We start from the raw sequence: 55,483 nt of genomic DNA, 5'->3' as shown, positions 1-55,483 counted from the left end.
CCGCCGGAGGACCCGAACCGGTCGACGAGATCCTGAAAAAAGCCGGGATCGAAGTACGCCGTGGTGTCCGCCGGGCAGTAGAACGGGCCCACTTCTGACGTGGCGGCGCCGCAACCGGTGTCGGTGCCGACCTCAAACAGCACGGTCCGTGGCCGCTCGTAGCCAACGCTGTACTCGGCAAGGTAGTCCGGCCAGAAAGCGTTGAGGCTGTTCACCGTGCCGGTGATGCGGCAGTCCAGGCGCTGGTCGGCATCCGAACCGAGCTTGCAGTCGGCCGGCGGTGTGCCCTGGCTCAGTCCGGGTTGTTCCTGGCCGCCGCCGACGAGTCCCTCCAGCAGCTGGGGATTGATGCCGAAGAGCGCCGCCAGGAGCAGGACGACGCCGCCGCCGATGCCTCCGCCGATCTTCGTGCCGCGGCCCATTCCTCGGCCCCGGCGGTCTTCCACCTGGGTTGGGTCGAGCTCGACCCCGTCATTGAAACTCATGGTGTCACAATAGTCTTCCCAAGCGGTGCCCGGGCCGGTTCCGCCGGTAAAGTTGATCCGATGCCTTTCCTCAACAGACTCCAGCGCTGGGCTGCTGACCGCCCTGACGACACCGCCGTCGTCGTGGCCGGCCAGCGCCTCAGCTGGGCCGAACTCCGCGACGCCGCGGAGGCCACGGCCGCCGGCAACACCGCTAAGATCACGGTGCTGGCCGAACGCAACTCGACGCACTTCGCGGTGGCCTTTACTGCAGCCGTGGCGGGAGAGCGGCAGTGCGCTGTCCTGGATCCGTCCTGGCCGGAACCCCTGCTGGACGAGGTCGTCCAGCGGCTGGGCGCAGCCTCCCGCGCAGTGCCAGGGAAGGGATCCGTCCCTCAGGCCCGGGCAACGGGACCCGGGCCGGCAGACTGCTTGCTGGCCGACGGCGAACCCGGGACCTCCTTCCTGATCGGCCTGACCTCCGGCACCACATCAGTGCCTAAGGCCTTCACCCGTTCGCGGCGCTCGTGGCAGGAATCCTTCGAGGCGTCGATGGAGTTTTTCGGGCTGACCCAGGACGATAAAACGCTGGCTCCCGGTCCGCTCACCTCGAGCCTGAATCTTTACGCCCTCGCCGAGTGCCTGTACGCCGGCTCCGAGTTCCACACTCTGGAGTCGTTCGACGTCGGGGACGTCCACGCGGCGATCGGCTACGACGGCATCACGCGGCTGGTGCTGGTCCCCACGATGCTGCGCATGCTCAGTGAACGCGGCCTGACCGGCTGTGTTGACGCCTCGGGTGTGCGGACCATCATCTGTGCCGGCTCCAAGCTGGACGCCCGCACCCTGGAAGCAGCCCGGCGCTGGGCGCCCAATGCCACGATCTATGAGTACTACGGCGCCTCGGAGCTGAGCTTCGTTTCGGGCACCGGCCTGCCGGCCGGCAAGCCCCTTGATGCCGGCGGCACCGGCATTGGACGGCCTTTCCCGGGCGTCGAGGTCAGGATCCTGGACGACGCCGGCGAGGTCCTTCCCGAAGGGGTGGCCGGAAACATCTGTGTCCGCAGCGGCATGGTCAGCAACGGGTACCTGTGGGGCGACGACGGCCAGGCGTTGAGGTCCTTCAACGGCTGGTTCACGGTGGGGGACCAGGGGTACCTCGACAAGGGCGAGCTCCACATCCTGGGCCGCCGCTCGGACATGATCATCACTGCCGGTAAGAACGTCTACCCCCATGAAGTGGAACTGGCCCTCGCCTCGATCCCCGGCGTAGCCTCGGCTGTCGCTGCCGGCATGGCTGACGATGTCAGGGGACAGCGCGTGGTGGCCGGGATCGTCCCGTCACACGGGGGCGTCACCGCCACGCAGCTGAAAACCGGCCTGGAAGAAATCCTGCCCTGGGACAAGAGACCGCAGCAGTACTTCTCCCTGATGGAGCTGCCCATGACGGACCGAGGAAAAGTCAGCCGGCGCATCATGCTCGACTGGATCGCCGCCAGTGACTCCCGGGTGAAGCGCCTTGTCTGAGGCATCCGGGCGCACGGCTGCCGGGCCGGCAGCCGGACCTTTTGGTGGCGCCGGCGAGCAGGGAACCGGGTTCCTTCCTCCCGAGCGGCAGCCGGTCATCATCTCGGCCCTGCGCACGCCGATTTGCCGCGCAAACGGGCTGCTCAGGGAGTTCCGGGCCCACGAACTTCTCGCGCCGATCCTCACGGCGCTGCTGGCCGAAACCGGCGTCGCACCCTCCGAAGTGGCAGACGTCGTCATAGGCAATGCAGTCGGCGGCGGGGGCAACGTGGCGCGGCTGGCTGCCCTCGAGGCCGGCCTGCCCGTGACCGTTCCGGGCCTCACCGTTGACCGCCAGTGCGGTTCCGGCCTGGATGCCATTGTCCTTGCCTCCCGGCTGGTAGCTGCCGGAGGCGGCGGGATCTACCTCGCCGGGGGCGTGGAAAGCATCAGCACCGCACCGCTGCGGGCACACAGGAACGATGACGGCGATGCCGCCTTTTTCAGTCGCGCCCGGTTCGCGCCGGACAGCCACGGTGATCCCGACATGGGAGTGGCCGCGGAGAATGTTGCTGCCGAGTTCGCCATCAGCAGGGAACGGCAGGACGAGTTTGCACTGCGCAGCCACCGCCGGGCGGTTGCGGCAGCAGCCGCGGGCGGTTTTGCCGGGGAGACCGTTCCGCTCGAATCCGCCGCCGGCACAGTAAAGGCAGACGACGGGCCCCGGCCCAAGCTCAGCGAGGCCCTGATGGCACGGTTCCCCGCCGCTTTCGTGGAATCCGGAACTGTCACCGCCGGGAACTCCTGCTTTGACGCGGACGGCGCTGCCGCCGTCGTAATCACCTCGCTGGCCCGCGCCCGGGAACTGGGCGCCACGGACGCCCTGCTGGTGCTGGGGACGGACACGGCAGGGGTGGATCCCCGGCTCCTCGGAATCGGGGCGGCCGACGCTGCCGCACGGCTGCTGGAGTCGTGCGGCGTGAGGGCCGGCGCTGTTGACCTGGTGGAGTTTAACGAAGCCTTCGCGTCGCAGACCATAGCGTGCCTTGACCGTCTGGGGATTGACGCGGTGCGCGCAAATGCCGACGGCGGTGCGCTGGCACTGGGGCATGCGTACGGGGCGTCCGGGGCCGTGCTGGTCACGAGAGTGCTGGCCCAGGCGCGCCAGCAGACTCCTCTGGCGCTGACAGGGACGTCGCCTGCAGGACCGCACCGGGGAAGGCTCGCATTGGCAATGATCAGCATCGCCGGGGGCATGGGCACCGCTGCGCTGTTCCGCCACATCTGGCTGTAAAGCCCTGGGCCAACGAACTTCAGCTCTTAACGGCGACTATGAGGGAGAGGGCGACGCTGGATGGCGCGGATTCTCATCACCGGGTCCACTGACGGGCTGGGCCTCGCTGCGGCGGAAACGCTGCTCGGCGAGGGGCACGAGGTTGTCGTGCACGCTCGTTCCCAACAAAGGATGACGGCGGTGCAGCACCTGATCGGTCGCGGAGCGCACTGCCTCGTCGGGGACCTGGCCGATGATGCCGGGGTCCGGCAGATGGGCGACGACGCGAACCGGATCGGCGGTATTGATGCGGTGATCCACAACGCGGGCGTGCTGAACGGCTCCGCGCTGCTCCCAGTCAATGTCGTCGCCCCATATCTGTTGACGGCGCTTATCCGGGGGCCGAGGCGGCTGATCTACCTGAGCAGCGGAATGCACCGTAGTGGCGACACCCGGTTGAGCGGGCTGGACTGGGCGGGAAGGTCGGCCACAGCGTCCTACTCGACGAGCAAGCTTCACGTTACGGCACTCTCAGCCGCGATCGCCCGCCTTTTTCCGCACCTCGTGAGCAACGCGGTCAATCCCGGCTGGGTTCCCACGCGGATGGGCGGGCGGTCAGCGCCGGACGATCTGCGGCTTGGCCACCGCACGCAGGAGTGGCTGGCAACGAGCAGCGACCCTGCCGCGCTGACGAGCGGCGGTTACTGGTTCCACCAACACCTCCAGACCGCGCACCCGGCCGTCCATGATGCGCGGTTTCAGGACGCACTGCTGGCGCAGCTGGCGGAGCACACCGGAGTCACGCTTGCGGCACTGACACGGCAGCCCGGCAGCAGTCGGGATTGATCGCGGAACCCGAGCGTTAGCGTGCGCTGACGCAGATGCGCCTCAGGTGTGACCCGGGGACGCACCGCCAGCATGCGGCTACGCATCTGCATACCGGCGTCGCCACAGCCCTGTACGGCGACGGGAGGCTGGAGTAGCTTGTACTCGCCACGGCCACTGCCCCTGCCTCTGCCACTGCCACTGCCACTGCCACTGCCACTGCCACTGCCACGAGGAGTCTCGGATGAAACCCAGGACCACCGCCTCCCTCGCTGATTATGGCCTGCACGACCTCGATGCCGCCGGCGGGAAGGGCGCAGCACTGGGCGAGCTGTTGCGGCAGGGCTTTCCTGTGCCGCCGGGCTTCATCGTCACGACTGGCGCCTACCAGGTGTTTCTCGCTGAGACGGGGCTGGGAGCGGCGCTGGACGGCGTCATCTCCGGCGGAGCCACTTCCGGCCAGAACAGGTCCCAAGAGGGCCAATCCAACGAGGACCAATCGAACGATGGCCCATCAAGTGAAGGCGGTCCCGACGGCGCCGCCATCCGCACGCTCTTCGCCCAAGCGACCGTGCCCGAAGCTTTGCGGATGGAGATAGCCGGGGCTTATGCGTCGCTGGGTGGCGGAGCTGTGGCAGTCCGTTCCAGCGCCACTGCCGAAGATCTGCCCGGCGCAGCCTTTGCCGGGCAGCAGGACACGTTTTTGAATGTGGACGGCGAGGAAGCGGTGGTGAGGGCCGTCCGTGACTGCTGGGCTTCCCTCTGGACCGACCGGGCCATTGCTTACCGGCGGCGGCGGGGGATCGATCCCCATGAAGTGGCGATCGCCGTCGTCGTACAGAAAATGGTGCCCGCAGACGTCGCCGGCGTTCTGTTCACGGCGAACCCTGTGACGGGTGAGCGCAGCGAGATCGTAGTGGACGCCGGCCAAGGCCTGGGGGAGGCCGTTGTGTCGGGCCGGGTCACGCCGGAACACTACGTCCTGGATCGTTCAGGAAGAATTCTCAGTTTCGAGCCCGGCGGCGGCGAGGTGGTGATCAGTGCTGCCGCAGGCGGCGGAACGAAGGAGCGCGCGGGCAGCCGCAGCTACGGGCCCACGTTTGCTCCGGAACGCCTGATGGAGTTGGCCGATCTGGCGCGGAAAGCGCAGGAGCACTTTGGCCGGCCGCAGGACATGGAATGGGCGCTGGCCGGCGGCAGGGTGTATGTCCTGCAGTCGCGGCCCATAACGGCCCTCCCGCCTCCGCCGCCAAAGCTGAACGCGATCCAACGGCGGGTGGGACCGTTCTTCGTAGAGATGTTCCAGGTGCGGCCCTACCCGCTGGACGTATCCGGCTGGATGATGCAGGGGATTCTGGCCATGCTGCACGGGATGGCCGGGAGCGTCGGGGTGGTTTTCCCCACGGTTGAAGCGCTTTTGCCTGAGGAGGACGGCGTGGTGGTGCAGCTGGTACCGCCGGTGCCGCGTCCTACCGTCCGCACCCTGGCCGCGCCGGTAACCCTGGTCCGCCGTGCGAGGCAGTTTCCGTTGTCCGGCTGGAAGCAGGATCTCCGGTTCACCTCGTTCCTGGGGCAGGTGGAACGGCTGAACGGGCGCGACCCGCAGCCACTGCGCTGGTCCGAGGTGGTCCTGATGGCGCAGGAGTGCTTTGGTGCCATGCGGGGCATCACCGACCTCCGCATCTCCTACTTGCCCGGCATCTTCCTTCCTGTGCTGAAACTGCGCATGCTTCTCCTGCTGCTGGGCCGGACGGGGCTGGCATCCGCGCTGATCGCGGGCGCGGAAACCCGGACGAGCCAGGCCAACAGCGCTCTGGATGAGCTCGCCGCCATGGTCCGTGCCGATCCCTGGCTTGCCCGCGCCTTTGCCGAAACGGAGACGCCCATACTGCTGCAGTTGGTGGAACGTGAGCCGGCCTACGCAGCATTCCGGAAGGCATTCACCTCGTTCCTGCACGAATACGGCCACCGCGAGACCGTCAGCGTGGTGCTGAGCAGTTCACCTACCTGGTCCGATGCTCCTGAGGTTGTGCTCGGCCTGATCAAAGCCCTGCTCGGCCGGCGTCCCAACCGGGCAGACCAGACCGGGACAGCGCTGGCGGAACTGCAGCGTCACCCCGCGCTCCGGTTCACGCCCCTCCGCCGGCAGGTGCTCGCCGCCGTCGGGGCCGTCCGGGCGGGGATGGCGTTCCGCGAGGACAGCCACTTCTACGCCACCAAGGTCATCCCGCCCATGCGGCGCGCCTATCGCGAACTGGGCAGGCGCCTTGTGGCTGCCGGCGTGATCGATGATATCCAGGACGTCTTTCACCTGCGGTTTGAGGAACTGGCGTCGATGACGGACGACGACGGCGCGCTGCCGGCTTCCCTCCGGCAGCGTTACCGGCCGCTGGTGCTGGCACGCGCGGCCAAGCGGCGCGAGCTTGAGGGCATCCCACTGCTGGATCCGGCCGTGCTTTTCAGGAAGGCCCGGCGGACAGCCGGGGCGCTTGTCTCCGGCACGCCGGCCAGCCGCGGGCGAGCTGAGGGACCGGTGAGGGTCATCAGGGGACCGGACGAGTTTGGGCGGCTGCGCAGCGGCGACATCCTCGTCTGCCCCTACACGAATCCGTCCTGGACGCCGCTGTTCCAGCGCGCGGCCGCCGTCGTGGTGGACATGGGAGGGCTCGGCTCGCACGCTGCGATCGTGGCGAGGGAGTACGGCATCCCGGCCGTCATGGGGACCGGTACCGGGACGAGCGTGCTGGCTGACGGGCAGCGCGTGGTGGTGGACGGAAGTGCCGGAGCGGTGCACCCCGCCTCGATGGGTTAGTCGTCCTCCGGCTCGCCCAGGCCACGGGCCGCTAGAGCGTCTCCCGTGTGGCGGGCATAGGCCACAGTGGTGATGAAAACCGGCAGGATCAGCGCCCGGGGGTTGCGCTCCAGGCCCCGGGCCCGCGCAGAATCCCGGACGTCCGCGAAGGCGCCAGCGATGAAGGGGATGCTGCGGAGCATGATGGCAATAGTCAGGGCGAAGCGTTCCGGGTCCGCGCCAAAGCGCTTAAAAGGACGCGCGAGGGAAACGACGCCGTCGAGCAGCCGCTGCAGCGGGGTGGTGGCGGTCAGCAGCGACGCCGCCACCACACAGAGCAGCACATTCAGAACGATGCGGGCCGCCACCGGCGCCCCAAGCTGCCACCACTGAAACAGCCCGATGGCGAGCAGGATGGGCAGCAGCGGGCGGACGGCACGAAAAAGCCGCCCGAATCCCGCGCCGCTCAGCAGGAACAAACCACACATCACGCCAAGGGCCGCGACAGACAGCCGCCAGTCGACAATCAGGAACGACGCCATGCCGCAAACCACCACCACAAGGAACTTCAGCCACAGCGGAGCGCGGTGGAGCAGGGAGGTGCCGGGAACATAATTCGCCAGCAGGAAGCCGTGGCCTCTCACAGGGTGTCCCCGCGGTCCGCTCCGGCACTGTCGGCAGCTGCGCTTCTGGCGGCGGCACTGTTGGGAAGGGCACGGTTGGGAAGGGCATCTCCACCCGCACACAGCGAACGGTAATGCTCGACGGCGGCGGCAGCACCGCCGTCGTACGCAATCCTGCCGGCCTCGACCACCAGGACACGGTCCATATCCAGGGCGAGCTCAAGGTCGTGGGTGGACATGATGACCTGCTGGCGAAGGCCCGCGAGTGTGTTCCGGAGCAGTTCGCGGTTGCGCAGGTCCAGGAGGGTGGACGGCTCGTCGAGGACCAGCACGTCGGGTTCGACCGCCAGCACCGTCGCCAGCGCCAGGAGCTGCCGCTCGCCGCCGGACAGCTCGTAGATGCTCTGGTCGGCCAGCGGCAGCAACCCGAAGCGGTCCAGGACGGCGTCGGCTTTGGCCCGGCGTTCGGCACCGTTCCGCATCGAACGCCGCAGGGACAGCTCAACGTCCTCGCGGCCTGTCGGCATGACCAGCTGTGACAGGGGATCGGTGAAGACAAACCCCACCTGCTGCCGGACCGCCCGTACCTTCCGGACGGTGTCCGCGCCGTTGACGGTGACCGTTCCCTCGGTGGGCTCTACCAGGCCGTTCAGGAGCCTCAGCAGAGTGGACTTGCCGGAACCGTTGGCGCCTATGACGCCGATCCTGCGCTCAGACAAATCCAGCGTGACGTCCTGAAGCAGCACCTTGGGGTCCGGGCGGCCGTCCATGGCCACCCGGACCCCAACTCCGGTGAGGGAAATTGCTGTCACTGCTGGTCTGGGGAAGGCTGCTCGGACGTCTTCTGCATGGAGCTCTGCAGTCCGGAAGGAGCCGCACCCAGCGGGCGGACGCGGCGGACCAGCAGATCCGGGAAGGCCTTGTGCAGGGCCAGTGCCACCGTGACGGCAAGGACGTTCTTGATGATGTCTCCGGGGTAGAAAGCGAGGTCGGCTAGGAAGGCCTTGGACCAGTCCAGCTTCGCATTGAGCATCATGCCCAGCACGCCGAGTCCGTGGATCACCACGATGCTCGTCACCATGGCGGCAGCGAAAAGGAGGACACCGCGGTACTTCAGCGTGCGCCGGATGATGAGGGCCGCAAGCCAGCCGACCGCTGCAGCAGCAAGCGGGAAGGCGATGATGTAGCCGGCGGAGGGGCCGGCCAGGATTCCCAGGCCGCTGCGTCCGCCGCTGAAGATCGGGAGTCCGGCAAGTCCCAGCAGGGTGTAGAGCCCGACGGCGGCGAAGGCCCGCCCGGGTCCGAGCGCAAGGCCGGTCAGCATGACGGCGAGGGTCTGCAGCGTGATGGGAACGCCGAGCCCGCCGACGGGAATCGCGGCAACGAGGGCGGAGCCGGCTACGAGCGCGGCAAAAACGGCGATGAGGCCGAGGTCTGTGGCATTCCAGCGGGAGCGCTTTGCCGGGCGCTCAGTTGCGGGATGGGTCTGAGTCATGGGTTGTCCTGTCGGGGAGATACAAACAATTATCTGCTGAGGTTGACGATACTGACCCTGGAGGAGGTAGATTTTGTAGCTGTTCTACAAGGCGCCGGGGCCGGGGCTGAAGGCGGCGAACAAATACCGCAAACAAACAGCGGACCCGGACTGGTGCGCCGGTGCATGCAGGGACCACACCGTCCAGGTAGGGGGAGTGGGCCTCTGGCCGGTAGACTTGTACAGGCCGTTCTCCCGGCCGTACCGCTCGGCACTCTCATCAACCCCGGCACATCCTTCAAACGCCGCTTGTTATCCCCGTGCCGCTGCGTTCCCTGTTGTGAAAGGCCATACCTGCTTTGATTACCGTCCAGGACCTTGAACTGCGCGCCGGCGCCCGGCTGCTCATGGACCAGGTGAGCTTCCGGATCGACAAGGGTGACAAGGTAGGCCTCGTCGGGCGGAACGGCGCGGGCAAGACCACGCTCACCCGCGTCCTCGCCGGGGAAGGCCTGCCTGCCGCAGGCAAGGTGACCCGCAGCGGCGAGATCGGGTACCTGCCGCAGGATCCGCGGACGCCGGACATGGAGCAGCTGGCCCGTGACCGGATTCTGTCGGCGCGCGGCCTGGATGTGGTGGTCGGAAAGCTGAAGCAGGCGCAGACGGACATGGCCAGTGATGACCCCGTGGTCCAGCGCAAGGCCATGGGCAGGTATGACCGGCTCGAGGCCGAGTTCCTGTCCGGGGGCGGCTATGCGGCGGAAGCCGAAGCAGCTGCCATCTCGTCCAACCTGGCCCTGCCGGAACGCATTCTCAACCAGCCCCTCAAGACGCTGTCCGGCGGACAGCGGCGCCGCGTGGAGCTGGCCCGCATTCTGTACTCGAGCGCGGAAACCATGCTGCTGGATGAGCCCACGAACCACCTGGACGCTGATTCCATCTCCTGGCTCCGTGACTTCCTGAAGAACCACCAGGGCGGGCTGATCGTGATCAGCCACGACGTCGAGCTGCTGGAAGCCACCGTCAACAAGGTCTACCACCTGGATGCGAACCGCGCCCAGATCGACTTCTACAACATGGGCTGGAAGCGCTACCTGCAGCAGCGCGAAACCGACGAGCGCGCCCGCAAGCGCGAGCGCGCCAACGCCGAGAAGAAGGCCCAGGTGCTGATGGACCAGGCCAACAAGATGCGGGCCAAGGCCACCAAGGCCGTTGCGGCGCAGAACATGGCCAAGCGTGCTGAGCGGCTGCTCAGCGGCCTCGAAGCCGTCCGCGAGCAGGACCGCGTGGCCGCCCTGCGCTTCCCGGACCCGTCACCCTGCGGCAAGACCCCTCTCACGGCGGAAGGGCTCAGCAAGTCCTACGGCTCGCTGGAAATCTTCACGGACGTGGACCTGGCCATCGACCGGGGATCCAAGGTGGTCATCCTGGGACTCAACGGTGCCGGCAAGACCACCCTGCTGCGGATGCTCGCGGGTGTGGACCGGCCCGATACCGGCGACATCGTTCCCGGCCACGGTCTCAAGGTGGGCTACTACGCCCAGGAACACGAAACCCTTGACCACGACCGCACCGTCCTGGAAAACATGCGCTCTTCCGCGCCGGACATGAAGGACGCCGAAGTCCGCGGCATCCTGGGCTCGTTTCTGTTCTCCGGGGATGACGTCGACAAGCCCGCCGGAGTGCTCTCCGGTGGTGAGAAGACGCGCCTGGCCCTGGCCACGATTGTGGCCTCCAGCGCCAACGTCCTGCTCCTGGATGAGCCCACCAACAACCTTGACCCGGCCAGCCGCGCAGAAATCCTGGGCGCACTGCGTAACTACACCGGCGCCGTCGTCCTGGTCAGCCACGACGAGGGCGCAGTAGAGGCACTCAACCCCGAGCGCGTGGTGCTGCTGCCCGATGGCGTCGAGGACCTCTGGAATGAGGACTACCTGGACCTGATCACGCTGGCCTAAGCGGCATGGTCCCGTCCTTCGTACGCCGTGCGGAGTGGAGATGCACCAAGAATGGCAGCCTGAAATCCGGACAGCAATGGGTTTGCCGTCCGCAGGGGCTCCTGCAGGCCCCTGCCTCGCGGTTAGGATGACTGCGATGGACAGACCCACCACGTCAGGAGCGACCATGGCCGACTCATCCACGCAGGGAATCAAGACGGTGCTGCATCCGGTATCCGATCTGGCAGCGGCAAAGGCGGTGTACACAGCGCTGCTTGGTGTCCCGCCCCAGACCGACGACTCCTATTACGTCGGCTTCGAGGCAGCAGGGCAGCACATCGGGCTGGTACCCGGTGGCGGCCCCCAAGGCATGACATCGCCAGTGGCCTACTGGCACGTGGCGGACATTGAGGCAAAGCTGGCCGAGGTGACGGCCGCGGGAGCCACCATCAAGGAACAGCCGCGCGACGTCGGCGGCGGGCGTCTGGTGGCCACCGTCACCGACCCGGACGGGAACGTTCTCGGTCTGCTTCAGGACCAGTGACAGCGTGGATACAAGCATGGCCACCAGGATGGAGAGCCCCTCTTCTGCCCTGCACATTGCGGACAGCCACGACCTCATCAGGGTGCACGGCGCGCGCGAGAACAATCTCAAGGACGTCAGCGTCGAGATTCCCAAGCGCCGGCTGACAGTATTCACCGGCGTTTCCGGATCGGGCAAAAGCTCGCTGGTGTTCGGGACCATCGCCGCAGAGTCGCAGCGCATGATCAACGAGACCTACAGCGCCTTCGTGCAGGGCTTCATGCCGACATTGTCGCGTCCGGAGGTCGACGTCCTGGAGGGCCTGACGACGGCCATCATCGTCGACCAGGAGCGGATGGGCGCCAACCCCCGTTCCACCGTCGGCACAGCCACGGACGCCAATGCCATGCTGCGCATCCTCTTCAGCAGGCTGGGCCAGCCGCACGTCGGCCCGCCCACGGCGTTCTCCTTTAACGTGCCTACGCGTAAGGCCAGCGGGGTGATGAGCACCGAGAAGAGCGGCAGGGTCGAAAAGAGCGTGGTGCAGAACGCCGTGTACCTGGGCGGCATGTGCCCGCGCTGCGAGGGTATGGGCTCAGTATCCGACTTCGACCTCACCGCGTTGTTCGACGAGAGCAAATCGCTCGGTGAAGGTGCCCTGACGGTGCCCGGCTACAGCATGGACGGCTGGTACGGCCGCATCTTCAGCGGCGCCGGCTTCAACATGGACAAGCCGATCGCGAAGTTCACCAAGAAGGAAATGCAAGACCTTCTCTACAAGGAGCCGACCAAGATCAAGGTCGAGGGCATCAACCTCACCTACGAGGGCATTATCCCGAAGATCCAGAAATCGATGCTCTCGAAGGACGTCGACGCGATGCAGCCACACATCCGCGCCTTCGTTGAACGCGCCATCACATTCCAGGCCTGCCCCGAGTGCGAAGGCACCCGGCTCAGCCCGGAGGCCAGGTCCTCGAAGATCCAGGGCAAGAACATTGCCGACCTGTGCGAGATGCAGATCAGCGACCTGGCCGCGTGGGTCCGGGAGCTCAAGGAGCCTTCGGTCGCGCCGCTCCTCAAAGGCCTGCAGCACCTGCTCGACTCGTTCACCGAAATCGGGCTGGGTTACCTCTCGCTGGACCGGCCGGCGGGCACCCTGTCCGGAGGAGAGGCCCAGCGCACCAAGATGATCCGGCACCTCGGTTCATCCCTTACAGACGTCACATACGTCTTTGACGAGCCGACGATTGGCCTGCACCCGCATGACATCGAGCGGATGAACCAGCTGTTGCTGCAGCTGCGCGACAAGGGCAACACTGTGCTCGTCGTCGAACACAAGCCGGAGACCATCGCCATCGCCGACCACGTCGTTGATCTCGGTCCAGGCGCGGGCACCGAGGGCGGCAGAGTCTGCTTCGAGGGAAGCGTCGAGGGGCTGCGCGGGACCGACACCATCACCGGCCGCCACCTCGACGACCGGGCCACGGTCAAGGAATCCGTGCGCACGCCGTCCGGCATGCTCAAGGTGCGGGGCGCCTCGACGCACAACCTTAAGGACGTCGACGTCGACGTGCCGCTGGGCGTGCTTTGTGTTTTCACGGGCGTGGCGGGTTCGGGCAAGAGCTCACTGATCCAGGGCTCGGTGGCCGGCCGCGACGGTGTTGTGGTTATCGATCAGGGTGCCATCAAGGGGTCGCGGCGCAGCAACCCGGCGACCTACACGGGCCTGCTGGAACCCATCCGCAAGGCGTTCGCGAAGGCCAACGGGGTTAAGCCGGCACTGTTCAGCTCCAACTCAGAAGGCGCATGCCCCACCTGTAACGGCGCGGGCGTGATCTTTACCGAACTGGGTGTTATGGCCACCGTGGAGTCCACCTGCGAGGACTGCGAGGGCAAGAGGTTCCAGGCGTCAGTCCTGGAGTACAAGCTGGGCGGCCGCAACATCGCCGAGGTGCTGGCCATGTCGATGACCGAGGCGGAGGGGTTTTTCGGGGACGGGGAGGCACGCACGCCGGCGGCACACAAGATCCTCGACCGGCTCGTGGATGTCGGGCTCGGCTACCTCACCCTTGGCCAGCCGCTCACCACGCTGTCCGGCGGCGAGCGGCAGCGAGTTAAGCTCGCCACCCAGATGGCCGAAAAAGGGGACGTCTATGTTCTCGACGAACCAACCACCGGCCTCCACCTTGCCGACGTCCAGAACCTGCTGGGCCTGCTCGACCGCCTTGTGGAGTCAGGCAAATCGGTCATCGTGATCGAGCACCACCAGGCGGTCATGGCGCACGCCGACTGGATTATCGACCTCGGCCCCGGGGCGGGCCACGACGGCGGCAGGCTGGTCTTCGAGGGCACACCTGCAGACCTTGTCGCCGCCCGGTCCACCCTGACGGGCAAGCACCTCGCCGCCTACGTCGGCACCTGACCGGAGGCAGCCTGACCGGGCGCTATTTCACCGGGGCCTGGCGGAAGGGCTGCGCCTTCCGCCAGGTCCACCGAATCCTCGGCCACCCAGCGGAGCAGGTCTCCAGGCTGGCACTTGAGCACCTCGCACAGTGCGGCGAGGGTGGTGAAGCGGACCGCCTTGGCGCGGCCGTTCTTCAGCACCGCCACGTTGGCCGGCGTGATTCCGACACGTTCTGCGAGCGTGCCCACGGGCATCTTGCGCTTGGCCAGCATCACGTCGATGTCAACGATGATCGGCATCAGATCACCACCGGACCTGCAAAACCTGGGCCGCGGTGACCCGGAGCAGCTCGCCGTAGCTGATGGAGAACATGGAATGGTGGTCGCCCGCTCCGGCCCACAGCGTGTCGTATTCCTCCAGTGAGGCGTCCAGGAGCGTCCGGATCTTCTTCGGATGGCCGACGGGTGCCACTCCGCCCACCTCCTGCCCCGTGTGCGCCAGCACGAAATCGGGATCGGCGCGTCGGATGCGGCCAGAGCCCAGCTGCGATGCGACGTATCGGGTGTCGACTCTCGCCGCGCCGCTGGCAAGGATGAGCAACGGGGCGCCCTCGAGTTCGAAGATCAGACTGTTGGTGATGGCCGCCACGTCGCACTTCAGCGCTGCGGCAGCGGCTGCCGCCGTCGGCACCTTGCCCGGGAGCACCGTGACAGTGTCCCGGAGGCCTGCTGCGGTGAGGGCGCGCCTCACGTTCGCCACGGGGCCGGGGGCGCCCTCCGGCCACCCGTCGTCAGTAACCCTGTGCATCCAGGATGGCGTCTTCCTCTTCTTCCGCCGTGGGGCGCTTACGCTTGCGGGGTGCAGTCGAACGAATAGATGCACGCTGGGCAGTACGACGGCGGTCTCCCGCGGCGGCGGCGTGCCCGGTGTCACCGGCGGCGGCTGCCTCGGTGCCTGCAGCGGCGGGGCCTGCAACGCCCGTATCTGCGGCGTCGATTGCTGCGTTCCGGGCCTGCTGCCGGGCGGCGTACCCGAAGCCCACGAACATCAGGACGCCGAAGGCGAACCACTGCAGCGAATAGGACAGGTGGGTGCCTTCCTCAAGGGAGGGCATGGGGAACGGCCGCGGCATCTCCGAGGCGGGCGGCGTCTCGGAGGCAAGTTGCCCGTAGGCTCCGGTCAGCAGCGGATAGCCGAGCTCGCCCGAATAGGCCGCCAGGTCGATGGAGGCGAGCTGGCCTTCGGGGGCTCCCCGGTCCAGGGCAGGTTCGCCATGCTTCAGGCGCACCACTGCAGTGACCTCGCCGGAAGGCGGCGCCGGAATGGAGTCCGGGCGGCCCGGATTGTTGTTGCCGATCGGCAGCCAGCCGCGGTCAATGACGACCGTTTCGCCGGAGACCAGTCTGAACGGCACCACCACCTCGTAGCCGGGCTGGCCGTTGAGGGGACGGTTGCGGACAATTCGCTGTCCGGCGGTGTCGTAGCTGCCGCGCAGTTCAACCTGTGTCCACTCCCGGGCCGGGTCCAGCCTCAAGAACTGGTCCTTTGCCTCAGTGAAACTGATGGGGGTGGCGGAGTAGTTGGACGTGACGCGCTGGATCTCGGCCAGGGCTTCTGCGCGACGGTCCATCTGCCAGCGGCCCAAAAAGACGCAGCCCGTCGCGAAAATCACGGCCAGCAGGAAGTAGCCCAGCCACTTGCTGGAGAACAGGAAGCGGTACATTCAGCCGTTCCCGCCAGATGTCGGTGCACTGTTAAAGGACGGCCCTCCGTTAGAGGATGGCGCCCCTTCGGAGGCCGGCTCCCCTTCAGAGGGTGGCGTCCCGTCAACCCGAAGGGTTTCCTTCCACAGACCGCGGGTCTGGAGATAATCTTCCAGCCACTCCCTGTGCTCGCCGCACGCCAGCCACACCTTCCGGCGGTCCGGGGTGTGGATTTTCGGATTGTTCCACAGCAGCTGCCAGGATGCGTCAGCCCGGCAGGCCTTGCGGGAGCAGGTGGTTGCGGACGCCGGGCTGGCGGCCGCGCCGGCATCCCCGCCGAGGTTGAAAATGTTCATGAAGCTTTCCGTCCCAGGCCGTCGTCGTCTTCTTCATCATCGATCAGCTCGCCCTGCAACACAGAGGGCGAATCCTCCCCGGACTCGTCCGGCTGCAGCCCCTCCGCTGATTCGAGTTCGGCGTACGGCGCGTAGTCCAGGAGCGCATCGCTGTGCGCCTCGGCCTTGTCCGAGCCGTTGGCGATCACCACGGCGATCCACGGCAGAAAGACGGCCCCTGCCACCGGGATGAGCTTGAACCAGCCGTCCACCACGAAGATCAGGATCAGGCAGACCATGCGGATGCCCATGGCCACCGCATACTTGATCATGCGCTCCCGCATGTCATCGGAATGCGCTGCCGCAGCGTCGGTGATGCTGTGCACCTCCGGATGACCGGATGCGGTGCCAGGCTTCTCGGGCATCGGCTGTCCGGGCTGGTTTTGGGGTGTCACTGCTGTCTAATCACGCTCCAATGGGTCACTCAATTCTCTCACCATCGGAGGGAGGCACCCAAACGGGCGCTAAGATCGGAGGCAGTCCAAAATCCAGCACCAGGGCGGAGCCATGCTCCGCAGAATCCGGAGTACCCATGTCTGAAGCAGCCACCCAGGCCCGCAGCGTCCTCATCACCGGCGGAAACCGGGGCATCGGCCTCGCCATCGCCGAGGCCTTCCTGGCCAACGGGGACAAGGTGGCTGTGACCTACCGCAGCGAAGCGAAGCTGCCCGAGGGCATCCTCGGCGTCAAGGCCGACGTCACCGATGAGGCGTCTGTGGACGCCGCCTTCGCCGAGGTCGAGGCAGCCCACGGCCCGGTTGAGGTGCTCGTGGCCAACGCCGGGATCACCAAGGACACGCTGCTGCTGCGCATGAGCGAGGACGACTTCACCTCCGTGATCGACACCAACCTCACCGGCGCCTTCCGCGTCATCAAGCGGGCCTCCAAGGGCATGATCCGTCTGCGCAAGGGCCGCGTGGTTCTGATCTCCTCCGTTTCCGGCCTCTACGGCGCCCCGGGCCAGATCAACTACTCCGCATCCAAGGCCGGCCTGGTCGGCATCGCCCGCTCCCTGACGCGCGAACTCGGCTCACGGGGCATCACCGCGAACGTCGTGGCCCCTGGGTTCATCAACACCGACATGACCGCAGAGCTGCCCGAAGCAACGCAGAAGGACTACCTCGCCAGCATTCCGGCAGGCCGGTTCGCGGAGGCTTCCGAGGTGGCCAACGTCGTCCGCTGGGTCTCCAGCGATGAGGCCGCGTACATCAGCGGCGCTGTCATTCCGGTCGACGGCGGCCTCGGCATGGGCCACTAGCAGCCGCCTGCTGCTCGCGACCGTCGCGCGGCGGCTACGTCACTAGCCAGCCGGGCCTTCTTTGTGGACGTCGAACAAGCGGATTGGAAGTCCGCGCTGGCATGATGGACTGCAGACCTACAGAGATTTAGACGTTTCGAACAAAAGGGAGCTCGTATGGGACTGCTGGACAACAAGACCGCCATCGTGACCGGATCCTCACGCGGAATCGGCGCCGAAGTGGCCAAGATCCTCGCCGGCGAGGGCGCCGCCGTCGTTGTTAACTACCGCCAGAAGGCGCCGCGCGCCAGCAAGGTGGTCGCCGGCATCGAGGCCGCTGGCGGCCGCGCTGCGGCTGTGGGCGCTGACCTCACCACAAATGAGGGTGTCCACGCGCTGGCCAGTGCAGCCATGGAGAACTTCGGCTCGCTCGACGTCCTGGTCCTCAACGCCTCGGGCGGCATGGAGTCCGGCATGGAAGAGGGCTACGCCCTGAAGCTCAACCGCGACGCGCAGATCAACATGCTGAACGCCGCCGTGCCCCTCATGCAGGAGGGCTCACGCGTCGTGTTCGTGACCAGCCACCAGGCGCACTTCATCAACAGCGTCCCCACCATGCCCGAATACGAGCCGGTTGCCCGCAGCAAGCGCGCCGGCGAGGATGCACTGCGCGAGCTCCTGCCGAGCCTCACGGAGAAGGGGATCACGCTGGTGGTCGTCTCCGGGGACATGATTGAAGGCACCGTCACGGCAACGCTGCTGGACCGCTCGAACCCGGGCGCCATCGAAGCCCGCCGCGCCGAGGCAGGCAAGCTGTACTCCGTCGAGGAGTTCGCTGCAGTTGTGGCGGGCATGGTGACTGCCGACGTCGAATCCGGGCATACTGAGTACGCTGGCGGCGCCGACTACTTCGGCAAGAACGCCGGGTAGCGATTCGTGGAGCTCCGGGCAGCACGCCTGCCCGGGGCCTCGGGTCGTTGCCCCGAAGGCATTGCCCGACTGTACCGGGCCGCCTACCGTCGTAAGCATGGAACAGCAGCGAAAGGTTGGCCGGCGCAGCTATCCAGCCGGCGTCCCGTGCTGGGTCGACACCCAGCAGCCGGACGTGGAGGCCGCCATGGCGTTCTACGGGCGGCTCTTCGGATGGGAGTTCGAGGAAGCCGCCAAACCCGGTGCGGCCGGCAGGTACGTCATAGCCAACCTTGACGGTCAGGAAGCCGGGGCGATCGCCGGCCTGGAACACGGCGTCCCGGCATGGAACACCTACGTTTCCGTTGAGGATGCGGATTCTGCCGCACGCCACCTGCTCTCGGCTGGCGCCACATTGAAATCAGCTCCCGCTGACACAGGCGCAGGAGGCGTGCAGGCAGTGCTGGCCGACCCGCAGGGCGCCGAATTCAGCATCTGGCAAGCCGGCGGACGACTGGGGGCACAGGCAGTCAACGTGCCCGGGGGCTGGAACTTCAGCGACCTCCACACAACAGACCTGAAGGCAGCCGTCGCTTTCTACACCAAAGCATTCGAATGGCAGTTCGACACCCTCGACTTCGGGACGATGATCCGCCGCCCCGGTTATGGCGACCACCTGGAGGCCACTGTCGACCCCGACATCAGGGTTCGTCAGTCCGGCGACGCCGTTCCCCGCGGTTTCGAGGACGCCGTGGCGTGGCTTGTCCCCGCGGGCAGCAGGGAGCGGCCGCGGTGGCATGTGACATTTACTGTCGCGGACCGGGATCGCACGGCCGCAGACGCAGAACGCCTGGGCGCCAGCGTCCTAAGGCAGGAGGATACGGCCTGGACGCGCACGGTGCTGGTCCGGGATCCCGGGGGAGCAGTATTCACCGCAAGCCAGTACACGCCGCCATCCGGCTGACTCGGACCCTGCCGACTACAGGACTGGAGGCAGGTCGGACGCGCGAGGTCGGAGGCAGCTCAGACGCCCGCGATGTGCCGGACAGCGTCAAGGTACGGCATGTTGATCGCCGCGTCCGCCACGGCGCGGACGGCGGGTTTCGCGTTGAACGCCACGCCGATGCCAGCTGCTCCGAGCATGTCGAGGTCATTGGCCCCGTCACCCACGGCAATGGTGTGCTCCAGGGCAATGCCCTCCGCGGCCGACCATTCTCGCAGGTACTTCTCCTTGGCGGCGCGGTCGATCACGTCGCCAAGCACTTTGCCGGTGAGTGCGCCATCCACAATTTCGAGTTCATTGGCGATCCAGTAATCCAGGCCGAGGTCCTCGGCGATGGGGCGCAGGATCTGGTTGAAGCCGCCGGACACCACGGCCACAACATGCCCTGCAGCCTTGAACGCCGCGACGAGTTCCGCAGCGCCCTCACTGAGCTTCACTTCTGCCCGGACGGAATCGACGACGGCGGCCGGAAGTCCGGCGAGCACCGCCACCCGCGCATGGAGGCTCTGTGCGAAGTCCAGTTCGCCGCGCATGGCGGCTTCGGTGACGGCGGCGACTTCGTCGCGCTTGCCGGCGTAGGCGGCGAGGAGTTCGATGACTTCCTGTTGAATGAGGGTCGAATCGACGTCCATGATGAGGAGCTTGCGGCCCGCCTGGCGCAGCTCTGCGGGCACAACGGCGGTATCCAGCCCGTCCCGGGCACCGTTCTCCTTTGCCGCGGCAATCAGGTGGCGCAGGCCGGCAATTTCTGCGGCTGAACCGGACGGCACTGCAAAGTCGACGGTACAGACGTCATAGCGGCCGTTGCTGCTGCGGGAATCCGCTTCGAAGGTCGTCCCGGAACCAACCAGCAGGGAGCGGAGGATTTCCGCTTCGGAGGAGGGCAGGTGCACGCCGTAGCTGACCGCAGTCACGTTCGAAGTCATGGCTGCAATCTTAGCCAGCGCGGGGGGTCCGGCCCGAATTGATTTCACCTCACGCGCCACCCACGCGCGCGCAGGGGCCGCGCGGGCGTATCCGGTTATCAGTCACGCTGGGTTTTGTCCTAGTGTCTACTCCTATGAGTGATGTTCTTGAAATGGCCGCCGTCAGCGTTGTCCGAGGAGCCAAAACGCTCCTGAGCAGGGTGGACTGGCAGGTCAAGGAAGGCGAACGCTGGGTGATCCTCGGACCCAACGGCGCGGGCAAGACCACTCTGCTGCAGATCGCGGCCGCCCGGCTTCACCCCACCAGCGGCATGGCCGGCATCCTCGACGAAAGCCTGGGGAAGGTCGACGTCTTCGAACTGCGGCCCAGGATCGGCCTGTCCTCGGCCGCCCTGGCCACCCAGATCCCGGAACATGAGAACGTGCTCAACGTCGTGGTCACCGCGGCCTATGGCGTGACCGGCCGATGGCGCGAGGGCTACGAGAGGGACGACGAACGCCGCGCCTTCGCCCTCCTGAACGACTGGGGCATGGGCCCGCTCCTGAACCGCAAGTTCGCCACGCTCTCCGAGGGTGAACGCAAGCGCGTGCAGATCGCCCGCGCCCTGATGACTGACCCGGAACTGCTGCTGCTGGACGAGCCGGCTGCCGGCCTGGACCTCGGCGGACGCGAGGACCTGGTGCACCGCCTTAGCCAGTTAGCCATGGACGAGGCGGCCCCCGCCATCGTGCTTGTCACGCACCACCTCGAGGAAGTCCCGCCGGGCTTCACGCACGCCATGCTGATGCGCGACGGCGGTGTGGTCGCCGCCGGGCCCGTCGCCGAGGTCCTCACGTCCGGGAACCTGAGCGAGACCTTTGGCCTGCCGCTGGATGTCAGCGTCAACGCCGGGCGGTACACCGCCACTGCCAGCCGCTGACGGCGCGGCCGGCGCACCACCGTGGAGTTACTCAGCGGCATCCTTGTGTTCTTCGCCGGCCTTTGGGCCGGCACCATTAACAGCGTTGTCGGTTCCGGCACACTTGTCACCTTCCCCGTGCTGATCGCCCTGGGGCTGGCGCCGGTGACCGCCTCCATGAGCAACGCTATGGGCCTCGTCGCCGGCGGTGCTGCAGGCGCATGGGGCTACCGCCGCGAGCTCAAGGGCCGGGGGCGCCAGCTGCTGAAGCTGCTCCCCGCATCCCTCCTGGGTGGAATCACGGGTGCCTGGCTGCTGCTGCACCTGCCGGAGGAAGTGTTCCACTACGCGGCCCCGGTGCTGATCGTGCTGGCTCTGCTGATGGTGGTCTTCCAGCCACGGCTGCAGCGCTGGGTCCGCAACAGGGAGGAGAACCCCGAACATGCCCTCCGGGACAAGCACCACGGCGTTCTCCTGATAGTGCTCGTGTACCTGGCCGGTGTGTACGGTGGTTACTTTGTTGCCGCCCAGGGGATTCTGCTGGTCGGCATCCTCGGTGTCTTCATGACCGGCACCATACAGAACGCCAACGCCATGAAGAACATCCTGGTGCTCGGGGTCAACCTGATCGCGGCAACCTCTTACGTACTCTTCGCCTTCGACCGGATCAACTGGATCGTGGTGGCCATCATCGCGGTCAGCTCCCTCATAGGCGGCCTCGTCGGGTCGAGTGTGGGCCGCAGGCTTTCGCCGCCGGTCCTGCGGGGCGTCATCTTTGCGCTCGGGCTGGTCGCGCTGGGTTTCCTGATCGCGAATCTGCTCCAATGATTACTGAAATGGCTGCCCGGTGACTTTCCACTATCTCGAATCCGCCCAGGACCCGCGGGTTTCGGACTACACGCAGCTGACGGACGTTCACCTGCGCAAGATCCGCGAGCCTGCCGAGGGCATGTACATTGCAGAATCCTCCCGGGTCCTCCGGCGCGCACTCGCCGCCGGCCACCGCCCCCGTTCGTTTTTCCTCGCGGAAAAGTGGGTCGACGATCTCGCCGACATCTTTGAGGAGTATCCCGACGTGCCCGCCTACGTCGGCAGCTCGGCTCTGCTCGAGGAAATCACCGGATTCCACCTCCACCGCGGGGCCATGGCCGCCATGCACCGCCCTGCGCCCGTGCCGGTGCACGACCTCCTGGCCGGCGCCCGGCGCGTGGCGGTGCTTGAAGACATCGTGGACCACACGAACGTCGGCGCCATTTTCCGTTCCGCGGCGGCGCTGGACGTGGACGCCGTCTTCATCTCGCCACGCTGCGGCGATCCCCTCTACCGGCGCAGCGTGCGGGTGAGCATGGGCACGGTGTTCCAGGTGCCGTGGGCGCGGCTGGACAGCTGGCCGGAGGGCATCGAAGCGCTCAAGGATGAGGGGTTCACGGTGGCGGCCATGGAGCTCACGCCGGACGCCCTGGACGTTGACGACCTCGCTGCCCGCAACCCCGACCGGCTCGCGCTGGTGCTGGGAACGGAAGGCGCCGGAATGAGCCCGGCGACACTGGCCGCCGTCGACCTCGCCGTGAAGATCCCGATGCGCAGCGGCGTGGACTCACTGAATGTCGCCGCGGCCTCAGCCGTGGCTTTTTGGGAACTGCGCCCGCGCAGGAAGACGCGCTAAAAGCCGCCAGCCGGCGTGTTCGTCACTGGCCTGCAGATCCGCTATTATTGATAGCTGGCTGCCCTGCGTTTTCAGCTTGCGAGAGTTTTCAGCTTGCTGAAACAGCAGACACCGGCCATCCCATTCATACCTGGCGGCTGGCAAAATCCAGCGCTGCGAACAAAGGTCCCATTATGAAGTCTGATATCCACCCGAAGTACGAAGCTGTTGTCTTCAACGACCTGGCCTCCGGCACGAAGTTCCTGACCAAGTCCACCGTGTCTTCCTCGAAGACCATCGAGTGGGAAGACGGCAACACCTACCCGGTCATCGACGTCGAAATCTCCTCCGAGTCCCACCCGTTCTACACGGGCAAGCAGCGCATCATGGACTCCGCAGGCCGCGTCGAGCGCTTCAACGCTCGCTTCAAGGGCTTCGGCGGCAAGAAGTAATATACTTCGCCCCAAGGTTCTTTCGAAAGCCCGCACCGGAAACGGTGCGGGCTTTCCGCGTTTGTGGGGCAGGATGGAAAACATGACTGCCTCGCCCTTCCCTGCCGCCGACGATGCCGCCCCGCGCCTTCACGGGGAGTACAAAGTGCCGGGCGGGAAGCTCGTCGTGGTGGACCTCGACGTCGTCAATGGCGCCTTCGCCGGCGTCTCCCTCAGCGGCGACTTCTTCCTCGAACCCGACGAGGCCCTGCTGGACATCAACGCGGCCCTGGAAGGACTCCCGGAAAGCTCGACGGCGGAGGAAATCGCGGCCGCTGTTAGGGCTTCCCTGCGGGAGGACGCAGTGTTGTTCGGATTCTCTGCGGAAGCCGTTGCCGTGGCCGTCCGCAGGGCGCTGTCCAAGGCCACCTCCTGGTCCGACCATCACTGGAACGTCATCGCCCCCACCGTGCTGCCCACCCACCTGAACGTGGCGCTGGACGAGGTCCTGACCGAGGAAGTCGGCGCCGGCCGCCGCAATCCCACGGTGCGTTTCTGGGACTGGGAAGAACCGTCGGTGGTGATCGGCAGCTTCCAGTCCTACCGCAACGAGGTCGACCCGGCAGGGGTGGCCAGGCACGGCATCACCGTGGTGCGCCGGATCAGCGGCGGGGGAGCGATGTTCATGGAGGCCGGCAACTGCATCACCTACTCGCTGTACCTGCCCCAGACGCTCGTGGACGGCATCAGCTTTGTCGACTCGTACGCGTTCCTGGATGCCTGGGTCATGGCCGCCCTGAAGCAGCTCGGCATCAACGCCTTCTACGTGCCGCTCAACGACATCGCCACGGAGCAGGGCAAGATCGGCGGAGCCGCGCAGAAGCGGCTGGCCAACGGCGGCATGCTGCACCACGTCACCATGAGCTACGACATCGACGCCGACAAGATGGTGGAGGTGCTGCGGATCGGCAAGGAGAAGCTTTCGGACAAGGGCGCCACCAGCGCCAAGAAGCGCGTAGACCCGCTGCGGCGCCAGACCGGGCTCTCCCGCGCCGAGATTGTGGCCGCCATGATGGAGGTTTTCGCCGGACGGTACGGCGCTGCGCCCTCGGAGATCACGCCGCAGGAGCTGGAGACTGCCCGGGAGCGGGTCCGCGCCAAGTTCGGCACGGACGAATGGCTGCACCGGGTGCCTTAAAAACGTGCGCCCTAGAACGCGTGCCCTAGTAACGCGTGCCCTAGTAACGCGGTGACACTGCCTGGGCCCTGAGCGCACGGTGCAGGTGGCTCCGCTGTTCGATGATGATGCGGCGCAGCGCCGGTGGCGCGTCCCGGTGCTCACCGAGCCAGGAATCCGTCCGCACAATCACCGGGTGTTCATCGGGGGAGCCCGTGCCTGGGAGGAGGTCCTGAGAGGCGGGATAGAGCCCGCGGAGGATCCGGCCGGCTATCTCGATGCTGCGCCCGGCCCAGACCGGTTCCAGGCAGTCGAAGTACGGCTCGACGAAGGGGTCCAGCAGCTCCGGCGGGCTGGTGTTGAAGCCGGCAATCGTGGCGCTGAGCAGCTGGTTGGACAGTTCGGTGTCGTGCACTGCTGCATTCCACGCAGCAGCCTTGACGGCCGCGTCTGGCCGGGCGGCGAGCCCGGTGACGTGCCCCGCGCGTCCGGAGGCTGTCAGGTCCTTGGACAGCTCGGCGTCGAGCTCGTCCTCGCCGGCGCGGCCGTGGGCGGCGAGGGCGTGCCAGAGGCTCCACCGGAGTTCTGCGTCGACCGCGAGGCCAGGCACAGTTTCAGTGCCGTCCAGCAGGCCGCGCAGCAGGGGCAGCTGGCTGCCGTCCTTGCGGCTGAGCGTGGCCAGCGTCCGCGCCCAGGCTAGCTGCTGGTCCGAACCGGGGGAGGCCCGCCGAAGTTCAGCGGCGGCGGCCGTGGTGAACGCTTCCCGGAGGCCAGGGCGTTCACCGGACGCTGCGAAGTGTTCCAGTGCTGTCGAAGCGTTGCCGAGGACATTCAGCAGGACGCCGATGCCCGTCTCGGCAGGCGCGAACTGCTGTACGGCCTGCAGGTACAGGGAGGCTGGGAACAGTCCGTCGCGGGCCGAGTTCCACAGCGCCGACCAGCACAGGGCCCGGGCCATCGGATCACTGATCCTGTCCAGCGAGGACCGGACGGTTGCCTCGGAGACGGGGTCCAGCCGTACCTTGGCGTAGCTCAGGTCCTCGTCATTCACGAGCAGCAGGGCAGGCGCCGGTTTGCCGGCGAGGGCAGGAATCTCCCCGGCGGCGCCGGCCAGGTCGGACTCGACCGAGTCTGTTCGCACCAGATTGCCGCCGGCGTCGAAGTTGTAGAGCCCGAGGCGCAGCCGGTGCGGACGCAGCTCCTGCCGTCCGGTGGCCGGGTCCAGCGCGTCCTGCAGCAGCGTGACTCTCGCGAGCGCCGGGCCGCCCGGCGTTGCTTCGGTTTCCAGCTCGGCGCTTAGCGTGGAGATGCCGGACGTCTGGAGCCACTGCCGGGCCCAAACTGCAAGGTCCCGGCCTGACGCCCGGCTGAGCGCAGCCAGGAGATCGGCCAGCGTGGTGTTGCCGTACGCGTGTTCCCGGAAGTACTCCCGGGAACCGGCGATAAACGCTTCGAAGCCGACATATGCCACGAGCTGCTTGAGGACGGAGGCGCCCTTCGCATAGGTGATACCGTCAAAGTTCTGCTTGGCCGCTTCAAGGTCCGGAATGTCTGCGACGATCGGGTGGGTGGTGGGCAGCTGGTCCTGGACGTAGGCCCAGGCCTTCCGGTTGTTGGCGAAGTTGACCCAGGCCGTGTCCCATCCGGTTGCCCGGTCCACTCCCAAGGTCCCCATGTAGTCCGCGAACGACTCTTTAAGCCACAGATCGTCCCACCACTGCATCGTGACGAGGTCACCGAACCACATGTGGGCCATCTCGTGCATCAGGGTGTTGGCGCGGCCTTGGTACTGGGAATCAGTGGCACGGGATGTGAAGACGTAGTTCTCAGTGAACGTGGCCAGGCCGGGGTTCTCCATCGCCCCCAGGTTGTACTCGGGCACGAACGCCTGGTCGTACTTTCCCCACGGGTACGGGTAGTCGAAGAGGCTGTTGAAGAACTCCAGCCCCTGCTTCGTGAGCTTAAACAGCTCACCGGTGTCGAAGGAGGCCGCCATGGAGGCCCGGCAGTAAAGGGCCAGCGGCACCTCAAGCCGGGTGCCGTCGTCGAGCGTTGCGCTCCAGTGCTCCTCCGCCCTGAAATATGGGCCCGCCAGCACTGTGGTGATGTAGGTGGACATCGGGAGTGTGGGCAGAAAGTCCCACTGGCTGGCGGCGGGGTCGCCCTCGACCGGGGTGCGCACCGCCTCGGCGCGGTTGGAGGCGACGTGCCACCCGGAGGGTGCGATGACGGAGAAAGTGAAGGCGGCCTTGAGGTCGGGCTGTTCGAAGTTGGCGAAAACGCGGCGGGCGTCGGCGGGCTCGTACTGGGTGTAGAGGTAGCACTGGCCGTCCGCCGGATCGAAGAAGCGGTGCATGCCCTCGCCGGACCTGCTGTAGAGGGCGCTGCCGGCCACCGTGACGGTGTTCTCCGCCTGCAGGTTGTCCAGGCGGATCCGGGCACCGTCCACAACATCCGCGACCGGCAGCGCCACGCCGTTGAGGACCACGCTCTCCACGTCGCCGATGAAGTCCAGGAACGTCGATGCTCCCGCCTGGCGTGCCGAGAAGGTGATGGTGCTCCGGCTGGCGTACCCGGCGGTTTGCTGCTCCGCGGCGCTGCGGACGTCGAGGAGGACGTCGTACGTGTGGGTGGTGATCAGGGCAGACCTGGCTGCCGCTACAGAGCGCTGGAGGTTCGCATTCGACACCCAGTCATTGAATCACGCCGGCTATTGCAGCATGCCGCTCACTGCAGCATCAGGAGTGCCGCGGCCAGGCCCAGCACGGCAATCAGCAGCCACGCCGCCAGTGCCGCGGTGACCGCCCGCAGCCCCGTGTGCAGCAGGGTCTGGATGCGCACCGCAGTCCCGAGGCCGAACAGCGCCGCCCCGAGGAGGATGTCCTGCAGTCCCGCGGCCGCTTCAAGCCCGGCGTGGGGAATCCACCCGGTGGAGCGCAGCGCCACCATCGCCACGAATCCGACGACGAACAGCGGCACCACGGGCGGCAGCGCCTCCGCCGGCAGCCTCGTTCCGGAACCATCGCCCGCAGGGCCGTGGCTTTCACCGGCGGAGGGATTCCCTGCGCGGCGTGCCCGCCGCAGGGACGCGATCCGCTGCTGTACACCGGCGGCCGCCACCATGGGCGCCAGCAGGATGACCCGCGTCAGTTTGACGACGACGGCGATCGCCAGCGCCGCTGGACCCGCGGTCTGGGCAGCGGCCACCACCTGGCCCACATCGTGCACCGAGGCGCCGGTCCACGCGCCGAAGACCTCGGGGCTCAGCCGCAGCGGATGGATCAGCAGCGGGAGGACTCCAATGGCGAGGGTCCCGCAGAGTGTCACGAGAGCCACCGGCAGGACGGTATCCGGGTGCTTGATGCGCCGCACTGCCGCCATCGCCCCGATGGCCGAGGCGCCGCAGATGGAGAAACCCGTGGCGATCAGCAGCGAGGCCTCCCGCGTCAGCCGGAAGAGACGGGAGATTCCGTAGGTTCCCGCGAAGCTGGCCAGCACCACCGCTGCAATCAGCAGCAGCGAGGCCCAGCCGAGGCCGAGCACGTCCCCGATGCCCACCTTCAGACCGAGGAGCACAATGCCGCCGCGCATCAGGTGCTTGCCCGCGAAGTCCAGGCCGGGCCTTGCCCGGCCTGCAGCCCACACCGCGGTGACCGGCAGATTGGCCGCCAGCAGGCCCAGCACCACGGCCAAGGTCATCACCGGAAGGGCCGGAACGGCAGCATGGATAAGGAACGCCAGAGCCAACGCAACCACTGCTGTCAGCAGACCCGGAAGATTCCGGGTAAGGTTCTGATGCGCCACCCTGGGCGGCCGCGGCTGCGGCGGCATCGGGAATCGGAAGTCTGGCACGTCCCAACCTTGCCGGACAGGTGAGGGAAAAGACCAACCGGACGGCCCAGTCAACACGCCAGAGCGCGGTACGGAAATGAATTTGCAACAAAAAGGTGGTTGGCTAATGACCATGTCTGACCTATTCCAGGATTACTCGACGGCCGCCGGCCGCACGGGTGCCTACGACGAGATGTTTGCCCCGGGGCAGACGGCCCGCACGTCCTACGGGCAAGTCGCCGGTGCCCTCCGTGAGCTGTCCCTCGCCGACGTCAGCGCGCGCGCAGACTCGATGGCACGGACCTTCCTGGACCGCGGGGTGACGTTCGACTTTGCGGGGGAGGAGCGGCCGTTCCCGCTGGACATCGTCCCGCGCGTGATTCCAGCCGATGAGTGGGCTGTGCTGGAGCGCGGCGTGGCTCAGCGCGTCAAGGCGCTCGAGGCGTTCCTCAACGACGTCTACGACAAGATGACTGTCGTCTCGGACGGCGTCATTCCCCGCCAGCTGGTCACCACGAGCGCGCACTTCCACCGTGCCGTCCACGGTTTCGAACCGGCTGGCGGCGTCCGCGTGCACATCTCCGGCATCGACGTCGTCCGTGACGCCGCGGGCACGTTTCGCGTCCTTGAGGACAACGTCCGGGTGCCATCAGGCGTCAGTTACGTGCTGGAGAACCGGCGTGCCATGGCGAAGGGCCTTCCCGAGGCGTTCGGATCCCAGCTCATCCGCCCCGTGGAGGAATATCCGCGGCGGCTGCTCTCCGCCCTGCGCAAGACCGCCCCGTCCGGCGTCGACGATCCCACCGTGGTGGTGCTGACCCCCGGCGTCTTCAACAGCGCCTACTTCGAGCACACCCTGCTCGCCGGGCTGATGGGCGTTGAACTCGTTGAGGGCCGTGACCTCATCTGCCGCGGTAACCGCGTCTACATGCGGACCACGGCCGGCGAACAGCGCGTGGATGTCATTTACAAGCGGATCGACGACGACTTCCTTGACCCGCTGCAGTTCCGCTCCGACTCCATGCTTGGATGCCCGGGCCTGGTCAACGCCGCACGCGCCGGCGGCGTCACCATCGCCAACGCCGTGGGCAACGGTGTGGCCGACGACAAACTGGTTTACAGCTACGTTCCGGACCTGATCCGCTACTACCTGGGCGAAGAGCCCGTCATCGCCAACGTGGACACGTTCCGGCTCGAGGAAGACGAAGCGCGCGAGCACGTCCTCGACCGGCTCGATGAACTCGTGGTCAAGCCGGTGGACGGTTCAGGCGGCAAGGGTCTTGTAATCGGACCGGACGCGTCGAGGGAGGAACTGGACGCCCTCCGGAAGCGCATCATCGCGGACCCCCGCGGCTGGATCGCCCAGCCGGTCCTGCAGCTGTCCACGGTGCCCACGCTCAGCGGCGACAAGTTCGGCCCGCGCCACGTGGACCTGCGTCCGTTCGCCGTGAACGACGGCGACGACGTGTGGGTCCTCCCCGGCGGCCTCACCCGCGTGGCGCTGAAGGAGGGCTCCCTGATCGTGAACTCAAGCCAGGGCGGCGGGTCCAAGGACACCTGGGTGCTGGCAGATTCCCCGCAGGTGCCGGTGGAACAGCTGCCGCGGCCGACCATTACCGTCCGCGAACGCGTGTCCGTCTGGCCCGTCGAAAGCAACTGGCGGGACCGCCAGTCGGAGCAGCAGCAGTGACGCCGCACGCACCCGTTCCAACCCCACTTTCATCCACCGCCAGGCTCGCGCAGGAGGTAGCCGCACATGCTTAGCCGAATCGCCGAGTCCCTTTTCTGGATCGGCCGCTACGTTGAACGGGCCGACGGCACCGCCCGCATCCTGGACGTCCACCTGGAGCGGCTGAACCACCTGCCCACGGAGGAGCGCCGCAGCGTCGCCCGGGAGCTGCTCGCAGTCATGGGGGCGCGTCCCCAGGGCGAGGACTTCGGCCTCGAGGAGCTGCTGCACGCCCTCGCCTACGACAAGCACAGCGCCACGTCCATCGCCGGATCACTGGGTGCCGCACGTGAAAACGCCCGCCGCGCCCGCGAGACGGTCTCCTCGGGCCTGTGGGAAAGCCTCAACACCACCTATTACGGCCTGAATCAGCACCGCAAGGACGTGGTGGGCACCTACCGGTACTGCCACTGGGTACTGGAACGCACCGCCATGGTCAGCGGCCTCGCGGACACCACCGTGAGCCACGATGACAGCTGGCTGTTCCTTGCCCTGGGCCGTTCGCTGGAGCGGGCGGACATGACGGCACGCATGCTCTCTACGCGGGACGTCCTCTCCGCAGGCATGTCCTGGGTGAACATGCTGCGCTGCGCCGGTGCGTACGAGTCCTTCCTGCGCACCCGCAGGGCAGCATTCGGAGACCAGCACGCGGCCGAGTTCCTGCTGCTGGACCGCCTCTTCCCGCGCTCCATCGTCTACGCCCTGCGCGACGCGGACGATTACCTGGCGAAGCTCGACCCGACGGCCCAGCGCGTCGGCTTCATTAACGACGCCCGCCGGATTGTGGGCCAGGCGCGCACCTTCCTTGAGTTCCACCGCACCGACGACCTCATGTCGGAGCTGCCGGAACACATGGAGCGCGTGCAGAAGGCTGTTTCGCAGGCCTCGGACGCCATTTCCCGTAAGTACTTCAATCAGGCGGACGAACTGGCCTGGGTGGGAGAAGTTTCATGACCCGGCTGAGCATCATCCACAAGACCGGCTACAAGTACAACAAACGGGTGACGCTGTCCTACAACGAGGCCCGCATGACACCGCTGACGGATCCGCAGCAGGTGGTGCTGGAGTCGTCTCTGAAGGTTTCCCCGTCTCAGGCTGCGGTGAGCAGCTACCGCGACTACTGGGGCACCCGGGTCACGGCCTTTGACATGCAGATGCCGCATGAACACCTCGAAGTGCTCTCCACCACCACGGTCGAAGTGCACCGCGTGGAACGCATCCCCTCGGAAACGGACATCGTGGGCTGGGACCACCTGGCGTCACCCGAGGTGCTGAACCAGCACAGTGATTGGATCCCGCAGTCGCAGCTCACCGGCCCCGGCGACGAGGTGCTCGCCATCATCCCGGGCGTTGTGGAGGGTAAGAACCCGTACGAAGCCGCCATGGCGGTCTTTGAGTGGATGCGGGGGGAGATGACCTACATGAAGGGCACCACCGGCGTCACCACCAACGCCGAACAGGCCTGGAACCAGCGGCAGGGCGTCTGCCAGGACCTCGCGCATCTTGCCATCGGCGCGCTGCGCAGCTGCGGCATCCCCGCCCGGTACGTGTCCGGTTACCTGCACCCGCGTTCGACGGCGGACATCGGTGAGACGGTTGCCGGCCAGTCCCATGCGTGGCTGGAGTGGTGGGACGGCGAATGGCGCAGCTGGGACCCGACCAACCACAAGCCGGCGGGCGATTTCCATGTCACCGTGGCGCGCGGCCGCGACTACCGTGACGTGCCGCCGCTCAAGGGCATCCTGTCCGGCGGCGGAGGCTCCGCCCTCAGCGTGAGTGTCGAAATCACGCGTCTGGCCTAGCGCATGCCTGGCGGCCCCGGCTGCTTAAGCTGAAACTGCGGGCTCCCGGCATTGCCGGGAGCCCGCAGTTCGTACTGTTGCCAGTGAAACTTGCACCGGTGACCCTGTTACCAGGGGCTCGGCTTGTAGTCCTTGAGGAACACGCCGTACTGGTCCTCGCCGTTTTCGCCCATGACGATCGGATCGTACACGCGGGCGGCCCCGTCCACGAGGTCCAGCGGCGCGTGGAAGCCTTCCTCCATGAGCCGGACCTTGGTGTAGTGCGGGCGTTCGTCCGTGATCCAGCCGGTGTCCACGGCCGTCATGAGGATGCCGTCGGTGTCCAGCATTTCCTTGGCGCTGGTCCTGGTCATCATGTTCAGGGCGGCCTTGGCCATGTTGGTGTGCGGGTGGCCAGGACCCTTGTAGGCGCGGGAGAACTGGCCCTCCATCGCAGAGACGTTCACGATGTACTTGCGGCGCGCGGTGGAGCGCCTCATGGCGTCGCGCAGCCTGCTGACCAGCAGGAAGGGCGCCGTCACGTTGCAGAGCTGCACTTCCAGCATTTCCAGCGGGTCAACCTCGTCCAGCACCTGCGTCCAGCTGTTGATGCTGGCGAGGTCGGGCACCAGCCCGCCGGCGTCGATGGCGGTACCGGAGGCAATGCGTTCCAGGGACGCGGAGCCGGTGGACAGGGCAAGCGAGGTGACGGCGTCGCCTGCCAGCACCGGGTGTTCGGTCACGCTGCTGGCGAGGGCAAGCGGGTGCTTGTCATGGGCGTGGCCGAAGGTGACCAGCTCGGGGCCTCCGTTGCCGGCCTGGAGAGCGGCGGGAAGCGGCTCGTCCTCGGCGTCCACCAGCGGCTTGTAGGCATTGCCCGAGCGGCGGACGGTCTGCGCCGCATTGTTGATGATGATGTCCAGGGGTCCGGCGGCGTTGAGGTCGTCGGTGAGCGCCATGACCTGGGACGGGTCGCGCAGGTCGATTCCCACGATCTTCAGCCGGTGCAGCCAGTCAGCACTGTCCTCCATCGCGGCGAAGCGGCGGACGGCGTCCTTCGGGAAGCGCGTGGTGATGGTGGTGTGTGCGCCGTCCCGAAGCAGCCGGAGGGCGATGTACATGCCGATCTTGGCGCGGCCGCCGGTGAGCAGGGCGCGGCGGCCGGCGAGGTCGGTGCGGGCGTCCCGCTTGGTGTGGCTGAACGCCGCGCACTCCGGGCAGAGCTGGTGGTAGAAGGCGTCTACCTGGGTGTAGTGCTGCTTGCAGATGTAGCACGGCCGGGACCTGATGAGGTGGCCGGCCACCTTGCCGGTCGCCGAGGGGGCGAGTTTGTTGCCGCGGGTTTCGTCGTCAATCCGGTCCGGGGCCGCCGTCGCCGTCTGGGCGAGCACGGCCCGGTCAGCATCTGCGATGAGGTCGCGCTTGGTCACCCGGCGGTGGCGCTTGACGGCCTTGAACATCTTCCCGGTGGCGCGTCGCACCGAGACGTAGTCAGGGTGCTCCTCGTCGTAGACGTGGATGGTGTTCAAAACCTTGAGGCAGGCCTGAATCTCTTCAGGCGTCAGATCGGAGGAGCTCATTGATCAAATTTTACAGCCTGTTGGGATTCGGGCCTGCCTCAGTGCGTGCCGGGGAGGGCAGGTCAGCGCAGGTGCGCGGCGGCTACCGCGACGGGGAGTCCACGCCGACGGCGGCCGCCTGGACCTTGCCCACGTGCTCGACGGAACTGCGGACCTCAGGCCAGTTCTCGGTGGCAGCCTTCACGGCGTCCGGAACAAGGTGGAGGTTGGCCGCGGACAGCTTCCGCTCGGCGTCGTCCGGTTCCGGAACCGACTGCCCCTTGGAGAGCACTGTGATGCCCGAATCGGTGACCTTGAAGCCGCGGGCGCGGTCCAGCTCCGGGTCAAGGCCGATGGCTGCACCGGCCGGGACGCGCACGTTCTTGTCGATGATGGCGCGCCGTACCACGGCACCCTCACCGATCTGCACCTTGTCCATCAGCACGGAGTCAATGACGCGGCTGGCAGTTCCGACGTACACGTCGTTGGACAGCACGGAGCCCTCGACGATGCCGCCGGAGATGACCACGCCGCTGGCAACGATCGAATCAAGGGCGGTCCCCACAGTATTGTTGTCGCCGCGGACGAACTTGGCCGGCGGGGCGATGCTCTGGCGGGTGTAGATGGGCCACTCGGAGTTGTACAGGTTGAACACCGGCAGCGGCGAGATCAGGTCCATGTGGGCGTCGTAGAACGAATCGATGGTGCCGACGTCACGCCAGTAGGTGCGATCACGTTCGGTGGACCCGGGGATGTCGTTGAGCGTGAAGTCGTAGACGCCGGCCTCACCGCGGTTCACGAAGTAGGGGATGATGTCCCCGCCCATGTCGTGTTTGGTGTCCAGGCGTTCGGCGTCGACATGCAGCGCGTCCACCAGGGCATCCGCGTTGAAGACATAGTTGCCCATGGATGCCAGGAACTGGCTCGGGTCGGCTGCGAGTCCCGGCGTTGACGCGGGCTTTTCCACGAACGCCGCGATTTTCTTCGGATCCTCCTGATCCACCTCGATGACGCCGAACTGGTTGGCCATGTTCAGGGGCTGGCGGACGGCGGCAACGGTGGCCTTGGAGCCGCTGAGGACGTGCTGCTCCACCATCTGGGCGAAGTCCATCCGGTACACGTGGTCGGCGCCGACCACGACGACGATGTCCGGGTTGGCGTCGTGGATCAGGTTCAGCGACTGGTAGATGGCGTTGGCGCTGCCCAGGAACCAGCTCTTGCCCACGCGCTGCTGCGCGGGAACGGAGGCGACGTAGTTGCCGAGCTGGGTGGACATGCGCCAGGTCTCGGAGATGTGGCGGTCAAGGCTGTGGGACTTGTACTGCGTCAGGACCACGATCTGCAGATAGCGGGAGTTCACGAGGTTGGAGAGGGCGAAATCGATCAGCCGGTAACTCCCCGCAAACGGCACGGCTGGTTTGGCCCTGTCCGCCGTCAGCGGCATCAGGCGGTTGCCCTCCCCGCCAGCCAGGACAATCGCCAATACTTTCTTAGTCAACGGCATAGTAGTCGCTCCCTGTACACCTTCGTAAACTCCCCAACAGTCCGGCACGCCCGGACTTCTTCACACTAGAACAGATAAGCGTCAAGGACTACCTTGGGCATCATGCGAATAGACATTGTGACTAAAGAGTTCCCGCCGGAGATCTACGGCGGTGCAGGTGTCCACGTAGCCGAGCTGAGCCGTGTCCTGGCCCAGCACGTCGACCTGCAGGTGCGTGCCTTTGGTGCAGCGAGGGATGCCGACTACCACGGGGCGAACGTGACCTCCTACTCCGTTCCGGAGGATCTCGGGTCAGCGAACGCGGCAGTCCAGACGCTCGGCGTGGATCTGCGAATCGTGCCTGACGTCGAAGGCGCCGACTTGGTCCATTCGCATACCTGGTACGCCAACATGGCCGGACACCTGGCCTCGCTGCTGCACAGCATCCCGCATGTGCTGAGCGCGCACAGCCTGGAACCGCTCCGCCCGTGGAAGGCCGAGCAGCTCGGCGGTGGCTACGCGCTGTCCTCCTGGGTGGAGAAGACCGCCTACGAGGCGGCGGCCGCCATCATCGCCGTGTCAGAGGGCATGCGCCAGGACATCCTGCGCAGCTACCCCGAGGTCGATCCGGCCAAGGTCAAGGTGGTGCACAACGGCATCGACGTCAGCCTGTGGAACCGGGACGAGAACGACGACGTTGTCCGCTCCCTCGGCATCGACCCTGAGCTGCCCAGCGTGGTGTTCGTGGGACGGAACACGCGGCAGAAGGGCGTTCCCTACCTCCTGCGCGCTGCCGCAAAGCTTCCTGCCGACGTGCAGCTGGTGCTGTGCCTCGGGGCCGCTGACACCCCCGAGCTCGCCGCCGAAACCGCGCGGCTGATCGAGGAGCTGCAAAGCCAGCGCAGCGGTGTTGTCCTCATTGAGCGGATGCTGCCCCGCAACGAACTCATCCAGGTCCTCAGCCACGCCACTGCATTCGCGTGCCCGTCCATCTACGAACCGCTGGGCATCGTGAACCTGGAAGCCATGGCGTGCGGCGCCGCCGTCGTGGCCAGCGCCACCGGCGGCATCCCCGAGGTGGTGCAGCACGGCGACACCGGACTGCTCGTGGACCTCGAACAGGTGACCGACGGGACCGGCACGCCGCTGGATCCGGAGAAGTTCGTCACTGACTTTGCCGCTGCCCTCACTGAAGTGGTCTCCGACCCCCAGCGCGCCCGCGCCATGGGTGAGGCCGGCAGGCGGCGCGCCGAGGAGCACTTCTCGTGGGAGTCCATTACCGAGACCACCCTCGACGTCTACCGCTCAGTGCTCAAATAGCAGCAGCTGAAGCGGGCTGCTGCATTAACGCCCGACATTAACGCCCGACGGCGGCGCTCCCCACGGTGGGGAGCACCGCCGTCGGGGTTTAAGCTGACTTTTCGTCGATCGGGGCGCTGCCGCTGGCCCGCTGGACGCGGTAGAACCCGCGCGCCTCGTCTTGCCGGAGTTTTTCGGCCCCGGTGGCGATGGCAGCCCGCAGGTGCTCCGGACCGTAACCGAAGGCGTCGACCAGATCCAGGGCGTGCGGCCGGATCTTGACCAGTAGCCTGTCGATGTAGCCGCCCACGGCCCGTGCCCGCTGCATGGAAAGCCGGCCGTTCATCAGGTACCAGGACAGGTTCTTCTCGATCAGGGAGAGCCCGAAGAGATCCCTGAGCCACGTGAGCACCGTCTTCGTCCCCGGATCCCCGACCTGCGCCAGGGCCTCGGTAAACGCTTCCCACTGCAGCAGCTCCGCGTGCGCCTGCGCCGCATCGATGAGCTCGTTCTGGTGCCGGTTGAAGACGGCGGCAGCCTCGCGCTGGGGAAGCCTGTTGGCACCCCTCAGGGAAGTGGCGGCCTCGGCAACCATGGTCTGCACCCGGTCGGTGAGCAGGGCACGCTGGCTCTCCTCATCCCGCAGTGCGATTGCCGCCTTCTGCGGCAGTCCGGTGTCCGCCACGAACTGGGCGACGCCCCGCAGGCCGGTCCGGTGGATGGCGGTGCCCGCCGCCTGGTTGACGACATAGCGCGCCAGGACCCCGAAGTTGACGTTGCGGAATTCCCTGGCGTAGTCAGCCAGCAGCCGCTTGGCCACCAGCTGAAGCAGTACCGTGTTGTCCCCTTCGAAGGTGACGTAGACGTCCAGGTCGGCGCGGAGCGAGGCGAAGCGGTTCTCGATCAGGAAGCCGGCGCCGCCGCACGCCTCGCGGCACTCCTGCAGGGTGTCCAGCGCGTGCCATGTGCTCAGCGGCTTGAGGGCTGCGGCGAGGGTCTCCAGATCTTGCCGGTCCGCGTCGGTGCAGTCCGCGCCGGAGAACACGTCATCGAACCTTTGCAGCAGCTGCTCGTGGGCGAACGCGGCGGCGTACGTGGTGGCCAGGCGCGTGAACAGGCGGCGCTGGTGCCTCTGGTAGTCAAGGAGCACCTCTTCCTCGGTCAGGGAGGATGAGTTGAACTGGCGGCGCTCGGTGGCATAGGTAATGGCAGTCTTCAGGGCCAGCTTCGAGGCGGCGACGGCGGCGCCGTCGAGGCTGACCCTGCCTTGGACGAGGGTGCCGAGCATCGTGAAAAAGCGCCGGCCCGGGCTGGCGATGGGCGAGCTGTAATGTCCGTCGGCATCCACGTCGCCGTAGCGGTTGAGCAGGTTGCTGCGGGGGATCCTGACATTGCTGAAGTGCAGGCGGCCGTTGTCGATCCCGTTCAGGCCGCCTTTGACGCCGTCGTCCTCGCCGCCGATCCCGGGCAGGAACTCCTTGGTGTCGGGGTCGCGCAGGTCCACATAGAACGCGTGGACCCCGTGGTTCACGCCGCGGGTGACGAGCTGCGCGAACACCACGGCAGCCAGGCCGTCGACGGCGGCGTTGCCGATGTAGTCCTTCCAGGCCCCACGGAAAGGCGTGTTGATCACGAATTCCTGGGTGCCGGCGTCGTACGTGGCAGTAGTGGCGATACTCGCCACGTCCGATCCGTGTCCCGTCTCCGTCATGGCAAAGCAGCCGGGGATATCCAGGTTCATGATGCCGGGCAGCCACTTCCGGTGGTGCCCGCCGGTGCCGAGGTGCATCACGGCCGAACCAAAGAGCCCCCACTGCACGCCGGCCTTGATTTGGAGGGACGGGTCGGCGGTGACCAATTCCTCGAAGCCTGCAATGTTGCCGCCGTGGTCATCCGAACCGCCCAGGTCCGCCGGGAAGGCGCGGTGCACGCCGCCGTTGTCCACGAGGTAGCGGAGCTGCCCGAACGTGCGCTGCCGGTGTTCGGTGTGCGTGAGGCCCTCGATCTTGTGCAGCTCGGGGTGCGCAGCAAGTTCCCGCGCCTGGCGCCGGATGTCCGCCCATTTCCCCAGCAGCTGCTCACCAAGCGCCGCCACGTCGACGGCGGGCTGGCCTCCGTCGGCTGTGCCAGCGGTGGTGTCAGAGGGGCGGTCCGCTACTTCAGTCATATCGCTTCCTTCGTTGGGTCTGACAAATGTGGGTTTATGGGACGTCGTTGAGCTCGGGTGCGATGCCCACGCACAGCCATGCCGTGATCTGGCGTGCCATCGTTTCCTGGTCAGGCTTCCCGGGGGAGTCCGGGCTGGCCAGCCATTGTTCACCCGCGTTGCGGACAAGCCCGATCGCGGCATTGGGCCAGTAGCCGATCACAGCCTCCTTGCCCGGGCCGAGGTGGGTGCGCATGGGACGGGCGATCATGTCCGCGATGGAATCGAAAAAGTGGCCCAGTGCCCCTGCCGTGGCGATGCTCTGACTGCCGTCGGGGTCCGCTGCTGAGTAGCGGGTGACGAACGTATAGACATTGGGGCTGGTCTCGGCCATCTGCAGATACGCCGAGACCATGGCGAAAAGGCCCTCGCGTGGGGTCTGGGCCGCCTGCGCCGCTTCCTGGATCCGCCGCTGCATCTGGTTCAACACCACGTCGCCCACAGCCTGCTGAAGGCCGGCTTTGTCCCCAAAGTACCGGTAGAAAACGGACTTCGAGGTCCCGGCGGCCGCGGCGATGTCCTCCATCGAGGCATCGCTGCCAAGCAGGTGGACCGCCCGGCGGGCAGCTTTGATGAGCTCCCTGCGGCGCTCCTCACGGTGGGACTGCCACCTGGAAGCCCGGCCGTCGACTGCAGCGGATACGGGTTGGGAATCGCCGGGAGGCGGGGGGTTGTTCACGATACCCAGCGTATCAGGTACGCTGGGTATCGATAACCCAAGCGGAACAAAGGAGACTCGCATGTCCACTGAGGGACAGTCATTGAATGGAACCAGCGAAGCTGTAGCCTCATCCGGCCGGAACCTGCGTTCGGCCGTCGTGGTGGGCGGCAACAGGATCCCCTTTGCGCGCACGGGCGGCGCCTACACAAAGTCGTCGAACCAGGACATGCTCACGGCCGCCCTCGACGGCCTGGTGGCCCGCTTCGGGCTGCAGGATGAGCGGATCGGAGAAGTTGCCGCAGGCGCGGTGCTGAAGCACTCACGGGACTTCAACCTGACCCGTGAAGTGGTCCTCGGGTCGGCGCTCTCTGCCGAGACCCCCGCCTATGACCTGCAGCAGGCATGCGCCACAGGGCTCGAAGCGGTGCTGAGCCTGGCCAACAAGGTCAGGCTCGGGCAGATCGACTCGGCCATCGCCGGGGGTGTCGATTCCGCGTCCGATGCGCCCATCGCCGTGAGCGAGGGCCTGCGGGAAATACTGCTGGACCTGAGCCGTGCCAAAACCCTGCCGCAGCGGCTGCAGGTTCTCGCGAGGCTGCGCCCCAAGGACCTCGCCCCCGACGCTCCCAGCACCGGTGAACCCCGGACAGGCCTGTCCATGGGAGAGCACCAGGCTCTGACCACTGCGCAGTGGAAGATCACCCGCGAGGCGCAGGACGAAGTGGCCTACAACAGCCACCGCAATCTCGCCGCCGCCTACGAGTCCGGATTCTTCGATGACCTCCTCACCCCCTACCGCGGGCTGAGCAAGGACTCGAACCTTCGGCCGGACACCAGCCTTGAGAAGCTGGCCACCCTGAAGCCTGTCTTCGGCCGCAACCTCGGCTCGGAAGCGACCATGACAGCAGGCAACTCCACCCCGCTGACCGACGGAGCCTCAACCGTTCTGCTGGCTTCAGAGGAGTGGGCTGACACCCATGGTCTGCCCAAGCTCGCTGCCATCGTGGATGGTGAAGCTGCGGCAGTGGACTTCGTCCATGGTAAGGACGGCCTGCTGATGGCCCCGGCGTTCGCAGTGCCGCGCCTGCTCGCACGCAACGGCCTGACCCTGGACGACATCGACTACTTTGAAATCCACGAGGCCTTTGCCGGAACCGTCCTGAGCACACTCGCCGCATGGGAGGACGAGGACTTCGGACGCACACGGCTTGGCCTGGTCGGTGCGTTCGGCAAGGTAGACCGCTCCCGGCTCAACGTCCACGGCTCCTCCCTCGCGGCCGGGCACCCGTTCGCCGCCACCGGCGGGCGCATTGTGGCGACCCTGGCCAAGATGCTGCATGAGAAGGGCGCCGACAACGGGCGGCCCGCGCTCGGCCTCATTTCCGTCTGCGCTGCCGGCGGACAGGGTGTTGCCGCACTGTTGGAAGCACGCTAGGGGATTCCGATGACGGATACATATACGCGGCTGGTCAGCAAGGGTCCGGGCAGGGACGTCGCGAAGAAGCTTGGGCTCCCGCAGCCGGCCGCGCTCCGGCGCTACGAACCCCGCCAGCCCCTCCCTGCCGGTCCGGTGCTGGTCATAGGGGCGAGTGCAGGAGCGGACGACCTCGCCGGGGAGCTCCTGGACTGGGACGTGGAGGTCCGCCGGCATGCTGTGGCCAAGGAGCGGGTGGGGGCCATCGTGCTGGTCTTGGACGATCTCCAATCGCCCGCCGATCTTGAACAGCCGGTGCTCACCGCGGGACCCGCCCTGCGGGAGCTGGCACCGAACGGGCGGGTGGTCACCATTTCCCGCGCACCCGACGGCGGCCGGCCGGCCGCTGCTGCTGCCCGCCAAGGGGTTGACGGGCTGCTCCGCTCCGTGGCCAAGGAACTGTGGGCCGGAGCCACGGGCAACGGCATCGTCCTTACCGAGGGCGTCAGCGCCACGGCTCCCTCCGTGCTGGGTGCGCTCCGGTTCTTCCTCTCGGGCCGCTCGGCCTTCGTCGATGGACAGTTCCTGCGGGTCGGGTCGCCGTCGGGAAGCCTCCCCGCCGTGCCGGACGCGCCGCTCACGGGGAAGGTTGCCGTCGTCACGGGCGCCGCCCGCGGCATCGGGGCGTCAATTGCACGAACGCTGCACCGGGACGGAGCAACGGTGGTGGCTGTGGACATTCCCGCCGCGGGAGACCATCTGGCCGAGGTCGCCAACGGGATCCGGGGCACAGCGCTCCAGCTCGATGTCACGCGGGAGGACGCCGGCCAGCGGATCATTGACCACGCCGTCAGCCGGCACGGACGGCTGGACATCATGGTGCACAACGCGGGCATAACCCGGGACAAGCTGCTGGTCAACATGGATCACGGGCGGTGGAGTTCCGTTATCGGCGTGAACCTTGAGGCCCAGCTGCGGATCAATGAAGCCTTACTGGCCTCCGGCCACTTCCGCTCTGCTCCAAGAATCGTTTCCGTGGCGTCCACCAGCGGCATTGCGGGCAACCGCGGCCAGACGAACTACGCGGCCTCCAAGGCCGGTGTGATCGGCATGGTCCGCGCCACGGCCCCTCTGCTTGCAGAATATGGCGGCTCCATCAATGCTGTGGCTCCGGGTTTCATTGAGACGGAGATGACGGCCCGCATGCCGTTTGCTCCACGGGAGATCGCGCGGCGGCTCAACTCGCTCCAGCAGGGCGGGCGCCCGGAAGACGTTGCCGAAGCCATCGCGTTCCTCGCCAGCGATGCCGCCGGAGGCATCTCCGGACAGGTGCTCAGGGTGTGCGGTCAAAACCTGGTGGGCGCATGAGCATGGCCCAGCCCGTCATCCTGGGCGAGATGCCGTCGCTGTCCAAGCTGTATGTAAATGCGGCGGCAGGGGCGGCGCGCCGTCGGATTCTTGGCTCCCCGGCCGGTGCCGCCCTGCCTGCCGTGAGCCACGAAGTGCGGGAGGTGCGGGCCGACGTCGAAAACCTGACCGCGTACCAGCACCTGGTCGGTGAGACGGCGAGCGATGTGCTTCCCGCAGGGTTTCTGCACGCCATGGCGTTCCCAGTGGCAATGAGCGTTCTGAACCGGGACGACTTTCCGTTGCCGCTGCTTGGCATGATCCACCTCCGGAACGTAGTGGAGCAGTTCATCCCGGCGCGGTTCACCGAGCCTTTGGACATCACGGCCCGCGCGGAGGGGCTGCGTGCCCACCGGGCGGGAACGCAGCTGGACGTCCTGGCCGAAATCCGCGGATCAGGGGACGGCGCCGTACGCTGGCGCGGCGTTTCGACGTACCTTGCGAAGGGGGTCTTTCTTCCCGGGATAGATAAAGCATCGGCTGAGGTCCGGGCAGGGGACTTCAAGGCGCCGGACCCGACGGCGGTCTGGCAGCTGGGAGTCGACACCGGGCGTGCGTACGCGGCAGTCTCCGGGGACTTCAATCCCATCCACCTCAGTGTGTTGTCCGCCAAGGCCCTGGGGCTGCGGCGGTCAATCGCCCATGGCATGTATCTGGCGTCCCGCGCGCTCGCGGATGTCGGGGCAGCCAGGGGCGACTCGTTCCGCTGGGATGTCTCCTTCGACGCGCCGGTGTACCTCCCGGCGCGCGTGGCGCTGGAGATCTCTACCGTGCAGGGCGAGGGCGACGCCTGGCTGAAGTCGGACTACGTGGCCTGGAACCGGAGCTCCGGCCGCAAGTATTTCAGCGGATCCGTCAGCGCCCTCTAGCTATCCTCCGCCCGGGTCACGCGCAAAATCCTGTGGAGGCTGAGCAGGATGGATTCCGCGGCGCTGGGCGCACCGGTGTCGGTGTCGTCCTCCAGGATGCGTGCCCTCAGGGCGTCGACGGCCCGGTGCGCTGCCTGCTTCAGTTCATCCCGCCGCACTGAGTCCTCCTCTTCCGCGGCGCGCAGAACCTCTCCGACGGCGGTGAGCGCCTTGGCGAGCGGCTCACTGTGGGCGATCGGGATGGTGAAGGGCAGGTCCTTGTTCCAGATGACCTCGGCGAGGACCTCGGTCATGTCCTGGATGTAGAACGTGATGCGTTCCAGGTCGCGGAGGTTGCGGTAGTCCAGATCCACGTCGCGGGGGTGGAAGCGCCGCCGCGGGTTTGCCTCGCGGCTTGCGTCTGCCCGCTGCACGGCGGCGCGGACAGACCTGGCCGACCTTGCCAGTTCGTCAGACCGGAGGGACCAGTCCTCGTGCTCCGGCGGCCACTTCTCGTGGACTGCCGCCCCCATGTCCGTCAGCTGCCTGGCCAGGGCAAGCCGCAGCTCGGCCAGGCTGAGGGCCGCCGCATTGAAGTGGAGGGGCGGGAAAACGAGCAGATTGACGGCGACTCCCACGGCGACCCCGACGCCCATTTGGAACAGGTAGCCGTACGAGAAATCGTCGGGATTGCTACCGCCTACCAGCAGCACCAGCAGCGCCGCCGTCGGAATCCAGTCCCGGCCGGCCCGCAGCCGGGGGAGCCCGGCCAGCAGCACGCCGAGGGCCATCACCAGGCCAACCGACAGCGGAGTAGCGCCGAAGCTGAGCAGCAGGAAGGCCAGCCCGATTCCTGCGGCGAGGCCCACAAGCGTCTGGAGGCCTTGTCGCATGGAGCCGGCGACGTTTTCGTACATCACCACGAGGGCGCCGAGGGGCGCGTAGTAGGCGTACTTGGCTGCAGCCCCGGGCATGTGCGGGGCGATGAGGAACGCCACGCCCGCGGCCAGCCCTGCCTTGGCTGCCAGCTGGAGGCGCGGCGCCGCAAGGGCACGCCGCAGTCTTTCGGCCGTGGTCCGTCCGAACTTCCGCGCCCAAGATTCTCCGGCTGAGGTCTCCTGTTTCAGCGTGCTCATCGGGCCAACACTAGGTTGGCTGCCCGGATGCAACAAATGGATAAACCAAAGCTGGAGGCCCGGAAGCCCTGGCGTGCAGCCGTCAGCCGGCTCCGTGCCCGGGGGCGACTTCTTCCCCGGCCCGGACAGGCCCAGGCGGGGTTCCTTCGCCAAAGGGGCTCCCGCCCAGCGCTTCCCGGCCGTGCGGAGTGAGCCACCCGGACAGATCGGGTCCTGCAGGAACGATGCGGGTCGGGTTGATGTCCTCATGGACGATGTAATAGTGCTGCTTGATCTGCACGAAGTCGATGGTGTCCCCGAAGCCCGGGGTCTGGAACAGGTCCCGCGCGTAGCCCCACAGGTTCGGCATCTCGCTGAGCTTGTTCCGGTTGCACTTGAAGTGCCCGTGGTAGACGGCGTCGAACCGCGCCAGCGTTGTGAAGAGCCGTATGTCAGCCTCGGTGATGGAATCACCCACGAGATACCGCTGCCCTCCCAGCCGTTCCTCCAGCCAGTCCAGGGCCGTCCATAGGCGCTCGTAGGCGGCGTCGTATGCTTCCTGGGAGCCGGCGAAACCGCACCGGTAAACGCCGTTGTTCACCTCGGTGAAGACGCGCTTGTTGACGCTGTCGATTTCAGTCCGGAGGTGTTCCGGATAAAGCTGTGGCGCGCCCGGCCGGTGGAAGTCAACCCACTCCGTGGAGAAGTCGAGCGTGATCTGCGGGTAGTTGTTGGTCACAACCGCACCGCTGGCGATGTCGACGATGGCGGGAACGGTAATGCCGCGCGGATAGTCGGGGAACCGCCGGAAGTACGCATCCTGGATCCGCTCGATGCCGAGGACGGGATCCTTGCCGTCGGGGTCGAGGTCGAAGGTCCAGGAACGGGCGTCATGCGTGGGGCCGGGCTGGCCGAGCGAGATGACGTCCTCCAATCCCAGCAGGCGTCGGACGATGACTGTCCGGTTGGCCCAGGGGCAGGCCCGGGCAGCAATCAGCCGGTAGCGGCCCGGTTCCACAGGCCAGCCCGGCTCGCCGTTGGGCCCGGGGTGTCCGTCACGGGTGATCCGGTCCTCGATGTAGTTCGTGTCTCGGTTGAATTCACCGCCGGTGACGTAGGCGCCCTTGGTGCTGTATTCCTTGACGCTGCTGGGATACTCGTTCATGAACCCACACTAAGCGCCCCCTGCGAAGATCCGCGACATCGGCTGCCAGGCAACAGCCCATGAAGCGGCCACAACGAGGGAGAAAAGGGCGATCCAGACCCCGGACGGCACCGCCGTCGCGCGGTACAGGATGTACGCGTCCGAGGTGGCCAGCTGGTCGCGCCGGCGGAGGTGCACGTTCGTGAGCTTGGCCAGGTCCCGGACGGCGGCCACCAGCAGGGCAAGTCCCAGGATGATGGCCACGTGCCCCGTGAAAGCTGACGGCACTGCGAGGACCAGTGCGCCGGCACAGAGCACTGTGGCCAGCAGGATAAGTACGCCGGCCGCATTGCGGATGAAGATCATCGATGCAAGCAGAACAAGCAGCCCGGCAGACATCGCGGCGGGGCCCCAGCCGTTGAACCCTGACCAGACCAGTGCGGCACCCGTGACGCCGGGGACCGGATAGCCCCAAAATCCTGACCACACTGCCGCGAAGCGCCCTCGGGTAAAGGAGGTGGTGGTGCCGGAGTGGTTGAGCCTCAGCTTGATCCCGCCCAGACGTTGGCCGCTGGTGAGGGCCGCAAACGCATGTCCGAGTTCGTGAGTCACCGTCGCGAACAGTCCGAAGTACCGCCACGTTGCGCTCGGGACGGAAAGGACGACGGCGACCAGGACGACGGTGAGCAGTTCGGTAACGGTGACCGCAGGAACCTCGGACCGGGCGAAACCTGCGGCGATCCGGTTCCACCATTCCTCGGGCACGGTCTGGACTGCGGGGGCGAAATAAACCATAGGGATCAAGGCTACCGCCGGCAGGCGGGGGAGATGTGCGCTGGCCGCTTAAGGTGCACGATGGAATTACCCACGCCCTTGCGGTACCGCTACTGCTGGATAAGGAAGCCATGAGCACATTGAAGGAACGCCTGCACGCCGACGTTGTCGCCCACATGAAGGATCGCAACAAGGTGGCCCTCACCACGGTCCGCAATGTCCTCGGGGAGATCGAAACGCGTGAGAAGTCGGGCAAGACGCCGGTGGAACTGGATGACGCCCAGGTCACGGCTCTGCTGCAGAAGGAGGCCGGGAAACGCCGCGACACCGCCCGGATTTACACGGAAGCGGGAGAGAGCCACCGCGCTGCAGCGGAAGTTGCCGAGGCCGAAGTCATTGAGGCGTACCTGCCCCGGCCGCTCACGGCAGCCGAGGTCGAGGCAATCGTGGATGAATCCATCGAAGCCCTCAGGTCGGAGGGCGCCGAGTTGTCACTGCGGCACATGGGCGCCGTGATGAAGCCTGTGACGGCACGGGTTGCCGGACGTTTCGACGGCAAAGCCGTCAGCGAGATCGTCCGGGCGCGCCTGTCCTGATCTCCGGTTTCCTTCCTGGCGTCCCGCTCTCCTGAGTCTCGGCGTACTCCTGAGTCTCGACGCGGCGGCGGAATGGGAGGAGGATTTAAGCACACCCACACTAAGGAGGTCGGTGATGTGCTATTCATCGTGCGAGGGGTGGCGGAGCTACAGGAAGGATCGCGCCCGGGAAACCGAAGACAGCCAGGAGACGAGGCCGGACAAGGCCCCGGAGCCTCAGGTGCAGACAGAGGAATCCAGGATGTGGGCCTACCTCGCCCGAATGGAAAAGAGCGCTGCTGATCAGCCTGACCGGATCAGCGAACGCGTCTGAGTACTGAAAGTCCAGGCACAAAAATCTGAAAGGCTCCGCACGCGCGGGGCCTTTCGACGTCGGGCTATTCCAGAAGCCTCTTCTTGGCGAAGGCCAGATACTCTCCGGCTGCCTCCTCGAACCCGAAGTCCTGCCAGTACGCCTTCAGCGTGGCTTTGGCCTCTTCATACTCGGCCGAGCCCTCCGGGGGAGAGCCATCGCCCGCGGCCGGCACGGCATGGACGACTACCAGGTCCACGGACCGGCCGACGGTTTCGACGATGGCGTGGAGGAAGGTGTATCCCATCCGCCCGCCCCGGTACTCAGGGAGGATCTCCAGGGTGGAAACGATCATCAGGTCGCCGCCGTCCTGCAGGTACTCGGTGACCAGGTCCGGGCGCTCGGCAGTGAGCATCTCCGCGATCCGTGCCATGTCCGGGTCGGCGCCGTCCGTCGTGACGAACAGATTGATCATTCCGGCTTTCGGAACGACCTGGACGACGGCGTTGCCCACCGGCACTTCTTCGCCCTCCGCAGCGCCGCCCTCGTGCGCAGAGTCTTCTGCCCCTGCCGCGCTGCCAGGCGTCCCGCCGCCAGTCGTGACGGTAATCTCCCATCGCATCGGATAGTCCCGCGGGACATGCTCCATTCCTGGAACGCCCCGGTAGCGGAGCTTGTACTCAAAGGTCAGCAATTCCGGGTCGATCACGGTCATGAGGCCGTCCTTGAGGTGGCAGCATCTTCGCTTACACGGGCAGTCTATGCCGGGACACTGCCCGTCAGGAATGGGAGCCGACGAGTCCGCATCCGACTGTTCCCGGGCCGCTGTTGCCAAAGTGATAGTGGAGGGCCAGAGTGAAGTAAGTCACATCAAGGCCCGGAACCGGCAGCGGCGGCCGCCGAAGGGGCCGAACACGCTGTGGAGGTCACCATGAGCACCACCTCTGACGAACTGCACGACACATCTGCTGAAGGCACCGAACCTGAGCTCAAACGTGTCCTGGGGCCCAAACTCCTGCTCCTGTTCATTGTGGGCGACATCCTGGGTGCCGGGGTCTATGCGGTCACCGGAACCATGGCCGGGACTGTCGGCGGCATCGTCTGGCTGCCGTTCCTGCTGGCATTCGTCGTCGCCACGCTGACGGCGTTTTCCTATTTGGAGCTTGTGACGCAATACCCCCAGGCGGCGGGTGCAGCGCTGTACACGCATAAGGCGTTCGGAATTCACTTCGTGACCTTCCTGGTTGCGTTCGCCGTCGTCTGCTCCGGCATCACGAGTGCCTCAACGTCTGCGAATGTGCTCGCCCAGAACTTTTTCGGTGGCCTGGAGATCAATGGCTGGATGGCCGTGCCGGACCAGAGCGTGATCACGGCAGTTGCACTCGGTTTCATGCTGCTGCTGGCTGCGATCAATTTGCGCGGCGTGGGGGAGAGCGTAAAGTTCAACGTCGTCCTCACACTGGTCGAGATGACGGCCCTGTGCATCGTCATCGGCGTCGGTTTTTATGTCATGGCGCAGGGGACGGGCAACGCTGGGGAAATTACTGTCTTCACCGATTACCAGGACAAAGGACTATTCCTGGCAGTCACAGCGGCCACCTCCATCGCCTTCTTTGCGATGGTGGGCTTCGAGGACTCCGTGAACATGGTCGAGGAAACGAAGAACCCCGAACACATCTTCCCCCGGACCATGCTGACCGGCCTCGGCGTGGCGGTGATCCTTTACATGCTGGTCGCCGTTTCCGTTGTCAGCGTGCTCTCGCCCACCGAACTTGAGGGGATCAGGGAGGCTGAAGGTGCCGCGCTTTTGGAGGTCGTGCACAAGGGCTCCCCGGACTTCCCGATTGACAGGGTTTTTCCGTTCCTTGCTGTCTTCGCCGTCGCCAACACTGCGCTGATCAACATGTTGATGGCCAGCCGGCTCATCTACGGGATGGCCCGGCAGGCCGTCCTGCCGCGGCCGTTGGGGAAAGTGCTGCCGACCCGCCGCACGCCCTGGGCCGGGATCGCGTTCTCAACCGTCCTTGCGCTGGGTCTGATCTGGTACGTCACCGGTGATCCCGAAAGCAATATCGTGGCGAACCTGTCGGGCACAACGGCGTTCCTGCTGCTGTGCGTGTTTACCGTGGTCAATGTTGCGTGCGTCGTGCTCCGCGGCAAAAGGGACCCTGACCGCAAGGTCTTCTTCACGTCCCCAGGGCCGCTGCCGATCGTCGCGGCGCTGCTGTGTGCTTTCCTCGCCGGTCCCTGGGTGGGCCGCAACGTCATCCAGTATCAAATTGCGGGCGGACTGATGGCCATCGGTGTCCTGCTCTGGGTCATCACATGGCTGGTCAACAGGAGGACCAATGCCGGGAAGGGCGGGCCGGCCGGTGCCAGCCACAGCGGTCATCCATGACCTGCCGGAACCTCGGCCGTGGCCTCCATGGCCATGGACTAGGAGCGGGAGCGGGCGCACTCCGAGGCGCGATCGATTTTCACATCAAAATCCAGGAGGGCGCCGTCACCGCTAAGCCGGTGGGCCAGATAAGCGCGGAGCGCGGCGTTGGAGGCTGTGTGTGCACCGGGGAGGGCCTCACCGTTGAGCAGGGCATAGGAGTCACTGATGTGGAAGACGGACAGGAAGCAGTCCTCAAGCTGATCTGTGCGCAGGTTCTGGACGGTGTCGCGGAAACTGCCTTGTGAGCCCGACTTGGGCATGGTAGTCACGGAAAAAGTCACTGTGTTTGCCATGGAGCTGGTCCTCTGGGTGCTTCGGGCCCGGGGGACGCTTCCCCGGCCACCTGGAAGCCTAACTGCTCCCGTTGGCGAAGATAACCCTTACCGGGCAGTAAGTTGATGGATCCGTAAATTCGGATAGTCCTGCGCCCGGTATTCCCTTGCCCCTCGAGTGCACCCCTCTTTTGCCTCCACTGCTGCCACAGCAACATCATCCTGGGCGCCCATTTCCCACACCTCGCCGTCATCGTCGTCGGATTCTTGCCACGCAAGGCAAAGCCTGCTTGGGGCCCTTGTCGATGGTCTGTCACTGCGCGGCTGCGCAGTCAGGAGCGCGGACTCCCGCACCGACTGCTGACACCGGTCTGCGAGGTCCGCCGGGCCTGGAGTAACAAGGGTAGGCTCCAGGCCCGGCTGTCTGAAGCGACAGGTCGCGGCTCCCGTGGGCTTCAGGGACACCACAAGTCTGGAACGGCCGCATTGGGATGAGCGGGTGGCAGCTGGGAGTCGGCGGTCGTTTGCACCCCATGTTTGAGGGGACAGCGTGCGTCCGTCCGAATTTTTTCCAAGCTTTCGTCGTCTTCCCGACCTAAAATTATTTATGCGCCCCGAGGAAGCGATCGTGCTGGTTTTTGCAATTGCTGTCGTCTGGACCGGCACCATCCTGGTGTTACTTACCCGAATAGACCGGCCCGAGCGGCAGGCACGGCGCCAGGAGCGCAAAGCGGAACGGATGGCACAGCGGCGGGTTCACTATGAAACACGGCCGCGGCCGGAACGCCGCCGCCGGCCCTAGCGGCTCAAAGATTGTCCGCCGGGCCCGGGGATGCTGGGCGAACGCGTCCCGGCCCGGAGTGTCCGGCAACGCAGGTGTCGGCGCAGCGCCCGAGTTCGGCAGGACGCCTCGCTACCGGTCAAGATCCCTCAGCGCAGGGGATGAAGACTGCCTCCCCTGACGGGCATCCATGCTTCCTAGTCGCCGGGAATGTGGCCCATGTTCCACGCGGAGACATTTCGGAGGTCTACTCTGGTTGCCTGCATGCGGATTCTGTTTCCCCCGACACCAGCACGGGGCCAAGGAAGTGGATGTACCGGTTTGGCTTCTGCAACAGCGGGCTGACTGCCGCTTCGTCCGCTGCGCCGAGTTCCTGTTCGGCGACGGAGTCGAGGGCCTCGACGATAAGGTGGCTGCTTGTGCCTATCTGATCTTTCTGTCTCCGCGCCCAAGCCTGTTCAGATACGACCGAGCCGAGATGATGGTTCCGTCGACCACGACCGTGAGTTCAATGGTTGCGTCCGTATGCTCGCCCTTGCGGCCGAAGACCCGGGTCAACAGCAGCATCAGCCGCGGGTCAATGTCGTAATACAACTGCAGGGGCGAGGCTCGGCCGGCTGGAGAGGGCGTCTTGCAGGCGGGGCAGGTGCATTGCGATGTCCTGAGCTGAGGACGCTGCGGCGGCCCAGTCGGCCAAAGCCAGGGCCAGCTCGAGTTCGCGGCACAGCTGGTTCATTCGGAGCGCCCCCGCCAGCCACGATGTTGTTTTCAGGCTCAGGGAAGCGTCCATGGCAATATCCCGGTCCCGGACACTGACGGTGCGGACGACCCGTTCAACGCGCCGGGGGAGGAGGTCTGCGTAGTCCGCAGCGAATGACTCGGCGACCTCCACTGAGGCCTCTTCGGAGAGCTGCTGGAGGTGCTGTGCTTCCAGTGCCGGTTTCGGTCTCTCATTCGGCAGTTGTTTTTGCACTGGCTGCTCCTTCCCGACTGGCAGTGACAGGGCCCATGGTGCCGGGCGCCTGTGTCATTCCTGCTGCTGTTGTCATGGCGGCTTGCCTTCCGCTTGGGCCCCCTCCGCCGCTGCTTGGGGGCGACAGACGACGGAGGGGACGTGTAGGGTACCTGGCCTTCACCGGAGCACTGCGCCGGTGAAGGCCAAGTCGATGGTGCTGCATATGACCGGTCTCCTTGCGGGTAAGAACAGTCTCCTAGGGAACCATCAAGGACCCCGCGATGGACGATCAATACTGGATCAAGAAAGACTGGCGCCACTGCGACTCGCGCCTGCCGCCAGCATGTCGGCGTGCAGGGGATCATGGACGTCCAGCTGAAGTCCGGCTACAACACGGACCGCGGGCCAGCTTGGATCATGAGGGTGCGCTTTTCCAAGTCATGTCAGAGCGCCTATTTCCGGGGCTGCTTCCTACTCCAGGTCGGTCCGCGGGAAGTGTGTCCGCCGGGTCCGGGGTGCTGCAGGGGGAATGCATTTCCGGACCCGGCGTTCTGAAGCGGCGGGTTAGCGGCTACCTTCAGCTTCAGGGACACAAGAAGTTTCACCTTCTTACACTGGGAAACGCGTGTGCCACCCGAGAGGCAGCCACCGTTTCTACCCCTCATTTGTGGGGTCAGGAGCGCAGGTACAGGGTCATCCCAACCTTTTCGCGATGAGTACTACGTCGATCTTCCGCTTCCGGCTCCGACGCCTGCCTTCCCGCCAGCCGACCAGGCCCGCGGGCTGCCGGGCAAGGCACGGGTCATCGGGTAGCACCGCTGTTCCGCACCCGATACGTCATGAGCACACAGCCGCCCCGGATGGTCCGCGACTCCACCAATTCAAGGCCGATACGGCGCTGCAGTGGCCGGAAGAAAGGGATGCCGGACCCCAACAGGACCGGATGAACGTTCAGGCTCACTTCATCGATGGCGCCGGCGTCGAAGAGCGAGCTCGCGAGCTCGCCACCTCCCATGAGACAGATGCCCTTGCCCGGCAACCGTTTGAGCCTGTTCACGTAGCCTCCGGCATCGGAGGCGACAAGCTCCACGCCGGCCGGAGCCTCACGCAATGTGCGGGAAAACAGATACGTGGCCACCTCGGGGATTCCGCTGCCCCCTGAGCTGTCGTCATCCACCGCGCCATGAGCTGCCGCGAATTGCCATGTCTTCCTGCCCATCAGTACAGCGTCGACCGTGGACCAGTACTGGGCCATGACTTCCTCCACGTCGCGGCTGTAGTGGAGCCAGTCGATGGCGCCGTCGCTACCGGCGATGAAGCCGTCCAGAGTGCACGCCGCGCCGTAGGTTACGGTCCGCATGGCTGTTCCTCTCTTCCATGCCCTATTAGAGACTAGGCACCTGTCACGGCTTTGGCTACGTCGCGGTCTGGGGGACAGTACTTGTTGCTACCGTCTTGATCACCGAGTGCCGGGGCTTGGAGCGCTTGTCCCGGTCACGGCGAGTACCAACCGGGCTCGCGGATAGTCTCGGTACCGGCAAGTTGCGGCAGGACTTCCCGGGTACTTCGGACCGCGAGCAATGCTGCGTGCGGGCGGATTCCGGGAACTCTCCGGCCGTGAGCTTCCTGGACGTCAAAGCCGGCGGCTGCAAGTTGCAAACTCATCGCCTCTATTGACCAGGAGTATGCAGTCGTGACCGCGTGCGCAAATGGTTCGCCGGGAGACCCCTCGAAGAATCCAACAAGAACGCTGCCTCCTGGACTAATGCATCGAGAAAATTCGTAGAAAACGAAAGGTAGCTCGGCCGGCGGAAAGTGGATCAGGGAGTACCAGGCGAGGATACCGGCCAGATGTCCGTCCGGGACTCGCAGGTCACGGAGCGTCGCTACTCGAAACTGGACATTAGGAAACCGCGATTGCGCCTGTTCGACAAAGAGAGGAACGAGATCGACACCCTCTGCCGCAACGCCAAGATTGCCTAGCAGGGCAGTCCAGTGCCCAGGGCCGCATCCTGCATCGATAGCCGGACCACGGAGTGACTGGGCCCAGCGGGAGATTAGCAGCTGATCGGACTCATGGGCTTTGTCAGTCGATCCAAACAGCTCCGTGTACTCCGCTGCCCGACTGGTGTACGCGATTTCAACCGCACCGTCAGTCATCGTTGGAGCCTATACCAACTGGGGAGACCTACCTGCTGGAGTACCCAACAGTCAACCTCCGGCGGCTGTGGTTGACCACCAAACCGTACAGCTGGCCCGAGTCGACAGCCGCGAGCTCGGCGGCAACTGGCAACCGATGCCATGAAAGGGAGGATGGCCCGGACGTCCGCGTCCGTGAAGGCAACGAGGTCGACCAGGAGGGAACGTGGGTTAACCAAAAAAGCCCCTGGAATCCGTGGATTCCAGGGGCTTTCCCTTTGTGCGCGGAGGGGGACTTGAACCCCCACCCCCTTTCGAGGACTAGCACCTCAAGCTAGCGCGTCTGCCATTCCGCCACCCGCGCAGGTGGTATTTCGGAGGTTCCGATCCGCCTTTCAGCAGTTCGCTTCTCTCCGAAGCAGCGAGAAAAACTCTAACACGACTTTTGCTGAAAGATGGAATCGGGCGGAGTGGGTAGGCTGAGGCTACGTGTTCCGCAGGCGAAAACCCCGGAAACACGCGCCTGAATGCGATCCGCCAAGCACAAGGAGTGATCAATGACACAGATCCGGCCCGAGGATGAAGTCGTCAACATCTGCCAGGAGCTCATCCGTATCGACACATCCAACTACGGGGACGGATCGGGGCCGGGGGAACGCGCCGCCGCCGAGTACGCTGCGGGACTGATCACCGACGTGGGGCTCGACGTCGAAATCTTTGAGTCCGAGCCCGGGCGCGCGAACGTGGTCACCCGGCTGGCAGGCGAGGACCCCTCCGCGAGCGCCCTCGTGGTGCACGGGCACCTGGACGTAGTTCCGGCGCTGAAGGACCAGTGGACCGTGGACCCCTTCGGCGGCGAATTGAAGGACGGGCTCATCTGGGGACGCGGGGCCGTGGACATGAAGGACATGGACGCCATGATCCTGTCCGTCATGCGGGACTTCGCGCGCACAGGCCGCAAACCGAAGCGGGATCTCATCTTCGCCTTCTTCGCCGATGAGGAAGCAGGCGGAACATACGGCGCCCGGCACGCCGTCGACAAGCGCCCGGAGCTTTTCGAGGGCGCCTCGGAGGCAATCTCAGAGGTGGGCGGTTTCTCCGCCACCATCGGCGGCCAGCGCACCTACCTGCTGCAGACTGCCGAAAAGGGCCTTTCGTGGCTGCGGCTTGTCGCCCACGGCCGTGCCGGCCACGGCTCGCAGATCAACACGGACAACGCCGTGACGCGACTCGCCAGCGCCGTCTCCCGCATCGGCGGGCACCAGTGGCCCGTTGAACTGACGCCCACCACCCGGCAGTTCCTCGACGGCGTCACAGAACTCACCGGCGTCGAATTCGATCCGGACAATCCGGACAAGCTGCTCAACGAGCTGGGAACCGTGGCCCGCTTCGTCGGAGCAACCCTGCAGAACACCACCAACCCCACACAGCTCCGGGGCGGCTACAAGCACAATGTCATCCCCGAATCAGCCGAAGCGCTCATCGACTGCCGCACCCTGCCCGGACAGGAGGAGCAGGTCCTGGAGATCGTCCGGGAACTGGCCGGAACAGGCGTGGACGTCAGCTACGTGCACAACGACGTCTCGCTGGAGGTTCCCTTCGCCGGCAACCTGGTGGACTCCATGATCGATGCCCTGCACTCCGAGGATCCCGGTGCCAAGGTACTGCCCTACACGCTGTCCGGCGGCACGGACAACAAGTCCCTGAGCCGTCTGGGCATCACCGGCTACGGGTTCGCCCCGCTGCTGCTGCCCGACGAACTGGATTTCACCGGCATGTTCCACGGCGTGGACGAACGCGTTCCCGTGGACTCGCTGAAATTCGGCGCCCGGGTGCTCAACACCCTGCTGACCAACTACTGAGCTGGCCATGGAGCCGGAAGAGCTGCTGCCCGATTCCCTCCTGGAACGCCTGCGGGGGAGGGCCGCCGGTTACGACGCACGGAATGAGTTCTTCTTCGAAGACCTCGAGGAGCTCACCGCCGCCGGGTACCTGAAGCTTTTCGTTGCAGCGTCCGACGGCGGTCATGGGCTTGGGCTTCAAGGCGTCGCCGGCTGCCAGCGGAGGCTGGCGACGGCGGCGCCCGCCACCGCACTGGCAGTGAACATGCATCTGGTCTGGACGGGAGTAGCCCGGGTCTTGGCCGACCGGGGCGATGCCTCCCTGGATTTCGTCCTGAAGGAAGCCGCCGCCGGCGAGCTTTTCGCCTTCGGGAATTCGGAAGCCGGCAACGACTCCGTCCTGTTCGACTCGCTGACGGAGGCCAAGCCCCTTCCCGACGGAAGCTATGCGTTCACGGGCACCAAGATCTTCACCAGCCTTTCCCCTGCCTGGACCCGGCTCGGCATTTTCGGCAAGGACAGCACGGCCAGGAACGGCGACGGCGAGCTGGTGCACGGATTCATCGACCGCGCTGCCCGCGGCTACGAAATCTTCGATGACTGGAACACGCTCGGGATGCGCGCCAGCCAGTCCAACACCACCGTCCTGCGTAACGCCACCGTGCCGCCCGACCGCATATTCCGGAAACTGCCCGTCGGGCCCAACGCGGACCCCCTGATCTTTGCCATCTTCGCCTGCTTTGAAACACTGCTTGCCGCGGTGTACACAGG

Annotated in this window: 51 protein-coding genes and 1 tRNA gene (2 of these 52 only partly in view); 27 read left to right on the top strand and 25 right to left on the bottom strand. The window is 66.2% G+C overall.

From position 1 onward, the window contains the following. On the bottom strand, positions 1-485 hold the 5' portion of the coding sequence (locus tag ACIP9X_RS17895; RefSeq protein WP_400481100.1) for a neutral zinc metallopeptidase. 412 nt of this gene lie to the left of the window's left edge; the window shows 485 of its 897 coding nt (coding positions 1-485); it begins with the start codon at positions 483-485; its stop codon lies beyond the left edge, outside the window. Between the two features lie 60 nt (positions 486-545). Here ACIP9X_RS17895 and ACIP9X_RS17890 point away from each other — a divergent pair, with 60 nt between their 5' ends. The 4 genes from ACIP9X_RS17890 to ACIP9X_RS17875 all read left to right on the top strand — a co-directional run bounded on the left by ACIP9X_RS17890 (position 546) and on the right by ACIP9X_RS17875 (position 6,880). After that, positions 546-1,991 (top strand): class I adenylate-forming enzyme family protein, encoded by a 1,446-nt coding sequence (locus ACIP9X_RS17890; RefSeq protein WP_400481099.1) that lies wholly within the window; start codon positions 546-548, stop codon positions 1,989-1,991. 97 nt (positions 1,992-2,088) lie between these two features. Further along, entirely contained in the window at positions 2,089-3,264 is a 1,176-nt protein-coding gene (locus tag ACIP9X_RS17885) for a thiolase family protein (protein ID WP_400481113.1), read from the top strand. A 60-nt stretch (positions 3,265-3,324) separates the two neighbouring features. Beyond that, a complete protein-coding gene (locus tag ACIP9X_RS17880; protein WP_400481098.1) occupies positions 3,325-4,089 on the top strand; it encodes an SDR family NAD(P)-dependent oxidoreductase in 765 nt (254 codons plus the stop codon). 223 nt (positions 4,090-4,312) lie between these two features. Continuing rightward, on the top strand, positions 4,313-6,880 hold the full coding sequence (locus ACIP9X_RS17875; RefSeq protein WP_400481097.1) for a PEP/pyruvate-binding domain-containing protein: 2,568 nt from the start codon (positions 4,313-4,315) through the stop codon (positions 6,878-6,880). On the opposite strand, the gene ACIP9X_RS17870 is transcribed toward ACIP9X_RS17875, so the two are convergent. The 3 genes from ACIP9X_RS17870 to ACIP9X_RS17860 are packed head-to-tail and all read right to left on the bottom strand — an operon-like array spanning position 6,877 to position 8,977. Next, entirely contained in the window at positions 6,877-7,503 is a 627-nt protein-coding gene (locus tag ACIP9X_RS17870; protein WP_400481096.1) for an energy-coupling factor transporter transmembrane component T family protein, read from the bottom strand. The genes ACIP9X_RS17875 and ACIP9X_RS17870 overlap by 4 nt on opposite strands. Beyond that, on the bottom strand, positions 7,500-8,252 hold the full coding sequence (locus tag ACIP9X_RS17865) for an energy-coupling factor ABC transporter ATP-binding protein (protein WP_400481112.1): 753 nt from the start codon (positions 8,250-8,252) through the stop codon (positions 7,500-7,502). The genes ACIP9X_RS17870 and ACIP9X_RS17865 overlap by 4 nt, the downstream gene beginning before the upstream one ends. Positions 8,253-8,290: 38 nt before the next feature. Further along, positions 8,291-8,977: a biotin transporter BioY gene (locus ACIP9X_RS17860; RefSeq protein WP_400481095.1), complete on the bottom strand. Its 687-nt coding sequence runs from the start codon at positions 8,975-8,977 to the stop codon at positions 8,291-8,293. 338 nt (positions 8,978-9,315) lie between these two features. On the opposite strand from ACIP9X_RS17860, the gene ACIP9X_RS17855 reads away from it, so the two are divergent. From ACIP9X_RS17855 to ACIP9X_RS17845, 3 genes are all read left to right on the top strand, one after another. Further along, the gene (locus ACIP9X_RS17855; RefSeq protein WP_400481094.1) at positions 9,316-10,914 is read left to right on the top strand and encodes an ABC-F family ATP-binding cassette domain-containing protein; all 1,599 of its coding nucleotides are present in this window, start codon (positions 9,316-9,318) and stop codon (positions 10,912-10,914) included. A gap of 166 nt (positions 10,915-11,080) precedes the next feature. Beyond that, positions 11,081-11,437: a VOC family protein gene (locus tag ACIP9X_RS17850; RefSeq protein WP_400481093.1), complete on the top strand. Its 357-nt coding sequence runs from the start codon at positions 11,081-11,083 to the stop codon at positions 11,435-11,437. A gap of 16 nt (positions 11,438-11,453) precedes the next feature. Continuing rightward, positions 11,454-13,838, top strand: a complete 2,385-nt coding sequence (locus tag ACIP9X_RS17845; RefSeq protein WP_400481092.1) for an ATP-binding cassette domain-containing protein — start codon at positions 11,454-11,456, stop codon at positions 13,836-13,838. On the opposite strand, the gene ACIP9X_RS17840 is transcribed toward ACIP9X_RS17845, so the two are convergent. The 5 genes from ACIP9X_RS17840 to ACIP9X_RS17820 are packed head-to-tail and all read right to left on the bottom strand — an operon-like array spanning position 13,823 to position 16,313. Further along, the gene (locus tag ACIP9X_RS17840; RefSeq protein ID WP_400481091.1) at positions 13,823-14,119 is read right to left on the bottom strand and encodes a helix-turn-helix domain-containing protein; all 297 of its coding nucleotides are present in this window, start codon (positions 14,117-14,119) and stop codon (positions 13,823-13,825) included. The two genes, ACIP9X_RS17845 and ACIP9X_RS17840, sit on opposite strands and share 16 nt — an antisense overlap. A 4-nt stretch (positions 14,120-14,123) precedes the next feature. Further along, positions 14,124-14,627 (bottom strand): YbaK/EbsC family protein, encoded by a 504-nt coding sequence (locus ACIP9X_RS17835; protein ID WP_400481090.1) that lies wholly within the window; start codon positions 14,625-14,627, stop codon positions 14,124-14,126. Then, entirely contained in the window at positions 14,611-15,543 is a 933-nt protein-coding gene (locus ACIP9X_RS17830) for an SURF1 family protein (RefSeq protein ID WP_400481089.1), read from the bottom strand. Before ACIP9X_RS17830 ends, ACIP9X_RS17835 begins: the two co-directional genes overlap by 17 nt. Next, positions 15,544-15,879, bottom strand: a complete 336-nt coding sequence (locus ACIP9X_RS17825; RefSeq protein WP_400481088.1) for a hypothetical protein — start codon at positions 15,877-15,879, stop codon at positions 15,544-15,546. Further along, positions 15,876-16,313 (bottom strand): DUF3099 domain-containing protein, encoded by a 438-nt coding sequence (locus ACIP9X_RS17820; RefSeq protein WP_400481087.1) that lies wholly within the window; start codon positions 16,311-16,313, stop codon positions 15,876-15,878. Before ACIP9X_RS17820 ends, ACIP9X_RS17825 begins: the two co-directional genes overlap by 4 nt. Before the next feature lie 137 nt (positions 16,314-16,450). Between ACIP9X_RS17820 and ACIP9X_RS17815 the strand changes: the two genes are divergently transcribed. The 3 genes from ACIP9X_RS17815 (at position 16,451) to ACIP9X_RS17805 (ending at position 19,028) form a co-directional block, all read left to right on the top strand. After that, complete coding sequence (locus ACIP9X_RS17815; protein WP_400481086.1) at positions 16,451-17,176, top strand: beta-ketoacyl-ACP reductase; 726 nt, start codon at positions 16,451-16,453, stop codon at positions 17,174-17,176. A gap of 156 nt (positions 17,177-17,332) precedes the next feature. Further along, a complete protein-coding gene (locus ACIP9X_RS17810) occupies positions 17,333-18,085 on the top strand; it encodes an SDR family oxidoreductase (protein WP_400481085.1) in 753 nt (250 codons plus the stop codon). 97 nt (positions 18,086-18,182) lie between these two features. Next, positions 18,183-19,028 (top strand): VOC family protein, encoded by an 846-nt coding sequence (locus ACIP9X_RS17805; RefSeq protein ID WP_400481084.1) that lies wholly within the window; start codon positions 18,183-18,185, stop codon positions 19,026-19,028. Between the two features lie 59 nt (positions 19,029-19,087). Here the strand turns inward: ACIP9X_RS17805 and serB are convergent, their stop codons facing one another. Further along, entirely contained in the window at positions 19,088-19,993 is a 906-nt protein-coding gene (gene serB, locus ACIP9X_RS17800; RefSeq protein ID WP_400481083.1) for a phosphoserine phosphatase SerB, read from the bottom strand. Positions 19,994-20,127: 134 nt separating this feature from the next. Here serB and ACIP9X_RS17795 point away from each other — a divergent pair, with 134 nt between their 5' ends. The 5 genes from ACIP9X_RS17795 (at position 20,128) to ACIP9X_RS17775 (ending at position 24,166) form a co-directional block, all read left to right on the top strand. Beyond that, positions 20,128-20,913, top strand: coding sequence for an ABC transporter ATP-binding protein (locus ACIP9X_RS17795; RefSeq protein WP_400481082.1), 786 nt, complete (start codon positions 20,128-20,130; stop codon positions 20,911-20,913). A gap of 21 nt (positions 20,914-20,934) precedes the next feature. After that, positions 20,935-21,720 carry a sulfite exporter TauE/SafE family protein gene (locus tag ACIP9X_RS17790; protein WP_400481081.1) on the top strand — a complete coding sequence of 262 codons (786 nt, stop codon included), beginning with the start codon at positions 20,935-20,937 and terminating at the stop codon, positions 21,718-21,720. 19 nt (positions 21,721-21,739) lie between these two features. Continuing rightward, positions 21,740-22,558, top strand: a complete 819-nt coding sequence (locus ACIP9X_RS17785; RefSeq protein ID WP_400481080.1) for a TrmH family RNA methyltransferase — start codon at positions 21,740-21,742, stop codon at positions 22,556-22,558. A 173-nt stretch (positions 22,559-22,731) separates the two neighbouring features. Beyond that, on the top strand, positions 22,732-22,989 hold the full coding sequence (locus ACIP9X_RS17780; RefSeq protein ID WP_066275740.1) for a type B 50S ribosomal protein L31: 258 nt from the start codon (positions 22,732-22,734) through the stop codon (positions 22,987-22,989). An 82-nt stretch (positions 22,990-23,071) separates the two neighbouring features. Then, a complete protein-coding gene (locus ACIP9X_RS17775; RefSeq protein ID WP_400481079.1) occupies positions 23,072-24,166 on the top strand; it encodes a biotin/lipoate A/B protein ligase family protein in 1,095 nt (364 codons plus the stop codon). 40 nt (positions 24,167-24,206) lie between these two features. On the opposite strand, the gene pepN is transcribed toward ACIP9X_RS17775, so the two are convergent. Further along, complete coding sequence (gene pepN / locus ACIP9X_RS17770) at positions 24,207-26,834, bottom strand: aminopeptidase N (protein ID WP_400481078.1); 2,628 nt, start codon at positions 26,832-26,834, stop codon at positions 24,207-24,209. A 38-nt stretch (positions 26,835-26,872) separates the two neighbouring features. Then, entirely contained in the window at positions 26,873-27,976 is a 1,104-nt protein-coding gene (locus ACIP9X_RS17765; protein ID WP_400481111.1) for a YeiH family protein, read from the bottom strand. A 133-nt stretch (positions 27,977-28,109) separates the two neighbouring features. Between ACIP9X_RS17765 and ACIP9X_RS17760 the strand changes: the two genes are divergently transcribed. From ACIP9X_RS17760 to ACIP9X_RS17750, 3 genes are all read left to right on the top strand, one after another. Continuing rightward, entirely contained in the window at positions 28,110-29,666 is a 1,557-nt protein-coding gene (locus tag ACIP9X_RS17760; protein WP_400481077.1) for a circularly permuted type 2 ATP-grasp protein, read from the top strand. Positions 29,667-29,732: 66 nt separating this feature from the next. Beyond that, positions 29,733-30,659: an alpha-E domain-containing protein gene (locus tag ACIP9X_RS17755; protein WP_400481076.1), complete on the top strand. Its 927-nt coding sequence runs from the start codon at positions 29,733-29,735 to the stop codon at positions 30,657-30,659. Then, positions 30,656-31,507 carry a transglutaminase N-terminal domain-containing protein gene (locus ACIP9X_RS17750; RefSeq protein ID WP_400481075.1) on the top strand — a complete coding sequence of 284 codons (852 nt, stop codon included), beginning with the start codon at positions 30,656-30,658 and terminating at the stop codon, positions 31,505-31,507. The genes ACIP9X_RS17755 and ACIP9X_RS17750 overlap by 4 nt, the downstream gene beginning before the upstream one ends. 107 nt (positions 31,508-31,614) lie before the next feature. Here the strand turns inward: ACIP9X_RS17750 and ACIP9X_RS17745 are convergent, their stop codons facing one another. Then, positions 31,615-33,066: an SDR family NAD(P)-dependent oxidoreductase gene (locus tag ACIP9X_RS17745; RefSeq protein WP_400481074.1), complete on the bottom strand. Its 1,452-nt coding sequence runs from the start codon at positions 33,064-33,066 to the stop codon at positions 31,615-31,617. Between the two features lie 82 nt (positions 33,067-33,148). Beyond that, positions 33,149-34,549, bottom strand: a complete 1,401-nt coding sequence (glgC, locus tag ACIP9X_RS17740) for a glucose-1-phosphate adenylyltransferase (protein WP_400481073.1) — start codon at positions 34,547-34,549, stop codon at positions 33,149-33,151. Positions 34,550-34,651: 102 nt separating this feature from the next. Here glgC and glgA point away from each other — a divergent pair, with 102 nt between their 5' ends. Further along, positions 34,652-35,848, top strand: coding sequence for a glycogen synthase (gene glgA / locus ACIP9X_RS17735; protein ID WP_400481072.1), 1,197 nt, complete (start codon positions 34,652-34,654; stop codon positions 35,846-35,848). A gap of 88 nt (positions 35,849-35,936) precedes the next feature. On the opposite strand, the gene ACIP9X_RS17730 is transcribed toward glgA, so the two are convergent. Together ACIP9X_RS17730 and ACIP9X_RS17725 are read right to left on the bottom strand one after the other, a co-directional pair. Beyond that, positions 35,937-37,994: an acyl-CoA dehydrogenase gene (locus ACIP9X_RS17730; RefSeq protein WP_400481071.1), complete on the bottom strand. Its 2,058-nt coding sequence runs from the start codon at positions 37,992-37,994 to the stop codon at positions 35,937-35,939. A gap of 34 nt (positions 37,995-38,028) precedes the next feature. Continuing rightward, the gene (locus tag ACIP9X_RS17725; protein ID WP_400481070.1) at positions 38,029-38,712 is read right to left on the bottom strand and encodes a TetR/AcrR family transcriptional regulator; all 684 of its coding nucleotides are present in this window, start codon (positions 38,710-38,712) and stop codon (positions 38,029-38,031) included. Between the two features lie 61 nt (positions 38,713-38,773). Between ACIP9X_RS17725 and ACIP9X_RS17720 the strand changes: the two genes are divergently transcribed. The 3 genes from ACIP9X_RS17720 to ACIP9X_RS17710 are packed head-to-tail and all read left to right on the top strand — an operon-like array spanning position 38,774 to position 42,384. Then, positions 38,774-40,129 carry an acetyl-CoA C-acetyltransferase gene (locus ACIP9X_RS17720; protein ID WP_400481069.1) on the top strand — a complete coding sequence of 452 codons (1,356 nt, stop codon included), beginning with the start codon at positions 38,774-38,776 and terminating at the stop codon, positions 40,127-40,129. A 9-nt stretch (positions 40,130-40,138) separates the two neighbouring features. Next, positions 40,139-41,476, top strand: coding sequence for a 3-oxoacyl-ACP reductase (locus ACIP9X_RS17715; RefSeq protein ID WP_400481068.1), 1,338 nt, complete (start codon positions 40,139-40,141; stop codon positions 41,474-41,476). Next, positions 41,473-42,384 (top strand): MaoC/PaaZ C-terminal domain-containing protein, encoded by a 912-nt coding sequence (locus ACIP9X_RS17710; protein WP_400481067.1) that lies wholly within the window; start codon positions 41,473-41,475, stop codon positions 42,382-42,384. Before ACIP9X_RS17715 ends, ACIP9X_RS17710 begins: the two co-directional genes overlap by 4 nt. Here ACIP9X_RS17710 and ACIP9X_RS17705 read toward each other — a convergent pair. The 3 genes from ACIP9X_RS17705 to ACIP9X_RS17695 form a co-directional block, all read right to left on the bottom strand. Continuing rightward, entirely contained in the window at positions 42,381-43,499 is a 1,119-nt protein-coding gene (locus ACIP9X_RS17705) for an aromatic acid exporter family protein (protein ID WP_400481066.1), read from the bottom strand. The two genes, ACIP9X_RS17710 and ACIP9X_RS17705, sit on opposite strands and share 4 nt — an antisense overlap. 82 nt (positions 43,500-43,581) lie before the next feature. Continuing rightward, positions 43,582-44,643 carry a glutathione S-transferase family protein gene (locus ACIP9X_RS17700; protein ID WP_400481065.1) on the bottom strand — a complete coding sequence of 354 codons (1,062 nt, stop codon included), beginning with the start codon at positions 44,641-44,643 and terminating at the stop codon, positions 43,582-43,584. Positions 44,644-44,652: 9 nt separating this feature from the next. Next, positions 44,653-45,417: a M50 family metallopeptidase gene (locus ACIP9X_RS17695; RefSeq protein ID WP_400481064.1), complete on the bottom strand. Its 765-nt coding sequence runs from the start codon at positions 45,415-45,417 to the stop codon at positions 44,653-44,655. Positions 45,418-45,527: 110 nt separating this feature from the next. On the opposite strand from ACIP9X_RS17695, the gene ACIP9X_RS17690 reads away from it, so the two are divergent. Further along, positions 45,528-45,992 carry a GatB/YqeY domain-containing protein gene (locus tag ACIP9X_RS17690; RefSeq protein ID WP_400481063.1) on the top strand — a complete coding sequence of 155 codons (465 nt, stop codon included), beginning with the start codon at positions 45,528-45,530 and terminating at the stop codon, positions 45,990-45,992. Between the two features lie 377 nt (positions 45,993-46,369). Here the strand turns inward: ACIP9X_RS17690 and ACIP9X_RS17685 are convergent, their stop codons facing one another. Beyond that, complete coding sequence (locus ACIP9X_RS17685; RefSeq protein ID WP_400481062.1) at positions 46,370-46,999, bottom strand: hypothetical protein; 630 nt, start codon at positions 46,997-46,999, stop codon at positions 46,370-46,372. Positions 47,000-47,215: 216 nt separating this feature from the next. Between ACIP9X_RS17685 and ACIP9X_RS17680 the strand changes: the two genes are divergently transcribed. After that, positions 47,216-48,682, top strand: coding sequence for an APC family permease (locus tag ACIP9X_RS17680; RefSeq protein ID WP_400481061.1), 1,467 nt, complete (start codon positions 47,216-47,218; stop codon positions 48,680-48,682). 38 nt (positions 48,683-48,720) lie between these two features. On the opposite strand, the gene ACIP9X_RS17675 is transcribed toward ACIP9X_RS17680, so the two are convergent. Then, entirely contained in the window at positions 48,721-49,017 is a 297-nt protein-coding gene (locus tag ACIP9X_RS17675) for a hypothetical protein (RefSeq protein WP_400481060.1), read from the bottom strand. Between the two features lie 529 nt (positions 49,018-49,546). Here ACIP9X_RS17675 and ACIP9X_RS17670 point away from each other — a divergent pair. After that, the gene (locus tag ACIP9X_RS17670) at positions 49,547-49,798 is read left to right on the top strand and encodes a hypothetical protein (RefSeq protein WP_400481059.1); all 252 of its coding nucleotides are present in this window, start codon (positions 49,547-49,549) and stop codon (positions 49,796-49,798) included. A 556-nt stretch (positions 49,799-50,354) separates the two neighbouring features. Here the strand turns inward: ACIP9X_RS17670 and ACIP9X_RS17665 are convergent. The 4 genes from ACIP9X_RS17665 to ACIP9X_RS17650 all read right to left on the bottom strand — a co-directional run bounded on the left by ACIP9X_RS17665 (position 50,355) and on the right by ACIP9X_RS17650 (position 53,235). After that, positions 50,355-50,750, bottom strand: coding sequence for a hypothetical protein (locus ACIP9X_RS17665; protein WP_400481058.1), 396 nt, complete (start codon positions 50,748-50,750; stop codon positions 50,355-50,357). 784 nt (positions 50,751-51,534) lie between these two features. Continuing rightward, positions 51,535-52,092, bottom strand: coding sequence for a dihydrofolate reductase family protein (locus tag ACIP9X_RS17660; RefSeq protein WP_400481057.1), 558 nt, complete (start codon positions 52,090-52,092; stop codon positions 51,535-51,537). Positions 52,093-52,226: 134 nt separating this feature from the next. Then, positions 52,227-52,892: a class I SAM-dependent DNA methyltransferase gene (locus ACIP9X_RS17655; RefSeq protein WP_400481056.1), complete on the bottom strand. Its 666-nt coding sequence runs from the start codon at positions 52,890-52,892 to the stop codon at positions 52,227-52,229. Positions 52,893-53,152: 260 nt separating this feature from the next. Then, positions 53,153-53,235: transfer RNA gene (locus ACIP9X_RS17650), tRNA-Leu, on the bottom strand. A gap of 193 nt (positions 53,236-53,428) precedes the next feature. Here ACIP9X_RS17650 and ACIP9X_RS17645 point away from each other — a divergent pair. Together ACIP9X_RS17645 and ACIP9X_RS17640 are read left to right on the top strand one after the other, a co-directional pair. Continuing rightward, entirely contained in the window at positions 53,429-54,733 is a 1,305-nt protein-coding gene (locus ACIP9X_RS17645) for a M20/M25/M40 family metallo-hydrolase (protein ID WP_400481055.1), read from the top strand. Positions 54,734-54,740: 7 nt separating this feature from the next. Continuing rightward, positions 54,741-55,483, top strand: the 5' portion of a protein-coding gene (locus ACIP9X_RS17640; RefSeq protein ID WP_400481054.1) for an acyl-CoA dehydrogenase family protein. 418 nt of this gene lie beyond the right edge of the window; 743 of the gene's 1,161 nt are visible here — the first part of the coding sequence; the start codon lies at positions 54,741-54,743; the stop codon falls past the right edge of the window.

The organism is Arthrobacter sp. NPDC093125 (assembly GCF_044754225.1).
Classification (GTDB): Bacteria; Actinomycetota; Actinomycetes; order Actinomycetales; family Micrococcaceae; genus Arthrobacter.
Note: the sequence above shows the minus strand (reverse complement) of the source record. Positions and strands in the feature narration are given on the sequence as shown.

Bases quoted from the DNA above. Each gene is read 5' to 3' on its own strand.
- ACIP9X_RS17655 (WP_400481056.1), bottom strand. From the start codon at position 52,892: ATGACTGACGGTGCGGTTGAAATCGCGTACACCAGTCGGGCAGCGGAG.
- glgC (WP_400481073.1), bottom strand. From the start codon at position 34,549: ATGCCGTTGACTAAGAAAGTATTGGCGATTGTCCTGGCTGGCGGGGAG.
- ACIP9X_RS17680 (WP_400481061.1), top strand. From the start codon at position 47,216: ATGAGCACCACCTCTGACGAACTGCACGACACATCTGCTGAAGGCACC.
- ACIP9X_RS17780 (WP_066275740.1), top strand. From the start codon at position 22,732: ATGAAGTCTGATATCCACCCGAAGTACGAAGCTGTTGTCTTCAACGAC.
- ACIP9X_RS17795 (WP_400481082.1), top strand. From the start codon at position 20,128: ATGAGTGATGTTCTTGAAATGGCCGCCGTCAGCGTTGTCCGAGGAGCC.
- ACIP9X_RS17880 (WP_400481098.1), top strand. From the start codon at position 3,325: ATGGCGCGGATTCTCATCACCGGGTCCACTGACGGGCTGGGCCTCGCT.
- ACIP9X_RS17755 (WP_400481076.1), top strand. From the start codon at position 29,733: ATGCTTAGCCGAATCGCCGAGTCCCTTTTCTGGATCGGCCGCTACGTT.
- ACIP9X_RS17860 (WP_400481095.1), bottom strand. From the start codon at position 8,977: ATGACTCAGACCCATCCCGCAACTGAGCGCCCGGCAAAGCGCTCCCGC.
- ACIP9X_RS17660 (WP_400481057.1), bottom strand. From the start codon at position 52,092: ATGCGGACCGTAACCTACGGCGCGGCGTGCACTCTGGACGGCTTCATC.
- ACIP9X_RS17875 (WP_400481097.1), top strand. From the start codon at position 4,313: ATGAAACCCAGGACCACCGCCTCCCTCGCTGATTATGGCCTGCACGAC.
- ACIP9X_RS17730 (WP_400481071.1), bottom strand. From the start codon at position 37,994: ATGACTGAAGTAGCGGACCGCCCCTCTGACACCACCGCTGGCACAGCC.
- ACIP9X_RS17840 (WP_400481091.1), bottom strand. From the start codon at position 14,119: ATGCCGATCATCGTTGACATCGACGTGATGCTGGCCAAGCGCAAGATG.
- ACIP9X_RS17710 (WP_400481067.1), top strand. From the start codon at position 41,473: ATGAGCATGGCCCAGCCCGTCATCCTGGGCGAGATGCCGTCGCTGTCC.
- ACIP9X_RS17700 (WP_400481065.1), bottom strand. From the start codon at position 44,643: ATGAACGAGTATCCCAGCAGCGTCAAGGAATACAGCACCAAGGGCGCC.
- ACIP9X_RS17760 (WP_400481077.1), top strand. From the start codon at position 28,110: ATGTCTGACCTATTCCAGGATTACTCGACGGCCGCCGGCCGCACGGGT.
- ACIP9X_RS17890 (WP_400481099.1), top strand. From the start codon at position 546: ATGCCTTTCCTCAACAGACTCCAGCGCTGGGCTGCTGACCGCCCTGAC.
- glgA (WP_400481072.1), top strand. From the start codon at position 34,652: ATGCGAATAGACATTGTGACTAAAGAGTTCCCGCCGGAGATCTACGGC.
- ACIP9X_RS17645 (WP_400481055.1), top strand. From the start codon at position 53,429: ATGACACAGATCCGGCCCGAGGATGAAGTCGTCAACATCTGCCAGGAG.
- ACIP9X_RS17805 (WP_400481084.1), top strand. From the start codon at position 18,183: ATGGAACAGCAGCGAAAGGTTGGCCGGCGCAGCTATCCAGCCGGCGTC.
- ACIP9X_RS17695 (WP_400481064.1), bottom strand. From the start codon at position 45,417: ATGGTTTATTTCGCCCCCGCAGTCCAGACCGTGCCCGAGGAATGGTGG.
- ACIP9X_RS17810 (WP_400481085.1), top strand. From the start codon at position 17,333: ATGGGACTGCTGGACAACAAGACCGCCATCGTGACCGGATCCTCACGC.
- ACIP9X_RS17675 (WP_400481060.1), bottom strand. From the start codon at position 49,017: ATGGCAAACACAGTGACTTTTTCCGTGACTACCATGCCCAAGTCGGGC.
- ACIP9X_RS17685 (WP_400481062.1), bottom strand. From the start codon at position 46,999: ATGACCGTGATCGACCCGGAATTGCTGACCTTTGAGTACAAGCTCCGC.
- ACIP9X_RS17845 (WP_400481092.1), top strand. From the start codon at position 11,454: ATGGCCACCAGGATGGAGAGCCCCTCTTCTGCCCTGCACATTGCGGAC.
- ACIP9X_RS17825 (WP_400481088.1), bottom strand. From the start codon at position 15,879: ATGAACATTTTCAACCTCGGCGGGGATGCCGGCGCGGCCGCCAGCCCG.
- ACIP9X_RS17850 (WP_400481093.1), top strand. From the start codon at position 11,081: ATGGCCGACTCATCCACGCAGGGAATCAAGACGGTGCTGCATCCGGTA.
- ACIP9X_RS17720 (WP_400481069.1), top strand. From the start codon at position 38,774: ATGTCCACTGAGGGACAGTCATTGAATGGAACCAGCGAAGCTGTAGCC.
- ACIP9X_RS17745 (WP_400481074.1), bottom strand. From the start codon at position 33,066: ATGAGCTCCTCCGATCTGACGCCTGAAGAGATTCAGGCCTGCCTCAAG.
- ACIP9X_RS17690 (WP_400481063.1), top strand. From the start codon at position 45,528: ATGAGCACATTGAAGGAACGCCTGCACGCCGACGTTGTCGCCCACATG.
- serB (WP_400481083.1), bottom strand. From the start codon at position 19,993: ATGACTTCGAACGTGACTGCGGTCAGCTACGGCGTGCACCTGCCCTCC.
- ACIP9X_RS17765 (WP_400481111.1), bottom strand. From the start codon at position 27,976: ATGCCGCCGCAGCCGCGGCCGCCCAGGGTGGCGCATCAGAACCTTACC.
- ACIP9X_RS17715 (WP_400481068.1), top strand. From the start codon at position 40,139: ATGACGGATACATATACGCGGCTGGTCAGCAAGGGTCCGGGCAGGGAC.
- ACIP9X_RS17830 (WP_400481089.1), bottom strand. From the start codon at position 15,543: ATGTACCGCTTCCTGTTCTCCAGCAAGTGGCTGGGCTACTTCCTGCTG.
- ACIP9X_RS17865 (WP_400481112.1), bottom strand. From the start codon at position 8,252: ATGGACGGCCGCCCGGACCCCAAGGTGCTGCTTCAGGACGTCACGCTG.
- ACIP9X_RS17705 (WP_400481066.1), bottom strand. From the start codon at position 43,499: ATGAGCACGCTGAAACAGGAGACCTCAGCCGGAGAATCTTGGGCGCGG.
- ACIP9X_RS17750 (WP_400481075.1), top strand. From the start codon at position 30,656: ATGACCCGGCTGAGCATCATCCACAAGACCGGCTACAAGTACAACAAA.
- ACIP9X_RS17835 (WP_400481090.1), bottom strand. From the start codon at position 14,627: ATGCACAGGGTTACTGACGACGGGTGGCCGGAGGGCGCCCCCGGCCCC.
- ACIP9X_RS17775 (WP_400481079.1), top strand. From the start codon at position 23,072: ATGACTGCCTCGCCCTTCCCTGCCGCCGACGATGCCGCCCCGCGCCTT.
- ACIP9X_RS17815 (WP_400481086.1), top strand. From the start codon at position 16,451: ATGTCTGAAGCAGCCACCCAGGCCCGCAGCGTCCTCATCACCGGCGGA.